Source organism: Phycicoccus duodecadis (genome assembly GCF_002846495.1).
GTDB lineage: Bacteria > Actinomycetota > Actinomycetes > Actinomycetales > Dermatophilaceae > Phycicoccus > Phycicoccus duodecadis.
In genome coordinates this window covers 1,190,403-1,247,060 of record NZ_PJNE01000001.1, presented here as the reverse complement: position 1 = coordinate 1,247,060, position 56,658 = coordinate 1,190,403, and the positions used below count along the sequence as shown (strand labels likewise).

Below are 56,658 nucleotides of genomic sequence, written 5' to 3'. Positions count from 1 at the left end.
CCACCCCGGTCGCCGTCGGCCAGGAGGTCGCCGCCGGGGCCCCGGTCCTGGTGCTCGAGTCGATGAAGATGGAGACCGTCCTGCCCGCGCCGTTCTCGGCGAGGGTCAAGGAGCTCCTGGTCGCCACCGGCAGCCAGGTCGAGACGGGGGCCGCGCTGGTGCGCCTCGAGCCCACCGGGGACGCCGACGCCGCCGTGGTCGCCGACGTCGAGGGCGCCGACCTCGACCTGCCCGACGCCGCATCCGACGGCGACGCCGCGCAGCGGGCTGCCCGCGGGCGCGCCGACCTGTCGGCGATGATCCTCGGCTACGACCTCGAGCCCGGGCACGAGGGCCGCGCCCTCCAGGGGTACCTGGCCGCGCGCGACGAGCTGGCCGCGAGCGGCACCGGTGTCGTGCCCGACGAGATCCCGCTGCTGACGGTGTTCGCCGACCTGGCCGAGCTGGGGCGCAACCGCCCGGTCGGGCAGGAGACCCACGTCGAGAACCGCGTGCACAGCCCGCGCGAGCACTTCCGCACCTTCCTGCAGACCCTCGACCCCGAGCGCGGCGCCTTGCCGGCCGACTTCGTGGGGCGCCTCGAGCGGGTGCTGGTGCACCACGGCGTCGACGCCCTCGAGCGCACCCCGGCCCTCGAGGGCGCCGTCTTCCGCATCTTCCTGGCGCAGCAGCGCTCGACCCCCGAGGTCACGATGGCGACCTCCATCCTGCGCCGCTGGCTGGCCGAGCCCGCCCCCGCCGCCCCGGCCGACGTCGAGGCCCGCGACCTGCTCGACCGCCTCGTGCTGGCGACCCAGCTGCGCTTCCCGGTGGTCGGTGACCTCGCCCGCAGTGTGCGCTTCCGCTGGTTCGACCAGCCGCTGGTCGACTCCGACCGCGCCTCCGTGCTGGGCTCGGTCGGCACCGAGCTCGACGAGATCGATGCGCTCCCACCGGGGCCCGAGCGCACCGCGCGGGTCGACGCCCTGGCCGACATCCCCGAGCGCATCGTCCGCTTCCTCGGCGAGCGGCTTCGGCGCGGCGTCGCTGCGCGCGAGCCGATGCTCGAGGTCCTGGTCAAGCGGCACTACCGCGAGTACCACCTCGAGGGGCTGCACGAGGAGTCGGTCGACGGCCGGGCCGTCACCGTGGCCGACTACCGGCTCGACGACCGTGAGACCCGCCTGGTCACCACCATCGGGACGTTCGACGAGCTGACGTCCGACGGGCCGCTGGCCGGGCTGCTGCGCCGCGCCGTCGAGCAGCGCCCCGCCGGCCACGACGCAGTGGTCGACCTCTACCTGCACGTCCCCGACGCGCCCGAGGACGCCGACGCCACCTCGGCCCTGCTGGCGGAGCGGCTGGTCGCGATGCCGTTCGCGCTCGCCTGCCGCCGGGTGGCCGTGGGCGTCGTCACCGACGACGGGCGCGAGGTCGGCTACTTCACCTTCCGCGCCCGGCCCGACGGCACCCTCGACGAGGACCTGCCGGTGCGCGGCGTGCACCCGATGGTGGGGCGCCGGCTCAACCTGTGGCGGCTGCGCGACTTCGAGCTCACCCGGCTCGAGGCGCCCGACGACGTCCTGCTGCTGCACGCCGTGGCGGCCGGCAACCCCCAGGACCAGCGGCTCGTGGCGCTGGCCCAGGTCCGCCAGCTCGTGGTCGTGCGCGACGACGAAGGGCGCATCACCGCACTCCCGCACGTCGAGCGCGCCCTGGCCAACTGTCTCGAGGCGATCCGGCGGGCCCGTGGCTCGATGGGCGGCGGCTCGCGCCTCGACATGAACCACGTCTGGCTGCACATCTGGCCGCCGGTCGAGGCCGACCTCGACCAGCTCACCGCGCTCCAGGGCAAGGTCGCGCCGCTCACGGCCGGCGCGGGCATCGAGGAGGTGCGGATCGAGGGCTCCATCGCGGGCGACCACGGCCACACCGTCCCCATCTGCGCGCGGTTCACGTACCAGCCGGGCTCGGGCGTCACCTTCGCCGTCGAGCAGCCGCCCACCCAGCGCCTCGCGCCGCTCGACGCCTACGCCGAGAAGGTCGTGCGGGCCCGGCGGCGGGGGCTGGTCTACCCGTACGAGCTCGTCTCGATGATCGCCGGCGGCGGCGGCGAGGCCGTCGAGTACGACCTCGACGACAGCGGCCGGCTCGTACCCGTCGACCGCCCGTACGGGCAGAACACGGCCGGGATGATCTGTGGCGTCGTCACGACCCCGACGCGCCTGCACCCCGAGGGCGTCACCCGCGTGCTGCTCTGCGGCGACCCGTTGCGTGCACTGGGGGCCGTGGCCGAGCCCGAGTGCCGACGCGTCATCGCCGCCATCGACCTGGCCGAGGAGCGCGGGCTGCCCGTCGAGTGGTTCGCCCTCTCGGCGGGTGCGCGCATCTCGATGGACTCCGGCACCGAGAACATGGACTGGGTCGCCAAGGCCCTCAAGCGGATCATCGAGTTCACCCAGGCCGGCGGTGAGATCAACGTCGTGGTGGCGGGCATCAACGTCGGGGCGCAGCCGTACTGGAACGCCGAGGCGACGATGCTCATGCACACCAAGGGCATCCTCGTGATGACGCCCGACTCGGCCATGGTGCTCACCGGCAAGCAGTCGCTCGACTTCTCCGGTGGGGTGTCGGCCGAGGACAACTTCGGCATCGGCGGCTACGACCGCGTGATGGGCCCCAACGGGCAGGCGCAGTACTGGGCCAAGGACCTCGTCGACGCGTACGGGGTGCTGCTGGCCCACTACGAGTCGACGTGGGTGGCCCCCGGCGAGGCCGGCCCGCGGCGCGCGCCGACCACCGACCCCGTCGAGCGCGACGTCACGACCTACCCGCACGCGCTCGAGGGCAGCGACTTCACGACCGTCGGCGACATCTTCTCGCCGGCCACCAACCCCGACCGCAAGAAGGCCTTCGACATCCGCACCCTGATGCGGGCCGTCGCCGACCAGGACCACGCCACGCTCGAGCGCTGGGCAGGGATGGCCGACGCCGAGACCGCGGTCGTGTACGACGCCCGCATCGGGGGTATCCCGGTGTCGCTGTTGGGCATCGAGTCGCGCAACGTGCCGCGTCGTGGCTTCCCGCCCACCGACGGCCCCGACACCTACACCGCCGGCACGCTGTTCCCGCGCTCCTCGAAGAAGGCGGCGCGCGCCATCAACGCGGCCTCGGGCAACCGGCCGCTGGTGGTGCTCGCGAACCTGTCGGGCTTCGACGGCTCGCCCGACTCGATGCGCAGCCTCCAGCTCGAGTATGGCGCCGAGATCGGCCGGGCCATCGTCAACTTCGAGGGCCCGATCGTCTTCGTCGTCGTGTCCCGGTACCACGGAGGGGCTTTCGTGGTCTTCTCCAAGGCGCTCAACGAGCGGATGACGGTGCTGGCGGTCGAGGGCTCGTTCGCGTCGGTCATCGGTGGCGCTCCCGCGGCCGCGGTCGTCTTCGCCCGTGACGTCGACGCCCGCACGGCGGCCGACCCGCGGGTGGCCGACCTCGAGGCTCGGATGCGCGAGGCCGACGCCGCGTCGCGGCCGGTGCTCGCCAGCGAGCTCGCCACCGTGCGGCAGGCCGTGCGCTCCGAGATGCTCGGCAAGGTCGCCTCCGAGTTCGACCGGGTCCACGACATCCACCGCGCCGTGCGGGTGGGGTCGGTCGACGCCGTCATCGCCCCCCAGGAGCTGCGCCCGCGGATCGTCGCCGCGCTGGAGGCCGAGCTGGGCTGAGCCGGGGCTGTGTTTACCCCCTCATCGGGAGCAAATCGTCTGTGCCGCAGGAAAAATGCTGCGGATGAAGGGTTGCTGGTTCGTACGGATGTTCGGTACGATGGGGCATGGACAGGGGCCAGGTCAGCAGCCGCATCGCGGCCCTGCGCGCGGAGTGCGCGCTGCTCGGCCGTGAGCTGTCCGAGGCCGGCCGGGGGCTGGCGCCGGACGAGGCCTTCGAGCTCGCCGGTGAGGCCCAGGGGCTGGCCAACGCGGCGGATGCGCTCGTCGCCGTGGCCGGGGCGTGGGGAGCCCGGGTCGAGACCACGATGCGCTCCGGGTCATGGGAGCGGGTCCACCCGGTGGGGTACATGGACGCGATGGCGGCGGCGCAGATGTCGCTGGCGACCGGGCTGACCGAGGGTGTGGCCGGGCGCAAGGCCGCTCTCGGCGCCGCGTTGGGCGAGCGGTTCCCGCGGGTCCGCGACCTCCTGCTCGGTGGGGAGGTCCCGGCGGCGACCGCGCAGAAGGTGGTCGATGCCTGCGCCGGTCTCGATGTCGAGGCGTGTCTTCGGGTGGATGCCGGGCTCGCACCCCGCCTCGCTGCCATGGATCCGGCGCGGGTGGCCGCCGAGGCCCGGCGGGTGGCCACGACGGTGGCGGCGGCCCAGGTCGCTGCCCACGCCGCCCTGACGAAGAAGGGCCGTTGCGTCGAGGCCAGAGCCGGCGTCGACGGCCTGACCGACTGGTTCGCGTCGCTGCCCACGGCCACGTCGGCCGCGATGTGGTCGGCGGTCGAGTCCCTTGCGGGGGAGTACCGGGCGCAGGACGAGAGCCTGTCGGTGCCGGAGTCCCGAGCCGACGCCCTGACCGACCTCGTGCTGCGCAACGTCACCGTGACCGCGCAGGTGACCCTCGGCATCCCCGTGGTCACCGACCGGCCCGCGCCCGAGACCGTTCCCGGCGAGCGCTTCCGGGTCGACTGGGGAGACGACGAGACCATCGTCGACGCCGTCACCGGCGAGGAGGTCCGCTCCGGCGACCTCGACCCTGCCACCCGGGAGGAGCTCTCCTGGATCGAGGTGCCGGCCGAGGCCGAGGGCGATCTGACGACCATCATGGCCGAGGTCTTGCCCGGGTTCGCCGTCTCCGGCACCCAGCTCCCGGGCCTGGGCTGGGTGGACGCGGCCACGCTGGCCAACCTCCTCAAGACCCTCCCGATGGGCGTTGCCCGGGCCGTCCTCGACGCCGAGACCGGCACTCTGGCGGGTCGCCAGCGGCGCGTACCGGCCGCCGAAGGGCATCGCCGACTTCGTCACCACCCGCGACGGCACCTGCCGGATGTGGGGCTGCTCCCGGCCCGCGGAGCGCTGCGACCTCGACCACGCCAGACCCTGGCCGGCGGGCGCGACCACGCCGGCCGGCCTCGAGGCCCTCTGCCGGCGACATCATCGCTTCAAGCAGCAAGGGCGCTGGCGACCGGTCCTCGATCCCGACGGCACCGTCACCGGGCACGGTCCGAACGGTGCGACCCGCACCACCGAGCCCCAGCACCGGCTCCCCGCCTGAGCGCGGTGCGCTGCCCCCGCAATCATCCGGATCTGCCGAATGTCGGACGTCCCGGCCTGCACGTCGAGAGGTCGCAACACGCAGAAGAAATCGCTCGATCCCGGGCATGTTGTGGCCTCTCGACGTCCGCCGAGACCTCGGATTCTGCGGTCCCTGCGGGCGGGGCGGACCCACATACAGGCAGTGGAACGTGCTGCTCGTCCTGTGAGCGTGGCCTACAGGTCGGAAGTGGCCCACTGCCTGTCCGTGGGTCCGTTCATCCCGATCTGCCGCGGACAGGGTGACCGTTCCGGCGGATGGGCGTGCGGTGTGCGGGACGGACCGGACGGGCCGCCCATGGCCTTCCGGTGACCCACCGCGGTGGAGATGATCCGGGGTCGCCGTCGGCGAGCGTGCAGCTCGACGCGCGATGGTGCTGGGCTCAGTCCAGGGTCTGGACCGCGAGCCCACCCTCGGCGTACCGGCGGCGCAGCACCTTCTTGTCGAACTTGCCGACGCTCGTCTTCGGCACCTCGTCGATGAGCGCCCACCGCTCGGGCAGCTGCCAGCGCGCGAGCTTGTCCTCGAGGAACCCGCGCAGCGACTCCGGGGTGGCGGTGGCTCCCTCCCTGAGCACGACGGTGGCCAGGGGGCGCTCGCCCCACCGCTCGTCCGGCACTCCGACGACGGAGGCCTCGAGCACGTCCGGGTGCGCCATGATCGCGTTTTCCAGATCGACCGAGCTGATCCACTCGCCGCCGGACTTGATGACGTCCTTGGCGCGGTCGGTGAGCCGAAGGAAGCCGTCGGGAGTCAGCGTGCCCACGTCTCCGGTCCGCAGCCACCCGTCGTGGAACTTGGCGGCCATCTCGGCGAGCTCGTTCTCCGACTCCCCGCCGAAAGCGTTGTAGGAGCCGGTGATCCACGGCCCTCGGACCTCGAGCTCGCCGACGCTCTCGCCGTCCCACGGCACCTCGCCGTCGTCCGGACCGATGAGCCGCCCCTGGACGCCGAGGACGAGCCGGCCCTGGGAGGTCGCGTAGTCCCAGTAGGCGTCCGAGCCCTCCTCCACCGCGGCCGGGGGCACGGCCGCGGTGCCGATCGGGGACATCTCGGTCATGCCCCACGCGTGGAGGATGGTGATGCCGTGCTGCTCCTTGAACGACCTCATCATGGCGGGGGGCGCGGCCGACCCGCCCACGATGAGGCCCCGGCACGTCGAGACGTCGACCGCGTTCGCCTCGAGGTGGTGGAGCAGGTCCAGCCAGATCGTCGGCACGCCGGCTCCGTAGGTGACCTTCTCGCTCTCGATCATCGTCGCGAGTGGGGCCGCTTGGAGGAAACGGTCCGGCATGACGAGGGAGGCGCCCACCGCCATCGCGAGGTAGGGGAAACCCCACGCGTTGGCGTGGAAGAGCGGGACGACGACGAGCAGCCGATCGCCCTGGCGGACGTCGGTCGTCATCGCAGTCGTGACCGCGTGCAGGTAGTTCGAGCGGTGCGAGTACGAGACGCCCTTGGGGTTGCCGGTGGTCCCGGAGGTGTAGCACATCGACGAGGCGGAGTTCTCGTCGAGGTTCTCGGGCCAGTCGTACGTCGTCGGCCGCCCCCCGAGCAGCTCGGACCAGTCGTGCACCGACTCGACGTGCTCGGGCGCTGCGAGCGCGGCGCGGGTGTCGTCGTCGACCGGGCCGTTGACCACGACGTGGCGGACCTTGGGCAGGTGGGCGAGCAGCGTGGCGAACGGGGCCGCGAGGGTGTTGTCGACGATGACGACCTTCGCCCCACCGTGGTTCGCGACGTAGACGATCTGCTCGGGGAACAGCCGGATGTTCAGGGCGTGGAGCACCGCGCCCATGGACGGCACGGCGAGGTACGTGACGAAGTGCTCCACGTTGTTCCACATGAACGTGGCGACCCGGTCGTCGCCCTCGACGCCGAGGCCCTGGAGGGCGTGGGCGAGCTGGGCCGCCTGCCGCCCGACCTCCGCGTAGGTGGCGCGGCGCGCGCCGTCGGCGGTCCAGGTCACGACCTCCTGGTCGGCGTGCAGCGTCGTCCCGAACCGCAGGATCTGGCTGATGAGGAGGGGGGTCGGCTGCATCGTGCTGTCCATGGGGACAGCAAACCCCCTGGTCCCGCGAAGCGGAAGCCCTCGTTCAGCTCGGTCCTCGCCGCACGGGCGCTCGGGACCGGCTCGCCGGAGGCTGCGTCGATGGGCGCGGTACCGGTCCAGCCCACCCGGCAGACATGACGCCGACGCCTTTCGATCTCGTGGGCACGGAGGTGAACCAGCTCGACGAGATGCGGCAGCCGGCTACCGATCCTTCCCGTGGGAGCGGAGCCGGGCGGCCAGGTAGGGCGCCGTGGCGCTGCCTTCGGCCTGGGAGACCTCCGCCGGGGTGCCGGCGGCCATCACGTGCCCTCCGTGGTCCCCACCGCCCGGGCCCAGGTCGATGACCCAGTCGGCGCTGACGATCGTGTCGAGGTCGTGCTCGACGAGCACGACGGTGTTGCCGGCGTCGACCAACCGGTGCAGCTGGCTCAGCAGCAGGGCGATGTCGGCCGGGTGGAGCCCCGCCGTCGGCTCGTCGAGCAGGTACAGCGCGTGCCCGCGGCGTGCCCGCTGGAGCTCGGTGGCCAGCTTGATCCGCTGGGCCTCACCGCCGCTGAGCTCGGTAGCGGGCTGCCCCAGGCGCAGGTAGCCCAGCCCGACCTCGCGCAGCGTGGTCAGGCTGCGCGCCGCAGCCGGCACGTCGGCGAGGAACGCCGCGGCCTCGTCGACCGAGAGCGCCAGCACCTCGGCGATGTTCTTCCCCTGGTACTCGACCTCGAGGGTCTCCGCGTCGTACCGCGCTCCGTGGCAGGTCGGGCAGGGCGCGTACGTGCCTGGGAGGAAGAGCAGCTCGACGGAGACGAAGCCCTCGCCCTGACAGGTGCTGCAGCGCCCCTCCGCGACGTTGAAGGAGAAGCGGCCGGCGCCGTAGCCGCGCTCACGCGCCCTGGGGGTCGCGGCGTACACCTTGCGCACCGCATCGAAGAGGCCGGTGTAGGTCGCCAGGTTGGAGCGGGGCGTGCGCCCGATCGGCCTCTGGTCCACGCGGACGAGCCGGTCGAAGGACTCCAGCCCGGTCGCGTCGTCGACGTCGATCTCGAGGGCGCTGTCCTCCTCGTCGTCGGGGGCCTGGCCGAGGTGGCGGCGCACCAGCTCGGCGAGCACCTGGGTGACGAGCGTCGACTTCCCCGACCCCGACACGCCCGTGACCGCGGTCATCACGCACAGGGGGACGTCGACGGAGAGGTCGCCGAGGTTGTTCCGGCTCACGCCGGTCAGGTGCAGCCACCCGGATGGCGTGCGCCGGGGCCGGTGGGCCGGCTCCACGCGTCCGAAGAGGTGGTCGCCGGTGATCGAGCCGTCGACGTCCTCGAGGCCCGCCACCGGCCCGGAGTAGAGCACCCGTCCCCCTTTCTCCCCGGCTCCCGGGCCGATGTCGACGACCCAGTCGGCACGCCGCACGATGTCGAGGTCGTGCTCGACGACGAACAGCGAGTTGCCCGAACGTTTGAGCGCGTCGAGCACGTCGAGCAGCGGCCTCGCATCGGCCGGGTGGAGGCCGGCGGACGGTTCGTCCAGCACGTAGACGACCCCGAAGAGGCCGGAACGCAGCTGGGTGGCGACCCGGAGGCGTTGCGCCTCACCCGGGGAGAGCGTCGTCGAGCTGCGCCCCAGCGCGAGGTAGCCCAACCCGAGGTCGAGCAGCACCTGCACCCGCGCCACGAGGTCGGCGCAGATGCGGACGGCCACCTCGGTCGCCTCGCCGGAGTCGGCCCGCGAGGTCGCCGCACCCGCTTCGGTGAGCTCGGCCACCGGCCGGAGCGCGCTCACCAGCTCGACGAACGGCAAGGCGTTGGCCTGCGCGATGCTCAGGCCCTGGAACGTGACGGCCAGCGACTCCGGGCGCAGCCCGGTGCCGTGGCAGACCGAGCACCTGACGGTGCGCACGAAGCGCATCGCCTTGTCGCGCATCATCTGGCTCTTGGAGGTGGCCAGCACGTGGTTGACGTGCGCCCGGGCGCTCCAGAAGAGCCCGTGGTAGCCGTGGTCGATGCGGTCGCGCTCGGGCTTGACCAGCACCTTGGGCTGCTCGTCGGTGAACAGGAGCCATTGGCGGTCCTTGCGGGGAAGCGAGCTCCAGGGCGCGTCCACGTCGATGCCCAGGCCGGCGACGACGCTGCGCAGGTTGGCACCCTGCCAGGCCCCCGGCCAGGCGGCGATCGCGCCCTCGCGGATGCTCAGCGACGTGTCCGGCACCATCAGCTCCTCGCTGACGTCGTGCTCCTCCCCGAGCCCGTGGCATCGCGGGCAGGCGCCGGCGGCGGTGTTGGGGGAGAAGGCCTCCGCCCCCAGCCGCGCCGCGCCCTCGGGGTAGGTGCCGGCACGCGAGTACAGCATCCGCAGCAGGTTCGACAGCGTGGTCAGCGTGCCGACCGTCGAGCGGGAGCTCGCGGCGCCGCGCCGCTGTTGGAGCGCCACCGCCGGCGGCAGCCCGGTGATCTCCCGCACGTGAGGTGCGTCGACCTGTTGCAGCAGCCTGCGGGCGTACGGCGCCACCGACTCGAAGTAGCGACGCTGAGCCTCCGCGTAGAGCGTTCCGAACGCCAGGGAGGACTTGCCGGAGCCGGAGACGCCGGTGAAGGCGACCATCGCGTCACGTGGCAGGTCGACGTCGACGTTCTGCAGGTTGTGCTCGCTGGCGCCGCGGACATGGACGAAGCCGTCACTCAGGTCGTGGTGCACACCCCCTGTCTAGCCGCTCGCCTCCCGCTCGACACCATCAGACGATGGGCGGCCCGGACGAGACGCCTGACCCGGGCCGGTCACCGTGGTGGTCGGCGGCGCACCTGCCTACCGTCCCGCGCGGGCCGCCGAGCGGTCGGCGCCAACGAGGTCGCGCTGCGACGGAGCGGCCCACCGCCAGGCGGAGCGCAGGATGAACGCGAGGATCGCCACCTCGACCCCGATCGTGACGGCGTAGTAGAGGGCCCAATCCCAGGAGGACCCCGCCGCGTTGAACGCGCAGATGGGGATGAAGAGCGCAGCGACGACGAGGTTCGTGGCGCGGTTGACCCGGGCGGGCAGCGTCACGGAGAGCAGCACCATCAGGGTCGGGACCGCGATGAGCGCGAAGAATATCGTCACCAGCGTCCCGGTGATCTCGAAGACGAAGATGTCGCCGCCGCGGATGACGTCGATCTCGCCGGGCTGGTAGAGATGGAAGTAGTCGATGTAGATGACGAGGAACATGAAGCTCGTCCAGGCGGCGGCGAGCTTGGCCTGCACGGGGATGTGCGGGCTGTCGGCGAGGCGAGGGGTGTCGGTGCGGATGGTCATCGGTTCTGCCTTTCGGGGGGATGGGCCGTCCGCCGGGGTGGCGGCCGGTCAGGGAGTGCGTCGGGTCGGGGTGAGGCGGGTTCTCGAGGGCCCGGTCGTCAGGGGAGGACGACGACCTTCCCCCGGGTGTGGCCCGCGCCGACGTAGCGGAGGGCCTCGGCCGCGTCGTCGAGGGGGTAGGTGCGGTCGACGAGCGGCGTGACCTGACCGGTGGCCAGGAGGTCGGCCAGAGCGAGCAGGTCCTGCCGCTTCGCCACCGACACCAGGGGCCTCAGCCGCTGGCGGGTGACGACGGACAGCGCACGGGCGGCGACGATCCGAGGGATCGGGCCGAGCCACCGGCCGCCGCGTCCACTGAGGGGGACGAGGGTGCCGGTGGGGGTCAGCGCGCGGCGCAGGTCGGCCAGCGGCTGGGCCTCGACCGGGTCGAGGATGACGTCGTACCGCTGGCCGGCGCGGGTGATGTCGGTGCTCGTGTAGTCGACGACGTGGTCGGCTCCGAGCGCCCTCACCAGCTCGAGGTTGCGGGTACTGCACACGCCGGTCACCTCCGCGCCGAAGGCCTTGGCGATCTGGACCGCGAAGGAGCCCACGCCGCCGGACGCCCCGGTGACCAGCACCGTCTGGCCAGGACGCAGGTCGGCGCTGTCGCGCAGCCCCTGCAACGCGGCGATGCCCGACGTGGGGACGGTCGCGGCGGCCGCGACCGACAGGCGGGTCGGCACGGCCACGAGTTGCTCGGCCGGGACGCCTGCGTACTGCGCGAGCGCTCCGGTGGTACTCCACCCGAAGGCCTCGTCGCCGGGACGCAGCGTCGTGACACCGGGCCCGACCGCTGCCACGATGCCCGCGAGGTCCCGGCCGAGGATGCCGTGCCGCGGCCGGCGGAGCCCGAAGGCCAGGCGCGCCACGTACGGCTCGCCGGTCGTGACGAAGTGGTCGCCGGGATGCACGGAGGCCGCGCCGACGTGGACGACCACCTCGCCCCGGCCGGCCCGGGGCCGCTCGACCTCACGGGTCTGCACCACCGACGGCGGCCCGTAGCGGTGCCGGACCGCGGCTCGCATCCGGTCGGTGCCGAGGTCATCGGCCTCCGGTGCGGGGGGTGCCCCGGCCGGTCGTTGTTCGGTTCCCACTGTCGGTCCTCCTGAGGTCTGCGGCGGCTGGCGCTGTTGTCGTACAGCGTACGTCGTACGACGTACTATGACCGTACGGCGTACGATCGTCAAGCCGCCGACGAGAGGAGACCCGTGTCCGGGAGGAAGCAGCGCGGCCCAGCGTCGGACGCGGGGCTGAGCAGGGAGCGGGTCGTGACCGAGGCGATCCGGCTGGCCGACCGGGAGGGGGTCGAGGGGCTGAGCATGCGCCGCCTCGCCGACGCGCTCGGCGCCGGCGCGATGTCGCTCTACCACTACGTCGCGAACAAGGAGCAGCTGCTGGACGCGATGATCGACGTCGTGTTCGCCGAGATCGAGCTCCCCCCCGAGGGCGCCGACTGGCAGTCCGCGATGCGGCAGCGGTCGGAGTCGGCCCGGCAGGTCCTCGCCCGCCACCCGTGGGCGGTCGGGCTGATGGAGTCGCGGACCACGCCGGGGCTCGCCCACCTCCGACACCGGGAAGCGGTCACCTCGTGCCTGCGCCGAGCGGGCTTCTCGGTCGTGATGGCGACCCACGCCAACTGGCTGCTCGACGTCTACGTCTACGGCTTCGCCCTCCAGGCCGCCAGCCTGCCCTTCGACACCGCCGACGAGTTCTCCGGCATCACCGAGGACGTCTTCCTGCCCCAGCTGCCGGACGACGAGTTCCCCTACCTCAACGAGTCCGCCGCGGGGCTCGTCGCCGCCGGCTACGACCCGACGGAGGAGTTCATGTTCGGCCTCGACCTCGTCCTGGCCGCCCTGGAGCCGCTGCGGACCTCGGCCTAGCAACCCTGCGGGCCGCCCGGCCACGCGTCAGTCGGGTGGGTCGGCGATCTCGACGTCGAGCAGGGCCGCCAGCGAACGCAGCTCGCGCCGCACCCCGTCGCGCATCGCCGCCGTCGGCTCGTCGTCCCAGTGCACGGCGTGCACCCGCAGCACCCCCGCGGCCAGGTCGGTCTGCGCGTCGACCTTGCCGACCAGCCGGTCGCCGTGCAGCACCGGCAGCGCGAAGTAGCCCCAGCGTCGCTGCGCGGCCGGCTTGTACATCTCGAGCTGGTAGTCGAACCCGAACAGCTCGGCCATCCGCTTGCGGTCGAGGACGAGCCGGTCCAGCGGCGAGAGCAGCGCGGTCCGGCCCCCGAAGGACCCCTCGAGGTAGCGCGGCTCGACCCGCCAGCGCCCACGCACCCCCTCGACGACCGCCTCCTCGCCCGCGGCTCCGACGTGGTTCGGCTCCCCGGGCGGGAAGGTGACCCGCGCCCGGGCGATGCCGAGGGCGACCAGCCGCCGGCGGTCGCGCTCGGCCTCGGCCTCCTCCCACGGGACCGTCGGCCCGTCCGGGTGCACGCGCGCGGCGAGGTCCCAGGTGCGCTCCCGGTTCTCCCTCGACGAGACCGCCACCTCGCCGCGCTGCTCCATCAGGTCGAGCATCCGCTGCACGTTCTTGCTGTTGGTCCACCCCGACGAGCGCCAGGGCACGACACAGGTGTCCGGGAGCTCGCGCGCCGGCATCGGGCCCTCCGAACGGAGCCGGGTGAGGATGTCCTCCCGGCAGGCCCGGTTCGCCTCGACCCAGGCCTCGAGCTCGCGCCGCCACTCGCTGAGCGGCTCGACGCCGGGCCAGGCGGCCATCCCGGCCCGGAACAGGGCGACGTCCTCGGCCGGGCGCAGGTAGCCCTCGACCTCGACGAGCGCCCGCGACACCAGCAGGTCGTCGATCACGTCGGGGGAGTAGGCGCTCCCGAGCCGGCTCCAGAGCACCAGGTCGGCGTTGGGTGCCACGTGCGCCGTGAGGTCCATCTGCACCAGGGTCAGGTGCCGCACCAGCTCGAGGGCGTCCACCGGACGGTCGGCGGTGAGGAGCTGCGCCCGCACGGCCACCCGCCGGGCGTCACGCGCGCTCAGGGTGTGCACCATCGGGCCCACGGTAGCCAGCGCGGGCGCCCGCGGCCGGTCGAGCGCCGTGGCAGGCTGGCCGTATGACGACCGTGGGCCTGCTCCTGGCGGCCGGCGCCGGCCGGCGGATGGGCGGCCCCAAGGCGCTGGTCCGCCCCGACCCCGACGGGCCGACGCTGCTCGAGACCACCCTCGACCGCCTGCTGCACGCCGGCCTCGAGCGCGTCGTCGTGGTCCTCGGGGCCTCCGCCGCCGAGGCCGAGCCGGCCGCCACCGCCGCCGGCGCCACTGTCGTCGTCGCCAACGACTGGGACGAGGGGATGGGGGCCTCGCTGCGGGCCGGGCTGCGCGACCTCGCCGCCACCGCACCGCCCGACGTCGACGCCGCCCTCGTCACCCTGGTCGACCTGCCCGACGTCGGCACCCGCGTGTACCGCCGGGTCCTGAACGCCGGCCGGGGCCTGGGTCCCGGGGTGCTGCTGCGCGCCGCCTTCGCCGGCACCGCCGGCCATCCGGTCGTGCTGGGCCGCGACCACTGGGACGGCGTGGCCGCCACCGCCACCGGCGACCGGGGGGCGCGCGCCTACCTGGCCGCCCACCCGCCGCGGCCGGTCGAGTGCGGCGACCTCGCCACCGGGCACGACGCCGACACCCCCCAGGACCTGCCCGGCGCTTCGCCATGATGAGGGCATGAACAGCGAGAAGAAGCGGTGGCCGGCGAGCGTCTACGGCCGCGGTACCGACCCCGACGCGCGGTTCTCGCTCGCCAACGAGCGGACCTTCCTGGCCTGGATCCGCACCGGGCTCGCGCTGCTCGCGGGGGCCGCGGCCCTCGACGCCCTGGACCTGCCGCTCCAGGACACCGTCCAGGGCCTGCTGTCGGCGCTCCTCGCCCTGGCCGGCATCGTCGTGGCCGTGACGGCCTTCGGCGGCTGGATGCGGATCGAGCGCGCCATGCGGGAGGAGACCCCGCTGCCGTCGAACCCCGCGATGCCCGTCGTCGTGGTGGCCCTCGTCGTCGTGGGGGTCGTGCTGGCGGTGAGCGCCGTGCTGGGCGGCGTCGTCGCATGACCCGGGCCGACCGCGGTGCCCAGCAGGAGCGCACCACGCTGGCCTGGCGCCGCACCGGGCTGGCCTTGGGCGTCGGTGCCCTGACCGTCGGCCGGCTGACGGTCGACACCCTCGGCGCCACCGTCGTCGTCCCGCTGGCCCTGGTGGCCGTCCTCGCCGGCTGGGTCGTGACGTCGGCGCTGCGCTCGCGCCGCCTGGCCCGCGAGCACCCGCACGACCCCCGGTTCTCGGTGCTCGCCGACGCGCGGCTACCGCTGGCGCTGACCGTCGTGCTCGCGGTCGTCGGGGTGGCGGAGCTGGCCTCGGCGCTCGCCCGCCTGCGCTGACCAGCACGGCACCCCCTCGACAGCCGACCCGTCCGCTGTGAGAGTGCTCCTTCCGAACCGGCCCCCGGTGGGTGATGCTGGGCCCATGGACCCCCGTACGACGTTCGACTCGGCGACCGACCTCGCCACCGCGCTCGGCGAGGTGGGCTACCTCTCCGACGACGCCCTCTCGACGGTCACCTGGCTCTCGCTGCGCCTCGGCCGGCCGCTGCTCATGGAGGGCGAGCCCGGCACCGGCAAGACCGCGCTCGCCGAGGCCCTGGCCGAGTCGATGGACCTGCCGCTCATCCGGCTGCAGTGTTACGAGGGCATCGACGCCAGCCAGGCCCTCTACGACTGGGACTTCCCGCGCCAGATCCTGCACGTGCGGGCCCTCGAGGCCTCGGCCGGTGCGCCCCAGGACGTCCAGGCCCTCGAGGCGGACCTCTTCGACGAGCGCTTCCTGCTGGCCCGGCCCGTGCTGCGTGCCCTGCGGGAGGCGCCCGCGGTCCTGCTCATCGACGAGGTCGACCGCGCCGACGACGAGTTCGAGGCCTTCCTGCTCGAGGTCCTCTCGACCTGGCAGGTGACCATCCCCGAGCTCGGCACCGTCGCGGCCGCCACCCCGCCGGTGGTGGTCCTCACCTCCAACCGCACCCGCGAGCTGCACGACGCGCTCAAGCGGCGCTGCCTCTACCACTGGCTCGAGCACCCCGGCATCGAGCGCGAGCTCGCCATCGTGCGCACCCGCGCCCCCGAGGTGCCCGCGGCCCTGGCCGAGCAGGTCGTGCGGGCCGTGCACCGCATCCGCGACGACCGCGAGCTGCTGAAGCCCCCCGGCGTCGCCGAGACCCTCGACTGGGCCCGCGCCCTGCACGAGCTCGGCACCCGCACCCTCGACACCGCCACCGCGGCCGCCACCCTCGGGGTCGCCGTGAAGTACCGCGAGGACGCCGAGCGGGTCAAGAAGGCCCTCGACGAGCTCCTCACCCCGTGAGCCGAGCGCCCCGGACGGAGCCCGCGTGAGCATCGCCCAGCACCGCCTCGACGCCGCCGAGCACGTCCGCGGCGCCGACGAGGTGCTGCTCGGCTTCGCCCGTGCCCTGCGCGCGGCCGGGGTCAACGTCACCGCCGACCGCGAGCGCACCTACCTGGAGGCCGTCGCCGCCGCGGGTCTCGAGGACCCCGCAGCGGTCTACCACGCGGGCCGCGGCACCCTCTGCGGGTCGCCCGCCGACCTCGAGCGCCACGACCTGGTCTTCGCCGAGTGGTTCGGCGGCACCCGGGCCGGCACCAAGGCGCGCGAGCCGCTGCGCCGCCAGATGTCGCAGGCCGACCTCACCGGCGAGGACGCCTCGGGCCAGGGCGGCGACGACACCGAGGTGGTCAAGGCCGCCGCCAGCTCCACCGAGGTGCTGCGGCATCGTGACGTCGCCGAGCTCTCGCGCGCCGAGCGCGAGGAGCTGCTACGCCTCTTCGGCTCGCTCCGCCCACGCGCCCCACGCCGCCGCGCCCACCGCCACGAGCGGGCTCGCCGCGGCCAGGTCGACGCCCGCGCCACCCTGCGCGCCACGCTGCGCCGGATGGGCGAGCCGGGGGAGGTCGCCTGGCGCCGCCGCACCACCCGGCCCCGCCGCGTCGTGCTGCTCATCGACGTCTCGGGCTCGATGAGCGCCTACGCCGACGCCCTCGTCCGGCTGGCCCACACCTACTGCGTCTCCGACGTCCCCACCGAGGTCTTCACCCTCGGTACCCGCCTCACCCACATCACCCGCCCGCTCCTGCAGCGCGACCCCGACCGCGCCATCGTCGCGGCCGGCGCGGCCGTCCCCGACTGGTCCGGCGGGACCCGACTGGCCGAGGGGCTCAAGGTCTTCCTCGACCGCTGGGGGCGACGCGGGATGGCCCGCGGCGCCGTGGTCGTGATCTTCAGCGACGGGTGGGAGCGCGACCAGCCGGAGGCCCTCGGCGAGCAGGTGCGGCGCCTCGCGCAGGTCGCCCACCGGGTGGTCTGGGCCAACCCGCACCGCGGCCGCACGGGCTACGAGCCCGTGCAGGGGGGCATCATGGCGGTGCTGCCGCACGTCGACGACTTCGTCGCCGGCCACTCGATGGCGGCGTTCGAGCAGCTCACGGAGGTGGTGGCACGTGCGTGACGTCCTGGACGAGCTCATGGGCTGGTGGCGGGCGGGTGAGACCGTCGGTGTCGGCACCGTGGTCGCGACCTTCCGCTCGGCGCCCCGCCCCGCGGGAGCCTCGATGCTCGTGGGGCCCGGCGGCGAGGCCGTCGGATCGGTGTCGGGCGGCTGCGTCGAGGGCGCGGTCTACGAGCTGTCGCAGGAGGTCGTCGGCGACGGCACCCCGGTGCTGCAGCGCTACGGCGTCTCCGACGACGACGCGTTCGCGGTCGGGCTGACCTGCGGCGGCATCCTCGACGTCTTCGTCGAGCCGATCTCGCAGGAGACCTTCCCCGAGCTCGGGGCCATCGCCGACGACGTGGCGGCCGGCCGCCCCGTGGCCGTCGCCACCGTCATCGAGCACCCCGACCCCGCGTGGCTCGGGCGCCGGCTCGTGGTCCGCCCCGAGGACACCGAAGCCCCCGACGGCGACCCGCCCCGCAGCCTCGGCAGCCCGCGCGCCGACGGCGCCGTCACCGACGACGCGCGCGGCCTCCTCGCCGCCGGCCGCACCGAGACCCTCACCTACGGGCCCGACGGCGAGCGCCGCGGCGAGGGCATGCGTGTCTTCGTCTCGGCCTTCGCCCCCCGGCCCCGGATGCTCGTGTTCGGCGCCATCGACTTCGCGGCCGCCGTCGCGCACGTCGGCTCCTTCCTCGGGTACCGCGTCACCGTCTGCGACGCCCGGCCGGTGTTCGCCACCCACAGCCGCTTCCCGGCCGCCGACGAGGTCGTCGTCGAGTGGCCGCACCGCTATCTCGAGGCCGAGGTCGGGGCCGGTCGCGTCGACGCCCGCACCGTGGTGTGCGTCCTCACCCACGACCCCAAGTTCGACGTGCCCGTCCTGCAGGTCGCGCTGCGGCTCGACGACGTCGCCTACGTCGGCGCGATGGGGAGCCGGCGGACCCACGAGGACCGCCTCGAGCGCCTGCGCGAGGCCGGGCTCACCGACACCGAGCTGGCGCGGCTGTCCAGCCCGATCGGTCTGGACCTCGGCGCGCGCACGCCGGAGGAGACGGCCGTGTCGATCGCGGCCGAGATCGTCGCCCTCCAGTGGGGCGGGCGCGGGTCGCGCCTCCAGGACGTCGGCGGGCCCATCCACCACCACGGGATGGCCTGAGCGTCCCCGTCCCACCCCGGGACGGTCCGGACTTTCCTGACGGGAAACGGCGCGGTCGTGCCCGGTCGCCACCTTCGACGGAAGCCCTTGCCGACTCGGGCCCCGTGAAGCAAGATCACGAGCACGAGATGGATCCCCCCGCGAAGGAGTCAAGGATGACTCGGATCACCGTTTCAGTCGACGGCGTGTCCTGTACCGACGAGGTCGAACCCCGCATGCTGCTGGTCCACTACCTGCGGGAGACCGTGGGCAAGGTCGGCACCGTGATCGGGTGCGACACGAGCAACTGCGGTGCCTGCACCGTGCACCTCGACGGCCGGAGCGTGAAGTCCTGCAACATGCTCGCCGTCCAGGCCGACGGGCACGAGGTCACCACCATCGAGGGCCTCGCGAAGGACGGCCGGCTGCACCCGATGCAGGAGGCCTTCCACGAGAACCACGCCCTCCAGTGCGGCTACTGCACCCCGGGCATGATCATGCAGGCGATCGACCTGGTGGGTCAGAACCCGAGCCCCACCGAGGACGAGATCCGCCACGGCATGGAGGGCAACCTCTGCCGCTGCACCGGCTACCACAACATCGTCAAGGCGGTCGCGGCCGCCGCGGGCGCCATGTCCAGCGAGAGGAGCGACTCCTGATGACCGCCGTCGACGACCGCCCGGCCCTCGAGGTCGGCAAGGACCGCCGCCGCAAGGAGGACGCGCGCCTGATCACCGGCCGCACCCGCTGGACCGACAACATGGTCCTGCCCGGCATGCTGCACCTCGCGATGGTGCGCAGCCCCTTCGCGCACGCCAACATCCAGAACGTCGACACCTCGGCCGCCCAGGGCGCGCCCGGTGTCGTCGGGGTCTTCACCGGCAAGGACCTGGCCGACACCCAGGGCGTCAACATCAACGCCTGGCCGATCACGGCCGACCAGAAGACGCCCACGCACCTGCCGGTGTGCATCGAGCGCGTCGCCTGCGCCGGCGAGATCGTCGCGGTGGTCGTGGCCCGTTCGGCCGCCCAGGCCCGCGACGCCGCCGAGCTCGTCGACGTCGACTACGAGGAGCTCCCCGCCGTCCTCGACATGAAGGAGGCCATCAAGGACGAGGTGCTCGCGCACCCCGACCTGGGCACCAACAAGTCGGCCTTCTGGCGGCTGGACTCCGCCGAGCAGGGCAGCGGCGGCGACGTCGAGGAGGCGATCGCCAAGGCCCGCGAGGGTGGCATCGTCATCGAGCGCGAGTACCGCCAGCAGCGCCTCGTCCCGGCCTTCATGGAGCCGCGCTCCACGGTCGTCGACCCCACCGGCGACCAGATGGTCGTGTGGTCGGCCACCCAGGTGCCGCACATCCTGCGCTTCGCCATCGCCGCGACCATGGGCATCCAGGAGTCCAAGATCCGCGTGGTCGCGCCCGACGTGGGCGGCGGCTTCGGCGGCAAGCTCCAGACCACGCCCGAGGAGTTCGCGACCATCGCCGTCGCGCGCCGGCTCGGCAAGCCGTGCAAGTACACCGAGACCCGCTCGGAGTCGATGGTCTCGGCCCACCACGGCCGTGACCAGTGGCAGAAGCTGACCCTCTCGGCCGAGAAGGACGGCACCGTCACCGGCCTCAAGGTCGAGCTGCTGGCCGACCTCGGCGCCTACGTCGCCATCGTCGGCGGCGGCGTCCCGGTGCTGGGTGCGTGGATGTTCAACGCCATCTACAAGTTCCCGGCCTACCAGTTCAACTGCCAGACGGTCCTGACCAACAAGACCTGGGTCGACGCCTACCGCGGCGCCGGCCGGCCCGAGGCCACGTACGGCATCGAGCGCCTGATGGACGAGCTCGCGGCCGAGGTCGGGGTCGACCCGATCGCCATCCGCGAGAAGAACTGGATCACCAAGGACGAGTTCCCGTTCACCACGGTGGCCGGGATGACCTACGACTCGGGCAACTACGAGGCCGCCACCGAGAAGGCTCTCGAGCTCTTCGGGTACGACGAGCTGCGCGCCGAGCAGAAGCGCCGCCGCGAGGCCGGCGACCCGGTCCAGCTGGGCCTGGGCGTCTCGACCTTCACCGAGATGTGCGGCCTGGCCCCGTCCCGCGTGCTGGGCTCGCTCAGCTACGGCGCCGGCGGCTGGGAGAGTGCCAGCATCCGGATGCTCGCCACCGGCACCGTCGAGGTCGTCTCGGGGGCCACCCCGCACGGCCAGGGCCACGAGACGGCGTGGAGCCAGATCGTCGCCGACCGCCTCGGCATCCCGTTCGAGAACGTCGAGGTCCTGCACGGCGACACCCAGACCGCGCCCAAGGGCATGGACACCTACGGGTCGCGCTCGCTGGTCGTCGGCGGCGAGGCCATCGTGCGGGCGGCCGACAAGGTCATCGAGAAGGCGCGGCCGATCGCGGCGCACATGCTCGAGGCCAGCGTCGACGACATCGAGTTCAGCGCCGGGCAGTTCACCGTCCGCGGCACCGACAAGGGCGTCGGCATCACCGACATCGCCCTCGCCACGTTCGCGGCGCACGACCTGCCCGACGGGGTCGAGCCGAGCATCGACGCCGACGCCACCTTCGACCCGGTGAACTTCTCGTTCCCGCACGGCACCCACCTGTGCGCGATGGAGGTCGACACCGAGACCGGCGCCACGACGATGCGCAAGTACGTCTGCGTCGACGACATCGGGACGATCATCAACCCGCTCATCGTCGAGGGCCAGATGCACGGCGGGCTCGTGCAGGGCATCGCCCAGGCCCTCTGGGAGGGCGCCGAGTACGACGAGCAGGGCACGCTGGTGTCGGGCTCGTTCGTCGACTACACCCTCCCCACGGCCGCCGACACGATCAGCTACGTCAGCGAGCACACCACCTCGCCGTCGACGACCAACACCCTCGGCACCAAGGGCGTCGGCGAGGCCGGCACCATCGCGTCGACGCCGGCCGTGGTCAACGCCATCGTCGACGCCGTGCGTCACCTCGGCATCAACGACATCCAGATGCCGTGCACCCCCGAGCGGGTGTGGAAGGCCATCCAGAGCGCGGGCGGCACGCAGGACGCCGCCCCCGTCGCGGAGGCTCAGCCGCACTTCGACGAGGGCGCCCCCAACCAGGACCCGGCAGCCGGCACGACGGACGGAGCAGCGCAGTGATCCCCACCTCCTTCGACTACGTGGCGCCGACCAGCGTCGACGAGGCCCTCTCGGTCCTCGCCGAGGCCGGCGACGACGCCAAGGTCCTCGCCGGCGGCCAGTCGCTCCTGCCCATCCTGCGGATGCGCCTCAACGCCCCCGAGAAGGTCGTCGACCTCGGCCGGATCGAGGCCCTGCGCGGGGTGCGCGACGGCGGCGACCACATCGCGATCGGCGCCATGACGCCCTACTGCGACATCGTCGACGACGCCCTGGTCCGCGAGCACGCGCTGCTCCTGGCCAAGGCCGTCGAGACCGTGGCCGACCCGCAGATCCGCCACCGCGGCACCGTCGGAGGCGCGCTCGTGCACGCCGACCCGGCCGGTGACGTGGGGGCGCCGGTGCTCGCGCTCGAGGCGACCCTGGTCGTCGTCGGGCCGGGCGGCGAGCGCACCGTGGCGGCCTCGGACTTCTTCCAGGACCTCTTCGAGACCTCCGTCGGCGACGGCGAGCTGCTCACCGAGATCCGCATCCCGAAGCACACCGGCTGGGGCGCGTCGTACGAGAAGTTCGTGCGGGTGTCGCACCAGTGGTCGATCGTGGCCGTGGCGGCGACGGTCAGGCTCGACGGCGGCTCCATCGCGGAGGCCCGCATCGGGCTCACCAACATGGGCTCGACGCCGCTGCGGGCGACCGCGGTCGAGCAGGCCCTGGTGGGCAAGGACGTGGCCGGCCTGGCCGCGGCGTGCTCGGCGGCCGCCGAGGGGACCAACCCCCCGAGCGACCTCAACGGCGACGCCGACTACCGGCGCCACCTGGCGGGCGTGCTCGCCCGGCGGGCCGTCCAGAAGGCGATGGAGGGCTGATCCCCGCATGGAGCTGAAGCACCAGTTCTCGGTCCCCGCGGACGTCGACACGACGTGGGCGACCTTCATGGACCTCGAGCGGGTCGGCGGGTGCTTCCCCGGCGCCACCGTCACCGAGGCCACCGGCGAGAACTTCAGCGGGACGGTCAAGGTCAAGCTGGGCCCGATCGCGCTGCAGTACTCGGGCTCGGGTCAGTTCGTCCAGAAGGACGACGCCGCCCACCACGCGGTGATCGAGGCCAAGGGCAAGGACAAGCGGGGCAACGGCACGGCCGGGGCCACCGTCGAGATCCAGCTGACGCCCGAGGGCACCGGCACCCTGGTCGACGTCGTCACCGACCTCGCGGTCACCGGCAAGCCGGCCCAGTTCGGCCGCGGGGTCATGCAGGACGTCTCCGACAAGCTGCTCGGCCAGTTCGTGGCGTGCATCGAGGGCGAGCTGGCCGACTCCGGGGCGGCTCCGGCCGTCGGGACGGCGACGACCGAGGCTCCGGCCGCGGCGTCCACGGTGGCGGAGACCCCTTCGGCGGCGCCGGTCGACCCGGCCGGGTCCGCCGCCCCGGTGGCTCCGGCTCCGGCCGCCGCCCCGGCTCCTGCTGCCGCGCCGTCCCCGGCCCCGCGGCCGCGGCCGGCATCCGGCGACGACGCCCTGGACCTGGGGTCGGCCGTGCTGCCGGTCCTGGCCCGGACCTACGCGCCGTACGCCGTGGCGGGTGTGGTCGGTCTCGTCATCGGATGGCTCATCTGGGGGCGCTGACCCACACGTGACGACGGCCCCGGAGCTTCGGCACCGGGGCCGTCGCCGTACCCCGGGTGGGCTCCGGGCGTCCCTCCTCGGCCGCGCGGAACCGCAGCTCGTCGCGCGTGCGGCGGACGTCGGGGTCGCCGGCCGGCAGGCCGAGCCGGCCGCCCGCGGCGCGGGATGCGCGCCGGTGGGTGCGCTCGAGGAGGTAGACCACCGGGCCCGTCACGAGGAGGGCGGCGGCGACGGGGGACGCGGTGTCGAGGAGCTGGGAGATATCCATGGCACGATATTGCGCCTGGCACATATCCCGCCACGAGTGGCAGGCCTGTCGCTTCTCGTCGATTTCCTGCCATACTGCGGTGCATGGCACTCCGCTCCGTGGCCGTGCTCCTCCAGGAGCCGGTGCAGCTCTTCGAGTACGCGGTCCTGGCCGAGGTCTTCGGCATCGACCGCACCGACGACGGCTGCCCGCCCTTCGACTACCGGGTCTGCTCCGAGCGGCCGGGCCTCCTCGACGCCGGCAACGGCACCACGGTCTCGGCGCCGCACCGGCTCGCCGCCGCGGCCGACGCCGACCTCGTCGCGGTCCCCGCCAGCGGGGCCGCGAGGGAGCCGTCGCCCGAGGTGGTCCGGGTCCTGCGCGAGGCGGCCGACCGGGGCGCCTGGATCCTTTCGGTCTGCTCCGGCGCGTTCACCCTCGGCGCCGCGGGGCTCCTCGACGGCCGCCGCTGCGCCACCCACTGGCGGCACGCCGCCGACCTGGCCGAGCGCTTCCCCCGCGCGACGGTCGACCCGGACGTCCTCTACGTCCAGGAGGGCCGCGTCATCACCAGCGCCGGCACCGCGGCCGGCATCGACGCAGCCCTCCACCTCGTGCGCACCGAGCTCGGGGCGGGCGTGGCCGGCCGCATCGCCCGGCGGATGGTCGTGCCGCCGCACCGCGACGGCGGCCAGCGCCAGTACGTCGAGCGGCCCGTCCCGACCACCGAGTGCGAGTCGCTGGGCGAGGTGCTGGCCCACATGACCGAGCGGCTCGACGACCCGCACACGGTGGCCGACCTGGCGCGCCTCGCCTCGATGTCCGAGCGCACCTTCGCCCGGCGCTTCGTGGCCGAGACCGGCACCACCCCGCACCAGTGGCTCACCGACCAGCGGGTCCTGCGCGCCCGTGAGCTGCTGGAGGAGAGCGACCTGCCGGTCGAGGAGGTCGCCCGGCGCTCCGGGTTCGGCACCGCGGCGCTGCTGCGCCACCACTTCACCCGGGGCACGGGGGTCTCACCCAGCGCCTTCCGCAGCCAGCACCGCCACTCGGCCTGAGCCCGAGCGGGCGACCCACCTTCACACGATCTCCACACCGAGGGCGAGCGCCCTCCAGGCCGGCATCCCTACGCTCGTCGACATGACCGAGGGGAAGCAGGCCGGCCGCAGCGTGCTCGTCGTCGAGGACGAGCCGGTGATCAACCAGGCCGTCACCGACCGGCTGCGGGCCGAGGGGTACACCGTGCACCAGGCGGGCGACGGCCCCTCGGCGGTCGCGGCCTTCGAGGAGCACGCGCCCGACGCCGTCCTGCTCGACGTCATGCTGCCCGGCTTCGACGGGCTCGAGGTCTGCCGCCGCATCCAGGCCGTCCGCCCGGTCCCGGTGCTGATGCTCACCGCGCGCGACGACGAGACCGACCTGCTGGTGGGGCTCGGAGTGGGCGCCGACGACTACGTGACCAAGCCGTTCTCGATGCGCGAGGTGATCGCCCGGTTGGGCGCCCTGCTGCGCCGGGTCGAGCGCGCCGAGGAGCTCGCGCGCTCGACCGGCCGGATGGACCTCGCCGGCCTGGTCGTCGACCCCGCCAGCCGCCGGGTCAGCGTCGACGGGGGAGAGGTGCACCTGACCCCGCTCGAGTTCGACCTGCTGTGCGCCCTGGCCGCCGAGCCCGGCACCGTGCGCTCGCGGGAGGCGCTGATGCGCGAGGTGTGGGGCTGGGGCGACGCGTCGGGCACCCGCACCCTCGACAGCCACGTCAAGGCCCTGCGCGCCAAGATCGGCGCCGACCGGGTGCGCACCGTGCACGGGGTCGGGTACGCGCTCGAGGCCGACCGATGAGGACCGACCGCCCGCTCGACGGCGTCTCGTCGATCAAGGTCAAGCTCGGCCTGCTCGTCGGCGTCAGCGTGCTGGTGGCCGTGCTCGTCGCGGCCATCGCCGACAGCGCCGGGGTGGCGTGGTGGACCAGCGTCCCCGTCACCGTCGCCGCGGCGCTGGGCGTCACCCAGTGGCTGGCCCGGGGGATGACCTCGCCCCTGCGCGAGATGACGGCCGCCGCCCGCCGGATGGCAGCTGGCGACTACGGGCAGCGGGTGCGGGCCAGCTCGTCGGACGAGGTGGGCGAGCTCGGGCGCGCCTTCAACGCCATGGCCGCCGACCTGGCGGGCGCCGACCTCGAGCGCCGGCGCCTCGTCGCCACCGTCTCGCACGAGCTGCGCACGCCGCTCACGGCGCAGCGCGCGCTGCTCGAGAACCTCGTCGACGGGGTCTCGGCGCCGGACCAGGCCGCCCTCGAGGCGGCGCTGGCCCAGGCCGAGCGTCTCAGCACCCTGGTGGGCGACCTCCTCGACCTCTCGCGGGTCGACGCCGGGGTGGCGCCGCTCGACCTCGCGCCGGTGGCGGTGCGCGCCCTGCTCGACCGGTGCCTCGCCGAGGCGGGGGTCGCCGGGCGGGGGGCGCGGGTGGAGGCGCTGGTCGAGCCGGCCGACCTCACCGTCTCGGCCGACCCCGCGCGGCTGGCGCAGCTGGTCGCCAACCTCGTCGACAACGCGGTGCGGCACAGCCCCGCAGGCGGCCGGGTGCACGTCTCGGCCCGGCGCGCCGGGCCCGCCGAATGGGTGCTCGAGGTGCGCGACGACGGGCCGGGCATCCCGCCCGAGCAGGCCGACCGCGTCTTCGAGCGCTTCGGCACGGGGTCGGACGCCGCGGGTGGCACCGGCCTCGGGCTCGCCATCGTGCGGTGGGTCTGCGACCTCCACGGGGGCCGGGTCGAGGCCGTGCCGACGCCCCCCGGCGAGCGGGGGGCCCTGCTGCTCGTCACCCTGCCGACCGCCCCCGCGGCCGACCGCCCCTCGCACCTGCGCGCCGCCGCTGCCGCTGCCGTGGCCCCTGCTCCTTCCTCCGTCCCGCTCACCGTCACCGCTCCCCAGGAGGCCACCGTGCCGACCACCGCCCCCCCAGCGCCCGCTCCGACGCCGGTCGGCCCGTACGGCGGGGGAGGCCGCGGCGCCCTCGACGGGCTGTGGCCCGAGCGCGACGCCCGCCCCCGCGTCGGCGTGGTCGCCGCCGCCCTCGTCATCGGGCTGCTCGCGGCGCTGACCTGGCCCTACCGCGGCCTCGGCCTGGCCACCTCGGTGGTGATGCTCGCCACCGGCGCCCTGATGTGGGCCGTCGCCCGGCACCGCCGTGACCCCTGGACCGTCGCCGGCGGCGTGCTGGCGGTGCTGCTGGCGCTGGTCGTCACCCTGCGCGACGCCGGCGGGGTCGTCACCCTCTCCGTGCTGGCGGGGGCCGCCGTCGCCGCCGCCGCGCTGACCCGCGCGCACGGCCTGCTCGCCGTCCTCGCCAGCTGGGCCGCCTGGCCCCTGTCGGGGCTGCGCGGGCTGCCGCTGCTCGCGCGCACCGTCAGTGCCACCAGCCGCGTCGGCCTCCTCTGGCCGGTGCTGCGGACCCTCGCCGTGAGCCTGGTCGTCCTCGTCGTCTTCGGGGGGCTCTTCGCCACCGGCGACGCGCTCTTCGGCTCGTGGGCCGCGGCCCTGGTCCCCGACCTGGGCTGGGACGCGATCGTGCTGCGGACCTTCGTGTTCGTCCTCGTGGCCGGCGTGGCGCTCGCCGGGGCCTACCTGGCGCTCAACCCGCCGGCCGTCGACCTGGTGGCGCTGCCGCCGCGGCTGCGGGCGCGGCCGGTGTGGGAGTGGGCCGTACCCGTGGGCGTCGTCGTGCTCCTGTTCGCCACCTTCCTCGCCGCGCAGACCACCGCGATGTGGGGTGGCGACGCCTACCTGCGCCGCCAGACCGGCCTGACCCATGCCGAGTACGTGCACCAGGGCTTCGGCCAGCTGACGGCTGCGACCGCCCTCACCGTGCTGGTCATGACGCTCACCCTGCGCGTCGCCGCGCGTGACACCACCCGGGACCGGCTGGCGGCGCGCGGCCTGCTCGGGGCGCTCGGCCTGTTCACCCTGGCCGTCGTGGCTTCCGCCCTGTACCGGATGTCGCTGTACCAGGACGCGTTCGGCTACACGACGCTGCGGGTCTTCGTCGACGGCTTCGAGCTCTGGCTCGGGCTGGTCGTCCTGATGCTCCTGGTCGGGGTGATGGCGCTGTCGTGGCGCTGGGTGCCGCGGGCCGTACTGGTCAGCGGCGCCGTCTTCACCCTGGGCTTCGCGGCGATGAACCCCGACGCCTGGGTCGCCGGCCAGAACATCGACCGCTTCGAGGCCTCCGGGCGGATCGACACCCTGTACCTCTCCACCCTCTCGGCCGATGCCGCCCCGGTCATCGCGCAGCGGCTGCCCGCCGACGTCGCGGGCTGCATCCTGGAGGCCCCGGACCCCGAGGCCACGAGCTCCGGGCGCACCGACGACGCCCTGTCCTGGAACCTCGGTCGCTCGCGCGCCGCTGCCGCCCGGTCCGCCCTCGCCACCCCGGGGAGCTGCGACGGCATCCTCACCGACACCTACCGCCGCTGACGAACCGGCGCGACCCACCGCGGCCGGAGGTGGCATGCTCCCTGGGCATGGACGACCGCACCGTGCTCGTGCTCAACGGCCCCAACCTCAACCTGCTGGGCGAGCGCGAACCCGCGGTCTACGGCCACGACACCCTGGCCGACGTCGAGCGGCTCTGCGTGGCCACCGCGGCGCGTCACGGCCTGACGGTCGACTTCCGGCAGAGCAACCACGAGGGCACGCTGGTCGACTGGGTGCAGGAGGGGCGGGCCGGCATCGCCGGAATGGTCGTGAACGCCGCCGGCTACACGCACACCTCGGTGGCCCTGCGCGACGCGCTCTCGGCCTGCCGGGTACCGCGGGTCGAGGTGCACATCAGCGACATCCACGCCCGCGAGGAGTTCCGCCACCACTCCTACCTCACCGACGTCTGCGACCACCACGTCATCGGGCGCGGGGTCGCCGGCTACTCCGAGGCGGTCGACTGGCTCGCCGCGCACGCCGCGGGGGCCTGACCTCCCGCCGCCGGTGTCGAGGCGCCCGTGACTTCCCGGTAGGTACTAGGACGTCCTACTATTCGGGGAGACCCTCGACCGAAGGACCGCCATGGCAGCGCAGCCGACCGAGCAGGGGCTCCACGTCCCCACCCACCCCGTCCGCATCGTCACGGCCTCGAGCCTGTTCGACGGGCACGACGCCTCGATCAACATCATGCGGCGGATCATGCAGAGCCAGGGGGCCGAGGTCGTCCACCTCGGGCACAACCGCTCGGTCCAGGAGGTCGTCGACGCCGCGGTCGAGGAGGACGTCCAGGGGGTGGCGGTCAGCTCCTACCAGGGCGGGCACGTCGAGTACTTCGAGTACCTCGTCCAGCTGCTGCGCGAGGCCGGTGCGCCCCACGTGAAGGTCGTGGGCGGCGGCGGCGGTGTCATCGTGCCGGCCGAGATCGCCCGGCTGCGCGAGGCCGGCGTCACCATCTTCAGCCCCGAGGACGGCCAGCGCCTCGGCCTGCCCGGCATGGTCAACCAGGTGATCGCCGCCTGCGACACCGACCTCTGGGAGGCCGCGCCCACCACCGTCGAGGCCGTCCTCGCGGGCGAGCGCTCGGCCGTCGCGCGAGCCCTCACCGCGGCCGAGACCGGCCACCTCGACGACACCATGCGCGGCGCGCTCCAGCGGGCCGCACAGGCCCGCCGCGTGCCCGTGCTGGGGATCACCGGCACCGGTGGCTCCGGCAAGTCCAGCCTCACCGACGAGCTGGTCCGGCGGCTGCGCGTCGACCAGCAGGACAAGCTGCGCATCGCCTGCGTGGCGGTCGACCCCACCCGCCGGCGCGGCGGTGGCGCCCTGCTCGGCGACCGCATCCGGATGAACAGCCTCGACGGCGACCGGGTCTACTTCCGCAGCCTCGCCACCCGCGGTGGCCGCGAGGTGCCCGAGGCCCTCGACGACGTCCTCACCGTGCTCAAGGCCGCCGGCTACGACCTCGTCGTGGTCGAGACCCCCGGCATCGGCCAGGGCGACGCCGCCATCACCTCCTACGCCGACGTCAACCTCTACGTGATGACGCCCGAGTTCGGCGCCGCCAGCCAGCTCGAGAAGATCGACATGCTCGACCTCGCCGACGTCGTGGCCATCAACAAGTTCGAGCGGCGCGGCGCCCTCGACGCTCTGCGCGACGTGGGCCGCCAGATGGTGCGCAACCGCGAGGCCTTCGGCAAGCGCCCCGAGGACATGCCGGTCTTCGGCACCTCGGCCGCGACCTTCAACGACGACGGCGTCACCGCGCTCTATCAGGAGCTGCGCGGGCGGCTGGCGGCCGAGGGGCTGCCGGTGGGCGAGCCCTCGCTGCCCGCGGTCGACGTGCGGCACTCCACCGTGCTGCGCCAGGTCGTACCGCCGCAGCGGGTGCGCTACCTGGCCGAGATCACCGAGACCGTGCGCGGCTACCACGCCGAGACCGAGCGCTGGGCCGACACCGCCCGGCGGCTGCAGCGCCTCGGCGACGCGCGCGAGGCGCTCGCCCTCGCCGGCAAGGACACCACCGACCTCGACGCGCTCCTCGACGCCGCGCGCGAGGAGCTTCCCCCCGCCGTGGCCACGCAGCTCACCCAGTGGGCCGACACCGTGGCCGACTACTCCGGCGACGAGCAGGTCGTCACCGTCCGCGACCGCGAGATCCGTACCGCCCTGGTGCGGCAGTCGCTGTCGGGCAACCCGGTCCGCCGCGTCTCGCTGCCGCGCTACCACGACGACGGCGACCTGCTGACCTTCCTGCGGCGCGAGAACCTCCCCGGCTGGTTCCCCTTCACCGCCGGCGTCTTCCGGTTCAAGCGCGACGGCGAGGACCCGGCCCGGATGTTCGCGGGCGAGGGCGACCCGGCCCGCACCAACCGCCGCTTCCGGGTGCTCTCCGAGGGACAGCCGGCGACCCGGCTCTCGACCGCCTTCGACTCGGTGACCCTCTACGGCCGCGACCCCGACCCGCGCCCGGACGTCTACGGCAAGGTCGGCACCTCCGGGGTCTCGGTGGCCACGCTCGATGACATGAAGGAGCTGTACGCGGGCTTCGACCTGACCTCCCCCTCCACGAGCGTCTCGATGACGATCAACGGGCCCGCGCCGACCATCCTGGCGTTCTTCCTGAACACCGTCATGGACCGTGAGGTCGAGGCGTGGGAGGAGGAGAACGGCCGCGCCGCCACCGACGCGGAGCGTGACGAGGTGCGGGCCCGGGCGCTGGCCACGGTACGCGGCACGGTGCAGGCCGACATCCTCAAGGAGGACCAGGGCCAGAACACCTGCCTCTTCTCCACCGAGTTCTCGCTGCGGATGATGGCCGACATCCAGGAGTGGTTCATCGCGAACCAGGTCCGCAACTTCTACTCGGTCTCGATCAGCGGCTACCACATCGCCGAGGCCGGGGCGAACCCCATCAGCCAGCTCGCCTTCACCCTCGCCAACGGGTTCACCTACGTCGAGGCCTACCTGGCCCGCGGGATGGCCGTCGACGACTTCGCGCCCAACCTGTCGTTCTTCTTCAGCAACGGGATGGACCCCGAGTACACCGTCATCGGCCGCGTGGCCCGGCGCATCTGGGCCGTCGCGATGCGCGAGAAGTACGGCGCCAACGAGCGCAGCCAGAAGCTGAAGTACCACGTGCAGACGTCGGGCCGCTCGCTGCACGCGCAGGAGATGGACTTCAACGACATCCGCACCACGCTGCAGGCGCTCATCGCGATCTACGACAACGCCAACAGCCTGCACACCAACGCCTACGACGAGGCCGTGACGACCCCGTCCACCGAGTCGGTGCGCCGCGCCCTGGCCATCCAGCTGATCATCGGCAAGGAGTGGGGCCTGGCGATGAACGAGAACCCGCTCCAGGGCTCGTTCGTGGTCGACGAGCTGACCGACCTCGTCGAGGCGGCCGTGCTGGCCGAGTTCGACCGCATCTCCGAGCGCGGCGGCGTGCTCGGGGCCATGGAGACCGGCTACCAGCGCGGCCGCATCCAGGACGAGTCGATGCTCTACGAGCACCGCAAGCACGACGGCTCGCTGCCGGTCGTCGGGGTCAACACCTTCGTGCGCCCGGATGCCGACGCCTCGCCCCGCGAGGTCGAGCTGGCCCGCGCCACGGACGCCGAGAAGGAGTCGCAGCTGGCCCGGGTGCAGGCCTTCCGCGAGGCCCACCGCGAGGAGGCCGAGCAGGCGCTGGCCCGGCTCAAGGCCGCCGCCACATCGGGCGAGAACGTCTTCGCGGTGCTGATGGAGGCCGCCCGGGTGTGCTCGCTCCAGCAGGTCACCGAGGCGTTCTTCGAGGTGGGTGGGCAGTACCGCCGCAACGTCTGAGACGGCGGTACCCCAGGAGAGCGGCCGGGGAGCGGCCCGGCTCAGAGGCGCGCGCGCAGCCAGTCGATGTCGGCGCGCTGACCCTCGACCCCGCCGGGGGTCTCGACGACCACCGGGGCGCCGGCGGTGCGCACGAGCTCGGCCAGGTCGGCGCCGTCGATGTGCCCCGCGCCGAGGTTGGTGTGCCGGTCGGCGCCGGAGTCGAACTCGTCGCGGCTGTCGTTGCAGTGCACCAGGTCGATGCGCCCGGTCACCGCCCGGACCCTCTCGACCACGCTGCCGAGGTCGTTGCCCCCGGCGTGCGCGTGGCAGGTGTCGAGGCAGAACCCCACGGTGTCGCCGCCCTCGGCTCGCCCCACGGCCTCCCAGAGCCGCTCGACGGCCTCGAGCCGGCGCGCCATCGCGTTGTCGCCGCCGGCGGTGTTCTCGATGAGCAGCGGCACCGGCATCTCGAGGCCGTCGACGCACTTGCGCCAGTTGTCGAAGCCGACGCCGGCGTCCTCGTCCTTGCCCAGGTGCCCGCCGTGTACGACGACCCCCTTGGCGCCGATCTCGGCCGCCGCGTGCAGGTGCTGCTGCAGCAGCTTGCGGCCCGGGATGCGGATGCGGTTGTTCGTGGAGGCGACGTTGATGGGGTACGGAGCGTGCACGTAGAGGTCGACGCCGGCCGCCTCGGCCGCCGCCTTGAGCGCTGCGGCACCCCCCGCGTACTCGACGACCGGGCCCTTGTAGCTCTGCGGGTCGCCGAGGAAGAACTGGCTCAGCGTGGCCCCGCGAGCGGCGGCCTCGGCCACCGGGTCGGCCTGGTCGACGTGTCCACCGATGCGCAGCGTCATGGGGCCACCGTACGGCGCCGGTCCGACGGGCCGCCCCCGCCGCCGCCCCCGCTCCCGGTGGCAGGATGACGAGCATGCAGACCACCGACATCTCCGCCATCGTCACCGGTGGCGCCTCCGGTCTGGGCGCGGCCACCGCCGCCGCCCTGGCCGGTACGGGCGCCCGCGTCGTCGCCCTCGACCTGCCCGACGCCTGCGCGGCCGGCCCCGAGGTCGAGGGCGTCACCTACGTGCCCACCGACGTCACGTCCGAGGCCGACGTCCGCGCAGCGGTCGCGGAGGCGGCCGGCGACCCGGCCCGGCCCCTGCGCGTCGTGGTCAACTGCGCCGGCATCGGGCCGTCGGCGCGCATCCTGGGCCGCAAGGGCACCCACTCGATCGACCTCTACACCAAGGTCGTGCAGGTCAACCTGGTCGGCACCTTCGTGGTGATGACGGTCGCGGCCGAGGCCATCGCCGCCACCGAGCCCGACGCCGACGGCCAGCGGGGCGTCGTCGTCAACACCGCCAGCATCGCCGCCTACGACGGCCAGGTCGGGCAGGCCGCGTACTCCTCCTCCAAGGGCGGCATCGTCGGGCTCACCCTGCCGGCCGCGCGCGACCTCGCGCAGTACGGCATCCGGGTCATGACGATCGCCCCCGGCATCGTCGAGACCCCGATGCTCGCCACCGTGTCCGACGAGTTCCGGGCCGGCCTGGCCGCCGGGGTGCCGTTCCCGCAGCGGCTCGCCCGCCCCGAGGAGTACGCGCAGCTGGCGCTCGCGATCATCGACCACGACTACCTCAACGGCGAGGTCATCCGGATGGACGGCTCGCTGCGGATGGCGCCGCGCTGACCCCCGTGCCGCTCCTCGACGACCTCGGCGCGCCGGTTCCCCTGGCGGGGCCGGCGCGCCGCGTCGTGTCGCTGGTCCCGTCGCTCACCGAGGCGCTCGCCGTCACCTGCCCCGACCGGCTGGTGGGGGCGACCGACTGGTGCACCCACCCGGTGGGCCTCGACGTGCCGCGCGTGCGGGGGACCAAGAACCCCGACCTGGCCGCGGTGGCCGCCCTGTCACCCGACCTGGTCGTGGCCAACAAGGAGGAGAACCGCGAGCTCGACGTGCGCCGGATGCGCGAGCGCGGCCTGGCCGTCTGGGTCACCGGCATCGAGACCGTGCCGCAGGCGCTGGCGTCGATGCGGCGCCTGCTGGTCGAGGGGGTGGGGGTCCGGGCCCCCGGCTGGCTGACGGACGCCGACGCCGCCTGGGAGGGCCCGGTGCCCGCGCCGCGCGCCCGCGTGGTCGTGCCGATCTGGCGCGACCCGTGGATGGTCGTGGGTCGGCCCACGTTCACCGCCGACCTGCTCGCCCGCCTGGGCTACGAGGTCGTGGGCGGGACCGGGCCGGGGCGCTACCCGGCGGCCGAGGTGGGGTCCCTCGACGACCCGGCGCTCGCCGACGAGGTGCTGCTGCCCGACGAGCCGTACGAGTTCACCGCCGCCGACGGGCCCGAGGCGTTCACCCGGGTGCCGACGCGGATGGTGTCCGGGCGGCTGCTCACCTGGTACGGACCGGCGCTGGTGGAGTCCCGGATTTCACTGGACCGAGCGTGACCCTGTAATGTCTCCGTCGCGCTGCCGAGCGTTCCGACGCCCGGCGAACGCCCCCTTAGCTCAGTCGGTAGAGCGTTTCCATGGTAAGGAAAAGGTCGTCGGTTCGATTCCGACAGGGGGCTCTGGTCCGCCCGGAGTCCAGCTCCCCGAGAGGGGGCTTCGGTCGTTCCCAAGGCGGGGTAGCTCAGCTGGTTAGAGCGCACGACTCATAATCGTGAGGTCGCGGGATCGAGCCCCGCTCCCGCTACGCAAGGGCTCGCGATTTCCCGGGAACACCGGGGTCGCGTACCCTGTTGTGCTGATGCGCGTGGGGCCCTCCCGGGTCCGCGCCGCCCACCGATCCACCATCGTTTTCCGAGAGCAGGTTGCCCCGTGGCCAGCAAGAGCGCCGACGTCCGCCCCAAGATCACCATGGCGTGCACGGAGTGCAAGGAGCGCAACTACATCACCAAGAAGAACCGGCGCAACGACCCCGACCGGCTCGAGCTGGCGAAGTTCTGCCCGCGCTGCCAGAAGCACACCGCGCACCGCGAGACCCGCTGACCCCAGCGCGTCACCCGACGAGGCCGCCCGCACCACACGGTGCCGGCGGCCTCGTCGCGTGTGCGGCGGGTCCCGCCCGACCGCCCGGGCGCCCCTAGAGTGAGGGCATGGCCGTCAACGCCGACTTCGTCGGACGCACCTACCCGCCGGACGGGCCGCACCCCGTCGACGCCGCCCTCGTGGCCGCCTTTGCCGCTGCCGTGGGCGCCGACGATCCCGTCCACACCGACCCCGAGGCGGCCCGCGCGGCCGGCTACGCCGACGTCATCGCGCCCCCCACGATGGCCGTGCGGTTCGCGCAGTCGGCCGACCGCGCCTACGTCACCGACCCCGAGGCCGGCATCGACTACAGCCGCGTCGTGCACGGCGAGCAGCGCTTCGTCCACCACCGGCCCATCACGGCCGGCGACGAGGTCGTGGGCACCCTGACCGTCGACCAGGTCCGCCAGGCCGGCGGCCACTCGATGGTCACCACCCGCACCGAGCTCGCGACGACCGGGGGCGAGGCGCTCGCCACCTGCGTCTCGACGATCGTCGTCCGGGGAGGCGAGGGCTGATGGCCGCGCGCGCCCTCGCCACGGTCTCGGTCGGCGAGACGGTCGGCCCCGTGACGGTGCCCGTCACCCGCGAGACCCTCGTCGCCTACGCGAACGCCTCCGGTGACCAGAACCCCATCCACCAGGACGAGGAGTTCGCCCGCTCGGTCGGGCTGCCCGACGTCATCGCCCACGGCATGTGGACGATGGGCGCGGCCGGCTCCGTGGTCTCGCAGTGGGCCGGTGACGCCGGCCGCGTGGTCGAGTACGGCACGCGGTTCACCAAGCCCGTGGTGGTGCCGGTCACCGGCACCGAGCTGGTCGTCGAGGGCACGGTCAAGGGCGTGGACGTCGAGGCCGGCCGGGTCACGGTCGAGCTCACGGTGAGCGCCGACGGTGCGAAGGTGCTCGGGCGCTGCGTCGCCGTCGTGCGCCTCGACTGATGCGAGAGCTGGCGGGCGAGCCCCTCGCGGGGCACACCACGATGCGGGTCGGCGGCCCAGCCGAGCGCATGGTGGTCGTCGAGACCACCGACGAGCTGGTCGACGCGGTCCGTGAGGTCGACGACGCCGACGAGCCGCTGCTGGTGCTGGGGGGCGGGTCCAACCTCGTGCTGCCCGACGAGGGAGTCGCCGGCACGGTCGTGAAGGTCGCGACGCGCGGGGTGGAGGTCGACTCGGCCGACCAGTGCGGCGGGGCCTCGGTGACGGTCGCGGCGGGGGAGCCGTGGGACCCGTTCGTCGAGCTCGCGGTCGGTCAGGGGTGGTCGGGCGTCGAGGCGCTGTCGGGCATCCCCGGGTCGACCGGTGCCACCCCGGTGCAGAACGTGGGTGCCTACGGCCAGGAGGTGTCGCAGACCATCGCGCGGGTGCGGGTCTGGGACCGCCTCGAGGAGAAGGTCCGCACGATGTCGTCGCACGACTGCCGGTTCACCTACCGCCACTCGCTCTTCAAGGGGACCGACCGGTACGTGGTGCTCGACGTGATGTTCCAGCTCGTGCTCGGGGACCTCTCGGCGCCGGTGCGCTACGGCGACCTGGCGACCCAGCTGGGCGTCGAGGTGGGGGAGCGGGTGCCGCTGGCCGACGCCCGCGCCGCCGTGCTGGCCCAGCGGGGCCGCCGCGGGATGGTGCTGGACGCCGCCGACCACGACACCTGGTCGTGCGGCTCGTTCTTCACCAACCCGGTGCTCTCGGAGGTCGAGGCCGACGAGCTGGAGCGGCGCGTGACCGCCCGGCTCGGAGCCGACGCCCCGGCCCCGCCGCGGTTCGCGGAGGCCGGCGGCGGGGTCAAGACCTCGGCCGCGTGGCTCATCGAGCGGGCCGGGTTCGGCAAGGGCTACGGGATGCCCGGGCCGGCCGCACTCTCGACCAAGCACACCCTGGCCGTGACCAACCGCGGCTCGGCCCGCGCCGAGGACGTGGTGGCGCTGGCCCGCACCGTGCGCGACGGCGTGCGCGACGCGTTCGGCGTGACCCTGGTCAACGAGCCCGTCCTGGTGGGTCAGACCCTCTGACGACCGGCGCCCCCCACGGGTCACGACGCCTGACGAGGTTCGGACGCGCCCCAGCCGGGGTCGGCGTACCAGTGCGGTGCGACGCTGCCCGCCTGCGTCGACTCGGTTCCCCACCACCAGTTCGGCGGGTAGCTCACCTGTTGGATCAGGTGATGCGCCGGGAAGCGGCGCCCGCCGCCCCGCACCCGTGCGATGAGCTCGGTACGGTCCCAGTGGTCCGCGGGGACCGGGACGGGGAGCGCGGCACCACCGGGGACGGGAGGCGGCCGCGGTTCGTCGTCGTCGCCGGGGTCGTCCCGCGGGTGGCTCGTCTCGCACACGGCCAGCTCGTAGCCCGTCCCCTCGAGCGCCTCGACGAGGTCGTCGAGCTTCAGCCGCCCCGCCGCCGACTCCAGCCGGGCGACCCAGGACGGTGACCAACCCCGCAGCCTCGCGTAGGCCCGCTGGCTGAGGCCGCGGCGACGGCGGTCGGCGCGGAGTGCGAGACCGACGACCTCCTGCGGTCCGAGCGCGGCGCGGGCCGCCAGCAGCTCCTGGGCGAAGGTCGGGTACGCGTGGACGTGTCGGTTCATGTCATCACCGTGCTCCGCGCCAAGCTCGTGGCGAACCGGCCGCGGCGCATCTGTGGACGGGCGAGCGGCCCTGCGCGGCCTGTGGACGGAGGGCCCTGCCCAACCGGGGCCGTCGCGCTCCGTTCTCCCGGCGGCCCGACACCGGTGACCGACGCCCCGTCGTATGCCCTGACCAGGGTCCAGTCGCGTGGCCGTGCGGCGAGCCGCCCGCGTAAGGGCTCCTGCGGCGCCTCTCGGATGCTCCTGAGGGTGACGCGGTGTCAGGCGGCGTCGCCGCCCTCTGCGCGGGGCCGCGCTCCCGGTGGGGGAGCATCCGAGAGGGGAGCGAGGCGTGGTGGGGCGCCGGGGCGCTCCCGGTGGGGGAGCATCCGAGAGGGCGCGCCGCCGTACCTACGCTGCCGGGGTCACCCGTCGCTCGCGAGCCACGCGTCGATGTCGCGCGCGGCCGTGGCGAGCACGTCTGCGGGCGCTCGGCTCGCCGCCAGGGACGCGCGCGCCAGGCCTGCGAGCTCGGCGTCGTCCAGCCCGTGCACGGTCCGCGCCGTCTCGTACTGCGCCGCCAGCCGGGAGCCGAAGATCAGCGGGTCGTCCGCGCCCAACGCCACCGTCGCCCCCGCCTCGAGCAGCCGGCGCAGCGGCACGTCGGCCGGCTCGGCGTACACCCCCAGCGACACGTTCGACCCCGGGCACACCTCCAGCGCCACCCCCGCCGCCACCACCCGCTCCAGCACCCGTGGGTCCTCGACCGCCCGCACCCCGTGCCCGAGCCGATCCGGTACCGCGGCCTCCAACGTCGCCGCGACCGCCTCCGGCCCCAGGAGCTCCCCGGCGTGGGGCACCGACGCCAGCCCGGCGCGTCGCGCGATCGCGAAGGCGGCCGCGAACTCCGCCGTGTCCCCGCGCCGCTCGTCGTTCGACAGCCCGAAGCCCACGACCGTCCCCGCCCCCTCGCCGGCGTACCGCGCGGCCAGCCGTGCCAGCGTGCGGGCCTCCAGCGGGTGCCGCATCCGCGAGGCCGCCACCACGACCCCGACCTGCGCGGCCCCCGGCTCCCGCGACACGGCCGCCGCCTCGTCCAGCACGATCTCGACCGCCGGCGTGATGCCCCCGACGAACGGGGCGTACGACGTCGGGTCGACCTGGATCTCCAGCCAGCGCGATCCCTCGGCCCCGTCGTCCAGGGCCGCCTCACGGACGATCCGCCGCATGTCGGCCTCCCCGCGCACACAGGCCCGGGCCGTGTCGTAGAGGCGCTGGAAGCGGAACCAGCCGCGTTCGTCGGCCCCCTCGAACCGAGGCGGGTACTCCTCGCGCAGTGTCACGGGCAACCGCAGTCCGTGGGCCTGCGCCAGCTCGCGCACCGTCTCGACGCGCATCGAGCCCGTGAAGTGCAGGTGCAGGTGCGCCTTGGGCAGCGCCGACACCGACCGGGACGCAGCAGCGCCGGTCGATGCCTCGACCGGCGCTGCGGGACCTGCTGCGTTCACTCCTGCGTCGAGTCCTCGTCGACGACGTGCATCGCCGCCTCCTCGGCCGAGGCGGCGGCGCCGTCGACGCCCACGTCCTCACCCACGAGGTCCTTCTCGTCGTCCGAACCCAGTCCTTCGTCGGGCGCGACGAGCCGGCCGGCACGCTCGTCGCCGACCTCGCCGTCGCCCAGCCAGTCGTCCTCGGCGTCGATGGCGTCGGGGTCGTCGCCGCCCACTCGGGGCTCGTCGAGCCCGGACTCGTTGTCGGGCGCGCCGTAGGCGGAGTCCGGGTCCGGGACCTCCTGCTTGATGCGGTCCTCGATGGTCTCGCCCTCGAGCTGCTCCTCGACCGTGGGGCCGTGCAGCTCGGAGCGGTCGACGTCGGGCGGGGAGTACCCGCGGTCGAGCACGTCGGCGACGTCCTCCTGCACCAGGGTGTCCTCGGGCTGGAGCTGGTCGTCGTCGATGGGGGCGGAGGAGTCGGTGGACCCGGAGTTCTCGGTCATGCTCGTCAGCCTACGTCGCCGACCAGCTGCTCCGCCGCGGCCAGAGCGACGCACGTCGCGACCCCCGCCATCGCCGTCTCGACCTCGTCGAGCACCGGGAACGACGGTGCCAGCCGGATGTTGCGGTCGTGCGGGTCCCGCCCGTGCGGGAACGACGCACCGGCCGGGGTCAGGGCGATGCCCGCGTCCTTGGCGAGGGCGACGATGCGCGCGGCGCACCCGTCGGGCACGTCCAGGCTCACGAAGTACCCGCCGCGCGGGCGGGTCCACTCGGCGATGCCCAGCCCGTCGAGCTCGGCCGACAGCGCGGCGTCGACCGCGGCGAACTTCGGCGCCAGGATCCGGCGGTGCTCGGCCATGTGCGCGCGGACCCCGTCGGGGGAGCCGAAGAACTGGACGTGCCGCAGGTGGTTGACCTTGTCTGGCCCGATGGAGGCGAACTTCAGGTGCCCCAGGTACCACTGCACGGTCTCGCGGGACCCGGCCAGGAAGGCCACCCCGGCGCCGGCGAGGGTGACCTTGCTCGTGGAGGCGAAGACCACGGGCCGGTGCGGATGCCCACCCGCCGAGGCCAGCGACACGATGTCGGCCGACTTGGCCTCGTCCTCGGTCAGATGGTGCAGCGCGTAGGCGTTGTCCCAGAAGATCCGGAAGTCGGGGGCGGCCGCCGGCATCGAGGCGAGCCGGGCCGCGACCTCCTGGGTCACCACCGAGCCGGCCGGGTTCGCGTACGTCGGGACGATCCACATCCCCTTGACGCTCGGGTCGTCACGGACGAGCGCCTCGACGGCGTCGACGTCCGGCCCGTCGGCGAGCATCGGCACCGTGACCATCTCGATGCCGTAGGACTCGAGCATCGTGTAGTGCCGGTCGTAGCCGGGCACCGGGCAGACGAAGCGCACGACCTCCTCGTCCTTCCAGGGCCGCGGCGAGTCGAGCCCCCCGTGCAGTAGGTGGAAGACCAGGACGTCGTGCATCATCGTCAGGCTCGCGTTGCCCCCGGCCACGATCTGCGCGGTCTCGACCCCCAGCAGCTCGGCGAACATCTCACGCAGCTCGACCAGCCCCTCGAGGCCGCCGTAGTTGCGCACGTCGGTGCCGGCCCGGTCGGTGTGGCCGTCGGGCAGCGACAGCAGCGCCTCCGAGAGGTCCAGCTGCTCGGCACTGGGCTTGCCACGGGTCAGGTCCAGGCGCAGCCCCCGCTCGACGAGGGTCGCGTACGCGGCGCGCTTCTCCTCGAGGAAGGAGCGCAGCTCGTCGGGGGAACGGTCGGCCAGCGGGGTGCGGGGGGAGGCGTCGGTGCTCACCCTTCTACTGTGGCAGAGCGGGGAGATGCGGGCCGGGGGAGGTCGCGGGTCGGGCGGTCGGCCCGGGTTCGCGCCGGAGCCGCGACGTCACGTATGCTGTCCGTTCGGTGTGACCACCATCTCGGCGTGCCCGGGGATGGTCCCACCGGAGGGGTCCCGCCCCAACCTGGGACCCCACAGGGCAGTGGCTCAATTGGTAGAGCACCGGTCTCCAAAACCGGCGGTTGGGGGTTCGAGTCCCTCCTGCCCTGCGTCGTACGTGTGGTTCGTCCACGATTCGCGGTCCGTCCCTCGGGCTGCCTTCGCGGGCGTGCCGCGCCGAAGGCACCGACAGCAGTTCCCGACGTGAAGAGGCACCGTGACTGACGTAGGTCAGACCAGGACCCCCTCCCGCCCCGCCAAGGGCCGGGAGCAGAGCGGCAACCCCGTCTCGCGGTGGTTCTCTCGTCTCACCCTGTTCGTCAGCCAGATCCTCGACGAGCTCCGCAAGGTCGTGCGCCCCACGCGCGCCGAGCTGTGGCAGTACACCCTCGTCGTCATCGTCTTCGTCACCGTGATGATGGCGTTCGTCGCCGGTATCGACTTCGGCTTCAGCAAGCTGATCGCGCTGGTCCTGGGCTCCGGTTCCTGACCCAGCCCCGCCCGAGCACCCCGCCCCCGGCACCCGCACCAAGGAAGAGGTCATCCGTGTCCGACCAGTGGACCGACACCCCGGACGAGACGTCCACCGACGCCCCGCAGGCTCCGGTCGCCGACGCCACCGTCCAGGAGGCGGACTTCGCCGTCGCGCACGAGGGCGCCGAGGCCGGTGAGCCCGTCGGCATCGAGACCGACGACCAGACCGACGACGAGGCCGGCTCCGACGTGACCGACGCCGGTGACGAGGAGGGCGCGGAGGACGAGGCGCCCATCGCCACCGACACCGAGGCCGGCGTGCACGAGCCCGTCACCGACGAGGACGGCGACGTCCTCGAGGGCGTCGACCCCGTGCAGGCGTTCAAGGACGACCTGGCCGCCAAGTTCGGCGACTGGTTCGTCATCCACTCCTACGCGGGCTACGAGAACCGCGTGAAGGCCAACCTCGAGAACCGCACGCAGTCCCTCAACATGGAGGACTACATCTTCGAGGTCCAGGTGCCGATGGAGGAGGTCACCGAGATCAAGGGCGGGCAGCGCAAACTCGTCCGCCGGGTCCGGATGCCCGGCTACGTCCTCGTGCGCATGGACCTCACCGACGAGTCCTGGGGCGCCGTGCGCCACACCCCCGGCGTCACCGGCTTCGTCGGCAACGCCCACCAGCCGGTCCCGCTGACCCTCGACGAGGTCTTCGGGATGCTCAAGCCCGCCGACCTCGAGTCCTCGGCCGCCGCCGCGGCCTCCGGGGGCGGGCAGGCGCAGGGCGCCGGCGGCACCTCCGCGGTCACCGTCGTCGACTTCGAGGTCGGCGAGTCGGTCACCGTCATGGACGGGCCGTTCGAGACCATGCCGGCCACGATCTCCGAGATCAACCCCGACACCCAGAAGCTCAAGGTGCTCGTCTCCATCTTCGGCCGGGAGACCCCGGTCGAGCTCTCCTTCAGTCAGGTCACCAAGCTCTGACCGAGCCCCTCCGCGGGGGTCCCGCGGACACTGCAAAGGGGTCATCGCCCACGGCGTCGGCCCACCCCACCAGTTAGGACAGACATGCCCCCCAAGAAGAAGGTCTCCGGCTACATCAGCCTGCAGATCCAGGCCGGTGCCGCGACCCCGGCCCCGCCCGTCGGCCCGGCCCTCGGCCAGCACGGCGTCAACATCATGGAGTTCGTCAAGGCGTACAACGCGGCGACCGAGCACCAGCGCGGCAACATCATCCCCGTCGTCATCACGGTCTTCGAGGACCGCTCGTTCACCTTCATCACCAAGACGCCCCCGGCGAGCGAGCTCATCAAGAAGGCGGCCGGTGTCCAGAAGGGCTCGGGCGAGCCGCACAAGACCAAGGCCGGCAAGCTGAGCAAGGACCAGCTCCGCGAGATCGCGGAGACCAAGATGCCCGACCTCAACGCCAACGACGTCGACGCCGCGATGAAGATCATCGCCGGCACCGCCCGGCAGATGGGCATCGAGACCGAACTCTGAGCCCGGCCTCACCCAGTGGCAGGGCCAGCGCCGGCCCGACGACCACGACTCCACCACGACCCACCAGGAGCAGCACATGAAGCGCAGCAAGGCCTACCGCGCCGCCGCCGAGAAGATCGACGCCGACGCCCTGTACAGCCCCCTCGACGCCGTCCGCCTCGCGAAGGAGGCCGCGTCGGCCAAGTACGACGAGACCGTCGAGGTCGCGTTCCGTCTCGGTGTCGACCCCCGCAAGGCCGACCAGATGGTGCGCGGCACCGTCAACCTCCCGCACGGCACGGGCAAGACCGCCCGCGTCCTGGTCTTCGCGACCGGTGACAGGGCCGAGGCGGCCACCGAGGCCGGCGCCGACTTCGTCGGGTCCGACGACATGATCGAGAAGGTCTCCGGCGGCTGGCTCGACTTCGACGCCGTCGTCGCCACCCCCGACCTGATGGGCAAGGTCGGTCGTCTGGGCAAGGTGCTGGGCCCGCGCGGCCTCATGCCGAACCCGAAGACCGGCACGGTCACGATGGACACGGCCAAGGCCGTGACCGACATCAAGGGCGGCAAGATCGAGTTCCGCGTCGACAAGCACGCGAACCTGCACTTCATCATCGGCAAGGCGTCCTTCGACACCTTGGCCCTGGTCGAGAACTACGCGACCGCCCTCGAGGAGGTCCTCCGGCTCAAGCCGGCCGCCTCCAAGGGCCGCTACATCACCAAGGCGACGCTGTCGACCACGATGGGCCCGGGCATCCCGCTGGACGCCAGCAAGACCCGCAACCTCACCGAGGACGCCGTCGACGCCTGACCGGCTGCCGCCGCACCGGAGCCCGCCACCCCGCCTCGGGATGGCGGGCTCCCGCGCGTCGTGGGGCGGGCCGCCGGCCCGGGCACGGGGGCGGGGCGAGGGCGGCGCGATTTGGGCGCCGGCCCCCCGTCCCGTACGCTGGTCCACGACCGAAGACCGCCGGTTGTCGGCTGCACCCGCAGCAGACCGAAGGCTCCGCGAGAGCGGGCGACCAGCGCAGGACGCGTAGTTCCCCGGTGTGGGCGTGAGCCCCCCGCTGAGAGCCCCGTGCCGTGCGCCGGGGCTCTTTCTCTGTTCCGGGGCCTCCGCCGACGGTCCGACCCGACGGAAGGAGGCCCGAATGTCACGTGCCGACAAGACGGCAGCCGTTGCCGAGCTCTCCGAGAAGTTCAAGAGCTCCAACGCCGCCGTCCTCACGGAGTACCGGGGACTCTCGGTGAAGCAGCTCACCGAGCTGCGCAACTCCCTGCGTGGCAACGCGACCTACGCCGTGGTCAAGAACACGCTGACCGAGCTCGCCGCCAAGGACGCCGGGGTGACCGCGTTCGACGGTCAGCTCGTCGGACCGACCGCCATCGCCTTCGTCGAGGGCGACCCGGTCGAGGCGGCCAAGGGTCTGCGTGACTTCGCCAAGGCCAACCCCCTCCTGGTGATCAAGGGCGGCGTGCTCGAGGGCAAGACCCTCTCCGCCGCGGAGATCACCAAGCTCGCGGACCTCGAGTCCCGCGAGGTGCTCCTGGCCAAGCTGGCCGGCGCCATGAACGCGTCGCTCAGCCAGGCCGTCTACCTCTTCGCCGCTCCGCTCGCCCAGGCCGCTCGCGCGGTCGAGGCCCTGCGGGCGAAGGTCGAGTCGGAGGGTCCGGTCGCCGGGTCCGACGCCCCGGCCGCCGAGGACACCCCTGCCGAGGCCCCCGCGGCCGAGGCCACCGACGTCGCCGAGGGTGGCGGCCCGGGCCCCAGCGCGTAGCACTGGGGAGAGCCGACCCCCCGGGGCCGGCTCACCACACCAACCGCCACTCACGGCATATCAGCACGAAAGGACGCCACACATGGCCAAGCTCAGCACCGACGAGCTCCTTGAGGCCTTCAAGGAGATGACCCTCATCGAGCTCTCCGAGTTCGTCAAGCAGTTCGAGGACACCTTCAACGTCACCGCCGCCGCGCCCGTCGCGGTCGCCGGTGCCGCTGCCCCGGCCGGTGGCGGCGACGCCGAGGCCCCCGCCGAGCAGGACGAGTTCGACGTCGTCCTCGAGGCTGCCGGCGACAAGAAGATCGCCGTCATCAAGGAGGTCCGCGCGCTGACCTCCCTCGGCCTCAAGGAGGCCAAGGACCTCGTCGACGGCGCCCCCAAGGCCGTCCTCGAGAAGGTCGACAAGGCTGCGGCCGAGAAGGCCAAGGAGCAGCTCGAGGGCGCCGGCGCCACCGTCACCCTCAAGTGAGCCCGTCCCCCTGAGGGTGACGAGCACCACGCCCGACGGGGCCCGACCACACAGTCGGGCCCCGTCGTCGTGCGCCCGGGCAATCCGGGCCGGGGGCCCGTGCCGAACCAGGAACCGTGGCATCCCGACGCCCGGCGGGCAAGGGGTCGGGCTGAGAAAAGTGTCAGGTCGTCAAACCTTCGGAACCGGCGGTTCCGTGGTCTGATGGACCCGCGCCCGCTACCTACCGCTGGGTAACAACGGGTCGGGCGCATGACCACGGACGGCAGAAGGGTCGACATGGGTGTCGAGATCGCGGTGAGCGGGCTGACCAAGCAGTTCGGCAGCCAGCTCATCTGGGACGACGTCACCCTCACCCTCCCGGCGGGCGAGATCAGTGTCCTGCTGGGCCCGTCGGGCACCGGCAAGTCGGTCTTCCTCAAGACCCTGGTCGGCCTGATCCGCCCCGAGAAGGGCTCGATCCTGATCGAGGGCCAGGACATCGTCCGGCTCCGCGGCGACGACCTCTACGAGATCCGCAAGCTGTTCGGCGTGCTGTTCCAGGACGGCGCCCTCTTCGGCTCGATGACCCTCTTCGACAACGTCGCCTTCCCGCTGCGCGAGCACACCCGCAAGAGCGAGAAGGAGGTCGCCGCCATCGTCCACGAGAAGATGGACCTCGTCGGCCTCACCGGAGCCGAGAAGAAGCTCCCCGGCGAGATCTCGGGCGGGATGCGCAAGCGCGCCGGGCTGGCCCGTGCCCTGGTCCTCGACCCCGAGATCCTGCTCATCGACGAGCCCGACTCGGGCCTGGACCCGGTGCGCACCAGCTACATCAACCAGCTGTTCGTCGACCTCAACGCCCAGATCGACGCGACCTTCCTCATCGTCACCCACGACATCAACACCGCCCGCACCGTGCCCGACAACATCGGCCTGCTCTACCACAAGCACCTGGCCATGTTCGGGCCCCGCGAGATGCTGCTGTCGTCGGAGGAGCCGGTGGTCCGCCAGTTCCTCAACGCCCAGACCGTCGGCCCCATCGGGATGTCGGAGGAGAAGGACGCCGAGGAGCTCGCCGCCGAGTCCGGCCAGGAGCTGCCCCCACTGCCCCCCATCCCGCTGCAGCTGCCGACCAGCGACCGCACCCCCCGTCGGGCCGAGCGCGGCGCGGGCGTCTGGTGCCGCGACAACGGCATCACCCCGCCGCCCGGCAGCTTCGCCTCGACCACCGCGGGGGTCCCCGGTGTCCGGCACGGGGTGGGCGCATGACGGTGGTGTCCAACGGCCTGCGCCAGGCGGGCTCGTTCTTCGGGCTCGTGGTCGACGTCGCCAAGGCGGCTCCGCGGCGCCCGTTCCAGCTGCGCGAGTTCATCCAGCAGGCCTGGTTCGTCGCCTCCGTGACGATCGTGCCCACGGCGCTGGTCTCCATCCCGTTCGGCGCCGTCATCGCCCTCCAGCTCGGCACCCTGACCCGCCAGCTCGGCGCCCAGTCCTTCACGGGCGCGGCCTCGGTGCTGGCCGTGGTGCGCGAGGCCTCCCCGCTGGTCACCGCGCTGCTGGTCGCGGGTGCGGGCGGCTCGGCCATCTGCGCCGACCTCGGCTCCCGCAAGATCCGTGAGGAGATCGACGCGCTCGAGGTGCTCGGCATCAGCCCCATCCAGCGCCTCGTCGTGCCCCGCGTGCTGGCCACCATGCTCGTCGCCGCCCTCCTCAACGGTCTGGTCTCGGTCGTGGGCGTGGCCGGGGGCTACGTCTTCAACGTCCTGGTGCAGGGCGGCACCCCCGGCGCCTACCTCGCGTCGTTCACCGCGCTCGCCCAGCTGGCCGACCTCGTCACCTCCGAGATCAAGGCCCTGATCTTCGGCGCCCTCGCGGCGCTGGTGGCCTCCTACAAGGGGCTCACGGCGGGGGGCGGCCCCAAGGGGGTCGGCGACGCCGTCAACCAGAGCGTCGTCATCACCTTCATGTTCCTGTTCGTCGTCAACTTCGTCATCAGCGCCGTGTACTTCCAAGTCGTCCCGCAGAAGATCTGACGCCGATGCCGAACCTCGCCGCCGCCGTCCAGGCCCCGCTGCGCCTGCTCGACGCCCTCAGCGAGCAGATGCGCTTCTACGTGCGCTCGATCGGCTGGGTGCCGCGCACCCTGACCCGCTACCGCGGCGAGGTCGTGCGGCTGCTGGCCGAGGTCTCCCTCGGCAGTGGTGCGCTCACCGTCATCGGCGGCACGGTGGGGGTCCTGTCGTTCCTGGCGTTCTTCACCGGCTCGCAGGTGGGCCTGCAGGGCTTCAGCTCGCTCGACCAGCTCGGCACCGGCGCCTTCGCGGGCTTCGTGTCGGCCTACCTCAACACCCGCGAGATCGCCCCCCTGGTGGCCGGGCTGGCCCTGGCGGCCACCGTGGGCTGCGGCTTCACGGCCCAGCTCGGGGCGATGCGGATCAGCGAGGAGGTCGACGCCCTCGAGGTCATGGGCATCCCGAGCCTGCCGTTCCTCGTGACGACCCGGATGATCGCCGGCTTCGTGGCGGTCATCCCGCTGTACGTCCTGGGGCTGCTCTCGTCCTACGCGGCCACCCGGTTCATCGTCACCGGCTACTTCGGGCAGTCGACCGGCACCTACGACCACTACTTCCACCTGTTCCTGCCCCCGCAGGACATCCTCTGGTCGTTCGCGAAGGTGCTGATCTTCGCGGTCGTGATCATCGGCATCCACTGCTACTACGGCTACACCGCCAGCGGTGGGCCCGCCGGGGTCGGGGTGGCCGTGGGCCGCGCCGTGCGTACCTCGATCGTGGCCATCAACGTCGTCGACTTCTTCGTCAGCCTGGCCATCTGGGGCGCCACCACCACGGTGAGGATCGCGGGATGACGGGGGGCTTCCTGGGCGGTCTGCGCTCGCGCTCCTACGGGATCGCGTTCCTGCTCGTCGTCGCCGTGCTGCTGACGCTCTCGATCGCGGCCTTCAACAAGGTCTTCACCGACGTCGTCACCGTCACCCTGAAGACCGACCGCATCGGCAGCCAGCTCCAGGAGTCCTCCGACGTCAAGATCCGCGGCCTCATCGTCGGCGAGGTCCGCGCCATCGAGGCCGGTCCCCAGGGCGCCACCCTGACCCTCGCGCTGGACCCGGCCCGCACGTCGCTCATCCCGGCCGCGGTCAGCGCCCGGCTGCTGCCCAAGACCCTGTTCGGCGAGCGCTACGTCGACCTCGTGACGCCTCCGGGCGACCCGGGGCGGCCCATCCGCGAGGGCGACGTGATCCCGCAGGACCGCAGCAGCGTGGCCATCGAGCTCGAGCGGGTCTTCGACCAGCTGCTGCCGCTGCTGCGCACCGTCCGGCCCGAGAAGCTCGCCGCCACCCTCAACGCGCTGGCGACGGCCCTCGACGGCCGGGGCTACACGCTGGGCCAGAACCTCGTCCTGGTCAACCGGTACTTCACCGCGCTGAACCCCCAGATGCCGCTGATCCAGGCCGACATCAGCGGCCTCGCCGACCTCGCCAGCACCTACGCCGTGGCCGCCCCCAACCTGTTGCGCGCCCTCGACGCGTTGCGCACCACCAATGCCACCATCGTCGAGAAGAAGGACCAGCTGGCGGGCTTCCTGGCCGGGACGGCCGGCTTCGCCAACACCACCGCCGAGTTCCTCGAGCAGAACGACGACCGCATCATCCAGGTCGGGCGCGTGCAGCGCCCGACGCTGGCGGTGCTGGCCAAGCACGCGCCGATCTACCCCTGCCTGGCGTCCGGCCTGGTCAACTGGCTGCCGCGCATCCGCGGCGCGTTCTCGGGCGCCCAGTTCCACATCACGCTCGAGACCCCGCCCCAGCGTCAGGGCTACCGCCCCGGCCAGGAGCCGGCCTGGAACGACGACCGCGGGCCCACCTGCTACGACCTGCCGAGCCCGCGGAGCAGCCAGGCCCACCCGCGCGGTGCGGTGACCTTCGCCGACGGCACCGGCGGCGGCTCGCGCTCGGCCCTGCCGTCGGCCCTGCTCGCCCCCACCGGGCTGGCGGTGCCAAGCGTCGACTCCGGCCTGGCCGGCACCGCCGAGGAGCAGCAGGTCGTCGCCATCGCGCTCGCGCCCGAGGGGGGCGGCGAGCCGTCGGCCCTCACCACGCTGCTGGCCGGCCCGATGCTGCGCGGGAGGGTGGTCAACCAGTGAGGACCACCCCCAGCCTGGTCAAGCTCATCGTGTTCGTCGTGGTCACGGTGCTGGCCACCGGCATCCTGGCCGCGACCATCTCGAACCTGCTGCCGGGCGACAAGGCCACCTACAAGGCGGTGTTCACCGACGTCACCGGGCTCGCCTCGGGCCAGGACGTGCGAGTCGCCGGCGTCCGCGTGGGCACGGTCAAGGACATCACCGTCGCCAAGGACCGGGTCCACGCCGAGGTCACCTTCGACGTCCTGCGCAGCACGGCGCTGACCCGCGGCACCGCCGCCACCATCAAGTACCGCAACCTGGTGGGGGAGCGGTACATCGCCCTCACCCAGGAGCCCGGCGACACCGGGCCGCTCCCCGAGAACGGCACCATCCCGCTGGAGCGCACCCACCCGGCGCTCGACCTGACCGTCCTCTTCAACGGCTTCAAGCCGCTGTTCGCGGCGCTCTCACCGGCCGACGTCAACGAGCTGTCGGGGCAGATCATCTCGGTGCTCCAGGGCGAGGGGGGCGACATCAACTCGCTTCTCGGGCAGACCGCCTCGCTGAGCCGGGCCCTCGCCGACCGCGACGCCGTCATCGGCCGCACCATCGACAACCTCTCGACCGTCCTCGGCACCGTGGAGGCCAACGACACCGCCTTCCGCGACCTGCTGACCCAGCTGCAGCGGTTCGTCTCGGGGCTCTCGCAGGACCGCGCCGCCATCGGGCAGTCGCTGACCAACATCAACGCCCTGACCGCCGACACCGCGAGCCTGCTGCAGGCCGGGCGCCCCGACCTGAAGGCCGACATCGCGAACCTCGGCGACCTGGCGAGCACCCTCAACGAGCCCCAGAACACCGCGGCCTTCGAGAAGTTCGCGCGGACCGCCCCGGGCAAGATCACCACCATCACCCGCACCGCCACGTACGGCGCGTGGTTCAACTTCTACCTCTGCCGCTTCGACGTGAAGAACCTGGTCCTCCCCACGGGTCCGACCCCCGGCAACCTCGGCTACGACGTCGCCGCCGCGAGGTGTCGCTGATGGCCCGCATCGTGCGTCCGCCCAAGGACCGCAACACCCTGCGCTTCGGCATCGCCGGGCTGGCGGTCATCGCCGTGCTCATGGTGCTGGCGTTCAACGCCTCCCGGCTGCCCTTCCTCGGGGGTGGCCCCGCCTACAGCGCGGCCTTCACCGAGGCCGGCGGCCTGCGCGACGGTGACGACGTGCGCATCGCCGGGGTCAAGGTCGGCGATGTCACCGGCGTCGACCTCGAGGGCTCGCACGTGCGCGTCGACTTCCGCATCACCGGCGACGTGAGCTTCGGCCCCCAGACCGCCGCCTCCGTGCGCATCAAGACCCTGCTCGGCGCGAAGTACGTGGCCCTCGAGCCGCGCGGCACCGGGCAGCTGAAGGAGGGGAGCCAGATCCCGCTCGAGCGCACCGTCTCGTCCTACGACGTGATCAGCGCCTTCTCCGACCTCACGAAGACCACCGAGCGCATCGACACCGACCAGCTGGCCCGCTCGCTCGACGTCCTGGCCACCGAGTTCAAGGACACCCCGGCCAACGTCCGCACCGCCCTCGACGGCCTCAGCCGCCTCTCGCGCACCGTGGCGAGCCGCGACGAGAAGCTGCGCGAGCTGCTGCGCTCGGCCAACACCGTCACCGGCACCGTCGCCGAACAGAACGCCGCGATCGACCGGCTGATGCAGGATGCCGACCTGCTGCTGGTCGAGCTCGAGAAGCGGCGTGAGGCCATCCACACCCTCTTCACGAACACCAGCGCGCTGGCCCAGCAGATCACCGGCCTGGTGCGCGACAACCGCGCCGAGCTGGGCCCGGCCCTGGCTCAGCTGAAGGGTGTGCTGGCCACCCTGCAGAAGCACGAGGCCGACCTGCAGGCCACCATCGAGGCGATGGCGCCGTTCACCCGGGTCTTCGCCAACACCCTGGGTACCGGGCGCTGGTTCGACACCTACATCCAGAACCTCACCGTCCCGGTCGGGTCGGTGGGCCGATGATCTCCCGCCCGTCCCTGCGCCGGCCGCGCCGCCCCGCGCGACCGGCCTGGCTGGCTCCGCTCGGTGCCCGGCTGCGTTCGGTCCCACCGCGACTCGGGCTCGTCGCCGGCATCCTGGTGGTGGCGCTGGTCGCCGCGGCGGTCGTGTTCTGGCCCCGCCCCGAGCCGGTGCGCGTCACCGCCGACTTCGTCCGCGCGGTGGGCCTCTTCCCGGGCTCCGACGTGCGCATCCTCGGGGTCCGGGTCGGCACCGTCACCAGCGTCGAGCCCGAGGGCGACAAGGTACGGGTGGCCTTCGAGTTCACCCCCGAGCATCCCGTGCCCGCCGACGCGCGGGCCGCCGTGGTGGCGCCCTCGCTGGTCAGCGACCGCTACGTGCAGCTGCTGCCGGCCTACACGGCCGGGCCGCGGATGCGCAGCGGCGCGCACATCCCGCTCGACCGCACCGCCGTCCCCGTCGAGCTCGACCGGGTCAGCCAGAGCCTGGACGACCTGATGGTCGCGCTCGGCCCGAAGGGCGCCAACTCCGAGGGCGCCCTCACCCGGGTCCTGCGGACCGGGGCCGCGAACCTCGACGGCAACGGGCAGGCGCTGCACGACACCACCCAGAACCTGTCGCTGGCCGTGCAGACCTTCTCGCAGGGCCGCGGCGACCTCTTCGGCACCGTGAAGAACCTCAACACCTTCACCGAGACCCTGGCCACGAACGACACCAAGGTGCGCCGCCTCAACACCAACCTGGCGTCGGTGTCGACCGCTCTTGACGACGAGCGCGGCGACCTTTCGGCGGCCCTCGCCAACCTGGCCGTGGCGCTCGACGAGATCTCGGGCTTCGTCAAGGACAACCGCGCGGTCCTCAAGGACGACGTCGGCCGGCTGGCCGACGTCACGGGCGCCGTCGCCGCGAAGCGGAAGGCCCTGGGCGAGACCCTCGACAACGCCCCCGCGGCCATCTCCAACCTCCAGCTGGCCTACGACGCGGCCAACGGCACCCTCGACACCCGCGCCACCGTGCAGGGGGCCGACGACCCCGGGCTGCTGCTGTGCTCGCTGGTCACCGGCCCCACCAACACCGGCAACACCACGCTCTGCGACTCCCTCGGGTTGCTCGACCTCAAGGTCCCGACGGGCTCCTCGGCCGGCTCCCTCCTCAAGGGCGCCGACCCCACGCTCGGAGGGCTGCTCGGATGACCCGCCGCGTCCGTCTCCTCGCCGCCCTCGCGGCGGTGCTCGCGCTGCTCCTCTCCGGGTGCAAGGGCATCTACGACCTGCCGCTGCCCGGTGGTCCCAAGGCCGAGGGCCCGCAGATCACGGTGCAGGCGGAGTTCACTGACGTGCTCGACCTCGTGCCCCGCTCGTCCGTGAAGGTCGACGACGTCACCGTCGGCGAGGTCACCGACATCACCCTCGACGGCTGGACGGCGCGGGTCACCATGCGCATCCCGAAGTCCGCAGGCCTGCCCGACGACACGCGGGCCGAGCTCAAGCAGACCTCGCTGCTCGGCGAGAAGTACATCGCGCTCGAGCGGCCCACCGGCGGCGGCACCGGCCGGCTCGACGACGGCGACCTCATCCCGCTCGCGCGCACCGGGCGCAACCCCGAGGTCGAGGAGGTGCTCTCCGCCCTGTCGCTGCTGCTCAACGGGGGAGGCGTCGGCCAGCTCAAGATCATCGAGACCGAGCTCAACAACGCCCTGCGCGGCAACCACGACGACATCACGAGCCTGGTCACCCAGCTCGACACCTTCGTCGGCGGGCTCGACGCCCAGAAGGCCGAGATCATCCGCGCCATCGACGGCATCGACACCCTGAGCGCCCGCCTCGCGGCCCGCGACGACCAGCTCGCGGCCGTGCTGAAGGAGACCCCGCAGGGCCTGAAGGTGCTGGCCGACCAGCGCCGGCAGCTGACGGCCATGCTCACCGCGCTCAGCCGCCTCGGCGCGGTCGGAACCAAGGTCATCCGCGCCTCGCGCGCCGACACCCTCGCCGACCTGGCGGCCCTGAAGCCGATCCTGGCCCAGCTCAACGCCGCCGGCGACGACCTGCCGCAGTCGCTCGAGCTGTTCCTCACCTACCCGTTCCCGGACTCCTCGCTGGCGGCCATCAAGGGCGACTACACCAACCTGCACGTGACCGCCGACCTCGACCTCAGCACGCTCACCCTCCCGACGCCCACGGGGGCGCCGACCCTGCCCGTCCCGGTCCCCACGCTCCCGACCCTGCCCGTGCCGAGCCTGCCGCTGCCGACGGTCACGGTGCCGCTGCCGTCGCTGCCGCTGCCGACCTCGGGCGTGCCGCTGCCCACGACGTCCGGCGGCCCGCTGTGCCCGCCGATCTGCGTCGCGCAGGCCTCGGCCGACGGCGCCGACCGGTCGTGGACCACCCTCTACACCGGGGGGATGTCGTGATCCGCCGGCTCACCAAGGTCCAGCTCGCGCTGTTCCTGATCATCACCATCGTCGCCACGTCCTACCTGTCGGCCACCTACGTCGGGCTCACCGACCGCATCCTGGGGGGCGGGCCCACCGTGGTGGCCGACCTCGGCCAGTCGGGCGGCATCTTCGTCGGCTCCGAGGTCACCTACCGCGGGGTGCGCGTGGGCCGAGTCTCCGACCTCACCCTGAGCCACGACGGGGTGCGGGTGCACGCGCGCCTCGACCGGGGGGTCGAGGTGCCGAAGGACACCCGGGCCGTCGTCGAGAACCGCTCGGCGGTGGGCGAGCAGTACCTCGACCTCCAGCCGCGCAGCAACCGCGGGCCCTACCTGGCCGACGGCGACGTCATCCCGCGCGCCGACACCGAGACCCCGCTGCGCGTCGACACCCTGCTCCTCGACGTCGACCGCACCGTGCGCTCGGTGCCGAAGGACGACCTGGTCACGGTCGTCGACGAGCTGGGCACCGGGTTCGAGGGCACCGGCCCCGACCTCGCGCGCCTCATCGACGACGGAGACCTGCTCACCCGGAGCGCCATCTCGGCCCTGCCCGACACCATCGCCCTGCTGAAGTCCTCCAAGACGGTGCTCGACACCCAGCGCCTGCAGTCCTCGCAGATCATCACGTTCTCGGGCAACCTGGCGCGGATCTCCGAGACCCTCAAGGCCTCCGACCCCGACCTGCGCGTCATCCTCGACCGCGGCGTGGTGGCCTCCAGCGAGCTGCAGGCCGTCGTCCGCGAGAACCGTGACGGTCTCGGCACCCTCCTCGCCAACCTCGTCACCGTCGGCCAGGTCACGAGCGCCCGGGTCGACGGCATCGACCAGCTGCTGATCACCTACCCCGACGTCGTCTCGGGCGGCTACACCGTGGTGCCCGGCGACGGCACCGCCCACTTCGGGCTGGCCCTGGCCCAGTCGCCGGCCCCCTGCACGCAGGGCTACGGAGGGACCAGGACGACGAACCCCAACCAGACGACGAACCTGCCGCCGCTCAACACCGCGGCGCGCTGCAGCCTCCCGCGGGGCTCGGCGTCGACCGTCCGCGGCGCCCAGAACGCACCCGGCGCCCGACCCGTCGGCAGCGCCAGCCTGGCCATGGCCTATGGTTCGGACCCGGTGCCGCTCGGGACGACCGCGTACGGGCAGCCGGCGCAGGTGTCGGTCCCGCAGGCACCCGCCGGGAGCGGCGCCGGCTCCTGGTCCTGGATCATGGAGGAGGCAGCCCGATGAACCGTCCGGTCCGCTCCTTCTGGCGGCCGGTGCTGTGGGCCCTGGTCCTCGCCGTGCTCGCCTCCACCGTGGTGGTCGCCGCCACGAAGGGCCGCGAGTGGTACACCGCCCGGCAGGTGCAGCAGGCCCAGAGCGAGGCGCTCGCGGCCGGCCGCCAGATCGCCGTCAACTTCGCGACGCTCGACTACGCGACCGTCGACGAGGACACCGCGCGGGTGAAGGCGGCGGCCACGGGGGAGTTCCTCGAGAGCTACACCAGCAGCCTGGCCGACCTGCGCAAGGTCGTTGTCGCCAACAAGTCGACGTCCCGGGTCGAGCGCGCCGAAGCCGGCCTCGTCTCCGGCGACCGCGACTCGGCGCAGGTGATCGTGGGGGTGGTCGCCCCGACCTCCAACACCAACATCCCCCAGGGCGAGACCAAGACGTACCGGCTCAAGCTCGCCCTGCGCGAGGTCGGCGGGACCTGGAAGGTGGAGCGCCTTGAGTTCGTCGGATGACCGCCGCCGCCCCCGCGTCGCCGGCCAGCGGCGCCGCCACGGCCGCCCCGTGGACGAGGCCGCCGAGGTTGCGCCGCCGGTGCCGCGGCCGCCCCTCGACGAGGCGCCGGCCCGGCCTGCCCCCGAGCCTGAGCCGGCAGCTCCCGCTCCCCGCACCGACACCGGGACCGCCGAGCGCGTCGACGCCGAGCCGCCCGGGGAGACCGCCGGCCCCTCCGTCACCGTGCGCGACCTGCGTGCCCCGCTGGTGGCCCTGCTGGTCGTGGTGCTCCTCTTCGCGGCCGTCGCGTCGGTCGCCTTCCGCGACCACGGCGCCCGCGAGCGCGACGCCCGCGCGGCGACGGCGGCGGCCCGGACCTCGCTCGAGGCCCTGCTCTCCTACGACTACCAGACCATCGCGGCCCAGGCACAGCAGAACACCGCCCTGCTCACCGGGCAGTTCCGCACCGAGTACGGGCAGACGATGCAGAAGACCATCGCGCCGGTGGCCGAGAAGGAGAAGGCCGTCGTGCGCGCCCGGTCGTACGAGGCGGGCGTGATGGGCCAGACTCCCGACACCGTCACCGTCGAGGTCTTCCTCAACCAGGCCAAGGCCTCCACGGGTCAGGCCCAGCCGTCGATCGACCAGAACCGGGTCATCGCGACCATGCAGCGGGTCGGCGACCGCTGGTTGATCTCGGGCCTGTCGGCCTTCTGACCGACCTCCGCCCGGCTCTCGTCCCCAGGCGTCAGCGCGTTTCGCTTGACGGGGGCCGGGCGGAGCGTCATCCTGTTCGCGTCGCCCGGCTCTGCGGGGCGGCCGCACCGGGAGCCGAAGGGTTTGACCCGGTTGGACGGTGCTGCCTTCTTCGGGTATGCTATCTCTTTGCGCTGCCCCCTACCTGCCTCCGCTCGACGTCGAGCCCTCCCGTCGCCATGCCCCCGGCTGTCCCGGGAGACCTGCGTCGGGCCCGGACCACGACATCCGGTGGGTGAGGAACAGCGCGACCGCACGCCCACCAGGCCCGTGGAAGGAACCCTCCTTGGCTGCCTCGCGCACCTCGAAGAACACCGTGAAATCTGCTCGGACGGCCTCGGGCCGTCTGTCGTTCGCCAAGATCCGTGAGCCGCTGGAGGTCCCCGACCTCCTCGCTCTCCAGACCGAGAGCTTCGACTGGCTCCTCGGGAACGAGCGCTGGCAGCAGCGCGTCGCAGCCGCCCTCGAGGCCGGCCGCGACGACGTGCCCGAGCGCTCGGGCCTCGAGGAGATCTTCGAGGAGATCTCTCCGATCGAGGACTTCAGCGGCTCGATGTCGCTCAGCTTCCGTGACCACCGCTTCGAGGAGGTCAAGTACTCCATCGAGGACTGCAAGGAGCGCGACCAGACCTACTCGGCGCCGCTGTTCGTCACGGCCGAGTTCATGAACAACACCACCGGCGAGATCAAGAGCCAGACGGTCTTCATGGGCGACTTCCCGCTCATGACCGAGCGCGGCACCTTCATCATCAACGGCACCGAGCGCGTCGTCGTCTCCCAGCTGGTCCGC

The 56,658-nt window shown here is 73.1% G+C and carries 53 protein-coding genes and 3 tRNA genes (2 of these 56 running past the window's edge); 45 read left to right on the top strand and 11 right to left on the bottom strand.

What is annotated here, in order from left to right; translation table 11 throughout:
* Together ATL31_RS05765 and ATL31_RS05760 are read left to right on the top strand one after the other, a co-directional pair.
* Window positions 1-3,701, top strand: the 3' portion of a protein-coding gene (locus ATL31_RS05765; protein ID WP_101394932.1) for an ATP-binding protein. 1,807 nt of this gene lie to the left of the window's left edge; the window shows 3,701 of its 5,508 coding nt (coding positions 1,808-5,508); its start codon lies beyond the left edge, outside the window; the stop codon is at window positions 3,699-3,701.
* Between the two features lie 107 nt (window positions 3,702-3,808).
* Window positions 3,809-5,533: a 13E12 repeat family protein gene (locus ATL31_RS05760; RefSeq protein ID WP_101394931.1), complete on the top strand. Its 1,725-nt coding sequence runs from the start codon at window positions 3,809-3,811 to the stop codon at window positions 5,531-5,533.
* A 137-nt stretch (window positions 5,534-5,670) separates the two neighbouring features.
* On the opposite strand, the gene ATL31_RS05755 is transcribed toward ATL31_RS05760, so the two are convergent.
* From ATL31_RS05755 to ATL31_RS05740, 4 genes are all read right to left on the bottom strand, one after another.
* Window positions 5,671-7,341 (bottom strand): long-chain fatty acid--CoA ligase, encoded by a 1,671-nt coding sequence (locus ATL31_RS05755; RefSeq protein WP_101394930.1) that lies wholly within the window; start codon window positions 7,339-7,341, stop codon window positions 5,671-5,673.
* Between the two features lie 201 nt (window positions 7,342-7,542).
* A complete protein-coding gene (gene uvrA / locus ATL31_RS05750) occupies window positions 7,543-10,023 on the bottom strand; it encodes an excinuclease ABC subunit UvrA (RefSeq protein ID WP_101394929.1) in 2,481 nt (826 codons plus the stop codon).
* Window positions 10,024-10,131: 108 nt separating this feature from the next.
* A complete protein-coding gene (locus tag ATL31_RS05745) occupies window positions 10,132-10,617 on the bottom strand; it encodes a DUF6326 family protein (RefSeq protein WP_101394928.1) in 486 nt (161 codons plus the stop codon).
* Between the two features lie 98 nt (window positions 10,618-10,715).
* Window positions 10,716-11,684, bottom strand: a complete 969-nt coding sequence (locus ATL31_RS05740; RefSeq protein ID WP_101394927.1) for an NAD(P)-dependent alcohol dehydrogenase — start codon at window positions 11,682-11,684, stop codon at window positions 10,716-10,718.
* A gap of 243 nt (window positions 11,685-11,927) precedes the next feature.
* Here ATL31_RS05740 and ATL31_RS05735 point away from each other — a divergent pair, with 243 nt between their 5' ends.
* The gene (locus tag ATL31_RS05735; protein ID WP_425440323.1) at window positions 11,928-12,542 is read left to right on the top strand and encodes a TetR/AcrR family transcriptional regulator; all 615 of its coding nucleotides are present in this window, start codon (window positions 11,928-11,930) and stop codon (window positions 12,540-12,542) included.
* Window positions 12,543-12,569: 27 nt separating this feature from the next.
* Here ATL31_RS05735 and ATL31_RS05730 read toward each other — a convergent pair whose 3' ends face one another.
* The gene (locus tag ATL31_RS05730; protein ID WP_101394925.1) at window positions 12,570-13,673 is read right to left on the bottom strand and encodes a DNA glycosylase AlkZ-like family protein; all 1,104 of its coding nucleotides are present in this window, start codon (window positions 13,671-13,673) and stop codon (window positions 12,570-12,572) included.
* Between the two features lie 62 nt (window positions 13,674-13,735).
* On the opposite strand from ATL31_RS05730, the gene ATL31_RS05725 reads away from it, so the two are divergent.
* The 10 genes from ATL31_RS05725 (at window position 13,736) to ATL31_RS05680 (ending at window position 23,045) form a co-directional block, all read left to right on the top strand.
* A complete protein-coding gene (locus tag ATL31_RS05725; protein WP_101394924.1) occupies window positions 13,736-14,335 on the top strand; it encodes a nucleotidyltransferase family protein in 600 nt (199 codons plus the stop codon).
* Between the two features lie 7 nt (window positions 14,336-14,342).
* Window positions 14,343-14,723, top strand: a complete 381-nt coding sequence (locus ATL31_RS05720; RefSeq protein WP_101394923.1) for a YidH family protein — start codon at window positions 14,343-14,345, stop codon at window positions 14,721-14,723.
* Window positions 14,720-15,049, top strand: a complete 330-nt coding sequence (locus ATL31_RS05715; protein ID WP_101394922.1) for a DUF202 domain-containing protein — start codon at window positions 14,720-14,722, stop codon at window positions 15,047-15,049. Before ATL31_RS05720 ends, ATL31_RS05715 begins: the two co-directional genes overlap by 4 nt.
* Window positions 15,050-15,134: 85 nt before the next feature.
* The gene (locus ATL31_RS05710) at window positions 15,135-16,025 is read left to right on the top strand and encodes an AAA family ATPase (RefSeq protein ID WP_101394921.1); all 891 of its coding nucleotides are present in this window, start codon (window positions 15,135-15,137) and stop codon (window positions 16,023-16,025) included.
* 25 nt (window positions 16,026-16,050) lie between these two features.
* Window positions 16,051-17,184, top strand: a complete 1,134-nt coding sequence (locus ATL31_RS05705) for a vWA domain-containing protein (RefSeq protein WP_342749462.1) — start codon at window positions 16,051-16,053, stop codon at window positions 17,182-17,184.
* Window positions 17,177-18,325 (top strand): XdhC family protein, encoded by a 1,149-nt coding sequence (locus ATL31_RS05700; protein ID WP_170062489.1) that lies wholly within the window; start codon window positions 17,177-17,179, stop codon window positions 18,323-18,325. Before ATL31_RS05705 ends, ATL31_RS05700 begins: the two co-directional genes overlap by 8 nt.
* A 155-nt stretch (window positions 18,326-18,480) precedes the next feature.
* A complete protein-coding gene (locus tag ATL31_RS05695) occupies window positions 18,481-18,963 on the top strand; it encodes a (2Fe-2S)-binding protein (protein WP_101394920.1) in 483 nt (160 codons plus the stop codon).
* Complete coding sequence (locus ATL31_RS05690; protein ID WP_101394919.1) at window positions 18,963-21,443, top strand: xanthine dehydrogenase family protein molybdopterin-binding subunit; 2,481 nt, start codon at window positions 18,963-18,965, stop codon at window positions 21,441-21,443. Before ATL31_RS05695 ends, ATL31_RS05690 begins: the two co-directional genes overlap by 1 nt.
* Window positions 21,440-22,288, top strand: coding sequence for an FAD binding domain-containing protein (locus tag ATL31_RS05685; protein WP_101394918.1), 849 nt, complete (start codon window positions 21,440-21,442; stop codon window positions 22,286-22,288). Before ATL31_RS05690 ends, ATL31_RS05685 begins: the two co-directional genes overlap by 4 nt.
* Window positions 22,289-22,295: 7 nt before the next feature.
* Window positions 22,296-23,045: an SRPBCC family protein gene (locus tag ATL31_RS05680; protein WP_101394917.1), complete on the top strand. Its 750-nt coding sequence runs from the start codon at window positions 22,296-22,298 to the stop codon at window positions 23,043-23,045.
* Here ATL31_RS05680 and ATL31_RS05675 read toward each other — a convergent pair.
* Window positions 23,029-23,313 (bottom strand): hypothetical protein, encoded by a 285-nt coding sequence (locus tag ATL31_RS05675; protein WP_101394916.1) that lies wholly within the window; start codon window positions 23,311-23,313, stop codon window positions 23,029-23,031. The two genes, ATL31_RS05680 and ATL31_RS05675, sit on opposite strands and share 17 nt — an antisense overlap.
* Window positions 23,314-23,396: 83 nt before the next feature.
* On the opposite strand from ATL31_RS05675, the gene ATL31_RS05670 reads away from it, so the two are divergent.
* From ATL31_RS05670 to icmF, 5 genes are all read left to right on the top strand, one after another.
* Complete coding sequence (locus ATL31_RS05670; protein WP_101394915.1) at window positions 23,397-24,350, top strand: GlxA family transcriptional regulator; 954 nt, start codon at window positions 23,397-23,399, stop codon at window positions 24,348-24,350.
* An 82-nt stretch (window positions 24,351-24,432) separates the two neighbouring features.
* Entirely contained in the window at window positions 24,433-25,131 is a 699-nt protein-coding gene (locus tag ATL31_RS05665) for a response regulator transcription factor (RefSeq protein WP_101394914.1), read from the top strand.
* On the top strand, window positions 25,128-27,764 hold the full coding sequence (locus ATL31_RS05660; protein ID WP_101394913.1) for a DUF4153 domain-containing protein: 2,637 nt from the start codon (window positions 25,128-25,130) through the stop codon (window positions 27,762-27,764). Before ATL31_RS05665 ends, ATL31_RS05660 begins: the two co-directional genes overlap by 4 nt.
* A 47-nt stretch (window positions 27,765-27,811) precedes the next feature.
* Window positions 27,812-28,258 carry a type II 3-dehydroquinate dehydratase gene (aroQ, locus tag ATL31_RS05655; protein ID WP_101394912.1) on the top strand — a complete coding sequence of 149 codons (447 nt, stop codon included), beginning with the start codon at window positions 27,812-27,814 and terminating at the stop codon, window positions 28,256-28,258.
* Between the two features lie 91 nt (window positions 28,259-28,349).
* Window positions 28,350-31,595, top strand: a complete 3,246-nt coding sequence (gene icmF, locus ATL31_RS05650; RefSeq protein ID WP_101394911.1) for a fused isobutyryl-CoA mutase/GTPase IcmF — start codon at window positions 28,350-28,352, stop codon at window positions 31,593-31,595.
* 41 nt (window positions 31,596-31,636) lie between these two features.
* Here icmF and ATL31_RS05645 read toward each other — a convergent pair whose 3' ends face one another.
* Complete coding sequence (locus tag ATL31_RS05645) at window positions 31,637-32,431, bottom strand: deoxyribonuclease IV (RefSeq protein ID WP_101394910.1); 795 nt, start codon at window positions 32,429-32,431, stop codon at window positions 31,637-31,639.
* Between the two features lie 74 nt (window positions 32,432-32,505).
* Here ATL31_RS05645 and ATL31_RS05640 point away from each other — a divergent pair, with 74 nt between their 5' ends.
* The 8 genes from ATL31_RS05640 to ATL31_RS05605 all read left to right on the top strand — a co-directional run bounded on the left by ATL31_RS05640 (window position 32,506) and on the right by ATL31_RS05605 (window position 36,620).
* Window positions 32,506-33,267: an SDR family NAD(P)-dependent oxidoreductase gene (locus ATL31_RS05640; RefSeq protein WP_101394909.1), complete on the top strand. Its 762-nt coding sequence runs from the start codon at window positions 32,506-32,508 to the stop codon at window positions 33,265-33,267.
* A gap of 5 nt (window positions 33,268-33,272) precedes the next feature.
* Window positions 33,273-34,025 carry a helical backbone metal receptor gene (locus ATL31_RS05635; protein WP_101394908.1) on the top strand — a complete coding sequence of 251 codons (753 nt, stop codon included), beginning with the start codon at window positions 33,273-33,275 and terminating at the stop codon, window positions 34,023-34,025.
* 49 nt (window positions 34,026-34,074) lie between these two features.
* Window positions 34,075-34,147: transfer RNA gene (locus tag ATL31_RS05630), tRNA-Thr, on the top strand.
* A gap of 51 nt (window positions 34,148-34,198) precedes the next feature.
* Window positions 34,199-34,272, top strand: a tRNA-Met gene (locus ATL31_RS05625).
* 125 nt (window positions 34,273-34,397) lie between these two features.
* Entirely contained in the window at window positions 34,398-34,568 is a 171-nt protein-coding gene (gene rpmG, locus ATL31_RS05620) for a 50S ribosomal protein L33 (protein WP_055815378.1), read from the top strand.
* A gap of 107 nt (window positions 34,569-34,675) precedes the next feature.
* Window positions 34,676-35,125 (top strand): FAS1-like dehydratase domain-containing protein, encoded by a 450-nt coding sequence (locus tag ATL31_RS05615; RefSeq protein ID WP_101394907.1) that lies wholly within the window; start codon window positions 34,676-34,678, stop codon window positions 35,123-35,125.
* Window positions 35,125-35,547 (top strand): MaoC family dehydratase, encoded by a 423-nt coding sequence (locus ATL31_RS05610; RefSeq protein WP_101394906.1) that lies wholly within the window; start codon window positions 35,125-35,127, stop codon window positions 35,545-35,547. The genes ATL31_RS05615 and ATL31_RS05610 overlap by 1 nt, the downstream gene beginning before the upstream one ends.
* On the top strand, window positions 35,547-36,620 hold the full coding sequence (locus tag ATL31_RS05605; protein WP_101394905.1) for a UDP-N-acetylmuramate dehydrogenase: 1,074 nt from the start codon (window positions 35,547-35,549) through the stop codon (window positions 36,618-36,620). Before ATL31_RS05610 ends, ATL31_RS05605 begins: the two co-directional genes overlap by 1 nt.
* 20 nt (window positions 36,621-36,640) lie before the next feature.
* On the opposite strand, the gene ATL31_RS05600 is transcribed toward ATL31_RS05605, so the two are convergent.
* The 4 genes from ATL31_RS05600 to ATL31_RS05585 form a co-directional block, all read right to left on the bottom strand.
* Complete coding sequence (locus ATL31_RS05600) at window positions 36,641-37,192, bottom strand: helix-turn-helix domain-containing protein (protein WP_101394904.1); 552 nt, start codon at window positions 37,190-37,192, stop codon at window positions 36,641-36,643.
* Between the two features lie 404 nt (window positions 37,193-37,596).
* A complete protein-coding gene (locus tag ATL31_RS05595; protein ID WP_425440322.1) occupies window positions 37,597-38,679 on the bottom strand; it encodes an adenosine deaminase in 1,083 nt (360 codons plus the stop codon).
* Entirely contained in the window at window positions 38,676-39,167 is a 492-nt protein-coding gene (locus tag ATL31_RS05590; RefSeq protein WP_101394902.1) for a DUF5709 domain-containing protein, read from the bottom strand. Before ATL31_RS05590 ends, ATL31_RS05595 begins: the two co-directional genes overlap by 4 nt.
* A gap of 5 nt (window positions 39,168-39,172) precedes the next feature.
* Window positions 39,173-40,474, bottom strand: coding sequence for an aspartate aminotransferase type Ic (locus ATL31_RS05585; protein WP_211283967.1), 1,302 nt, complete (start codon window positions 40,472-40,474; stop codon window positions 39,173-39,175).
* Window positions 40,475-40,652: 178 nt separating this feature from the next.
* On the opposite strand from ATL31_RS05585, the gene ATL31_RS05580 reads away from it, so the two are divergent.
* From ATL31_RS05580 to rpoB, 19 genes are all read left to right on the top strand, one after another.
* Window positions 40,653-40,725, top strand: a tRNA-Trp gene (locus ATL31_RS05580).
* Window positions 40,726-40,832: 107 nt separating this feature from the next.
* On the top strand, window positions 40,833-41,105 hold the full coding sequence (gene secE, locus ATL31_RS05575; RefSeq protein WP_101394901.1) for a preprotein translocase subunit SecE: 273 nt from the start codon (window positions 40,833-40,835) through the stop codon (window positions 41,103-41,105).
* A gap of 56 nt (window positions 41,106-41,161) precedes the next feature.
* Window positions 41,162-42,073 (top strand): transcription termination/antitermination protein NusG, encoded by a 912-nt coding sequence (nusG, locus tag ATL31_RS05570; protein ID WP_101394900.1) that lies wholly within the window; start codon window positions 41,162-41,164, stop codon window positions 42,071-42,073.
* 84 nt (window positions 42,074-42,157) lie between these two features.
* A complete protein-coding gene (gene rplK / locus ATL31_RS05565) occupies window positions 42,158-42,589 on the top strand; it encodes a 50S ribosomal protein L11 (protein ID WP_055815402.1) in 432 nt (143 codons plus the stop codon).
* Between the two features lie 76 nt (window positions 42,590-42,665).
* The gene (gene rplA / locus ATL31_RS05560; protein WP_101394899.1) at window positions 42,666-43,382 is read left to right on the top strand and encodes a 50S ribosomal protein L1; all 717 of its coding nucleotides are present in this window, start codon (window positions 42,666-42,668) and stop codon (window positions 43,380-43,382) included.
* Between the two features lie 340 nt (window positions 43,383-43,722).
* Window positions 43,723-44,349, top strand: coding sequence for a 50S ribosomal protein L10 (gene rplJ, locus ATL31_RS05555; protein ID WP_101394898.1), 627 nt, complete (start codon window positions 43,723-43,725; stop codon window positions 44,347-44,349).
* Between the two features lie 82 nt (window positions 44,350-44,431).
* Entirely contained in the window at window positions 44,432-44,821 is a 390-nt protein-coding gene (gene rplL, locus ATL31_RS05550) for a 50S ribosomal protein L7/L12 (RefSeq protein ID WP_101394897.1), read from the top strand.
* A 252-nt stretch (window positions 44,822-45,073) separates the two neighbouring features.
* Window positions 45,074-46,072 (top strand): ABC transporter ATP-binding protein, encoded by a 999-nt coding sequence (locus tag ATL31_RS05545; RefSeq protein ID WP_281256255.1) that lies wholly within the window; start codon window positions 45,074-45,076, stop codon window positions 46,070-46,072.
* Window positions 46,069-46,836, top strand: coding sequence for an MlaE family ABC transporter permease (locus ATL31_RS05540; protein WP_101394895.1), 768 nt, complete (start codon window positions 46,069-46,071; stop codon window positions 46,834-46,836). Before ATL31_RS05545 ends, ATL31_RS05540 begins: the two co-directional genes overlap by 4 nt.
* Before the next feature lie 5 nt (window positions 46,837-46,841).
* On the top strand, window positions 46,842-47,669 hold the full coding sequence (locus tag ATL31_RS05535) for an MlaE family ABC transporter permease (protein ID WP_101394894.1): 828 nt from the start codon (window positions 46,842-46,844) through the stop codon (window positions 47,667-47,669).
* Window positions 47,666-48,964 (top strand): MCE family protein, encoded by a 1,299-nt coding sequence (locus ATL31_RS05530; protein WP_101394893.1) that lies wholly within the window; start codon window positions 47,666-47,668, stop codon window positions 48,962-48,964. Before ATL31_RS05535 ends, ATL31_RS05530 begins: the two co-directional genes overlap by 4 nt.
* A complete protein-coding gene (locus tag ATL31_RS05525; RefSeq protein WP_101394892.1) occupies window positions 48,961-49,989 on the top strand; it encodes an MCE family protein in 1,029 nt (342 codons plus the stop codon). Before ATL31_RS05530 ends, ATL31_RS05525 begins: the two co-directional genes overlap by 4 nt.
* Window positions 49,989-50,969 (top strand): MCE family protein, encoded by a 981-nt coding sequence (locus tag ATL31_RS05520; protein WP_245861963.1) that lies wholly within the window; start codon window positions 49,989-49,991, stop codon window positions 50,967-50,969. The genes ATL31_RS05525 and ATL31_RS05520 overlap by 1 nt, the downstream gene beginning before the upstream one ends.
* Entirely contained in the window at window positions 50,966-52,159 is a 1,194-nt protein-coding gene (locus ATL31_RS05515) for an MCE family protein (protein ID WP_101394891.1), read from the top strand. Before ATL31_RS05520 ends, ATL31_RS05515 begins: the two co-directional genes overlap by 4 nt.
* On the top strand, window positions 52,156-53,376 hold the full coding sequence (locus ATL31_RS05510; RefSeq protein ID WP_101394890.1) for an MCE family protein: 1,221 nt from the start codon (window positions 52,156-52,158) through the stop codon (window positions 53,374-53,376). The genes ATL31_RS05515 and ATL31_RS05510 overlap by 4 nt, the downstream gene beginning before the upstream one ends.
* Window positions 53,373-54,635 (top strand): MCE family protein, encoded by a 1,263-nt coding sequence (locus ATL31_RS05505; RefSeq protein ID WP_101394889.1) that lies wholly within the window; start codon window positions 53,373-53,375, stop codon window positions 54,633-54,635. The genes ATL31_RS05510 and ATL31_RS05505 overlap by 4 nt, the downstream gene beginning before the upstream one ends.
* A complete protein-coding gene (locus tag ATL31_RS05500) occupies window positions 54,632-55,132 on the top strand; it encodes a hypothetical protein (protein ID WP_101394888.1) in 501 nt (166 codons plus the stop codon). Before ATL31_RS05505 ends, ATL31_RS05500 begins: the two co-directional genes overlap by 4 nt.
* Window positions 55,116-55,829, top strand: a complete 714-nt coding sequence (locus tag ATL31_RS05495) for a hypothetical protein (protein WP_158239790.1) — start codon at window positions 55,116-55,118, stop codon at window positions 55,827-55,829. The genes ATL31_RS05500 and ATL31_RS05495 overlap by 17 nt, the downstream gene beginning before the upstream one ends.
* A gap of 325 nt (window positions 55,830-56,154) precedes the next feature.
* Window positions 56,155-56,658, top strand: partial view of a DNA-directed RNA polymerase subunit beta gene (rpoB, locus tag ATL31_RS05490; protein WP_101394886.1) — the beginning only. The gene runs 2,985 nt beyond the window's last position; only the first 504 of its 3,489 coding nucleotides appear in the window; the start codon lies at window positions 56,155-56,157; its stop codon lies off the right edge, out of view.

Bases quoted from the DNA above. Each gene is read 5' to 3' on its own strand.
- ATL31_RS05530 (WP_101394893.1), top strand. From the start codon at position 47,666: ATGACGGGGGGCTTCCTGGGCGGTCTGCGCTCGCGCTCCTACGGGATC.
- ATL31_RS05520 (WP_245861963.1), top strand. From the start codon at position 49,989: ATGGCCCGCATCGTGCGTCCGCCCAAGGACCGCAACACCCTGCGCTTC.
- ATL31_RS05615 (WP_101394907.1), top strand. From the start codon at position 34,676: ATGGCCGTCAACGCCGACTTCGTCGGACGCACCTACCCGCCGGACGGG.
- ATL31_RS05600 (WP_101394904.1), bottom strand. From the start codon at position 37,192: ATGAACCGACACGTCCACGCGTACCCGACCTTCGCCCAGGAGCTGCTG.
- ATL31_RS05660 (WP_101394913.1), top strand. From the start codon at position 25,128: ATGAGGACCGACCGCCCGCTCGACGGCGTCTCGTCGATCAAGGTCAAG.
- aroQ (WP_101394912.1), top strand. From the start codon at position 27,812: ATGGACGACCGCACCGTGCTCGTGCTCAACGGCCCCAACCTCAACCTG.
- ATL31_RS05760 (WP_101394931.1), top strand. From the start codon at position 3,809: ATGGACAGGGGCCAGGTCAGCAGCCGCATCGCGGCCCTGCGCGCGGAG.
- ATL31_RS05675 (WP_101394916.1), bottom strand. From the start codon at position 23,313: ATGGATATCTCCCAGCTCCTCGACACCGCGTCCCCCGTCGCCGCCGCC.
- ATL31_RS05545 (WP_281256255.1), top strand. From the start codon at position 45,074: ATGACCACGGACGGCAGAAGGGTCGACATGGGTGTCGAGATCGCGGTG.
- ATL31_RS05755 (WP_101394930.1), bottom strand. From the start codon at position 7,341: ATGGACAGCACGATGCAGCCGACCCCCCTCCTCATCAGCCAGATCCTG.
- ATL31_RS05500 (WP_101394888.1), top strand. From the start codon at position 54,632: ATGAACCGTCCGGTCCGCTCCTTCTGGCGGCCGGTGCTGTGGGCCCTG.
- ATL31_RS05510 (WP_101394890.1), top strand. From the start codon at position 52,156: ATGACCCGCCGCGTCCGTCTCCTCGCCGCCCTCGCGGCGGTGCTCGCG.
- ATL31_RS05680 (WP_101394917.1), top strand. From the start codon at position 22,296: ATGGAGCTGAAGCACCAGTTCTCGGTCCCCGCGGACGTCGACACGACG.
- ATL31_RS05640 (WP_101394909.1), top strand. From the start codon at position 32,506: ATGCAGACCACCGACATCTCCGCCATCGTCACCGGTGGCGCCTCCGGT.
- ATL31_RS05730 (WP_101394925.1), bottom strand. From the start codon at position 13,673: ATGGTGCACACCCTGAGCGCGCGTGACGCCCGGCGGGTGGCCGTGCGG.
- rplA (WP_101394899.1), top strand. From the start codon at position 42,666: ATGAAGCGCAGCAAGGCCTACCGCGCCGCCGCCGAGAAGATCGACGCC.
- ATL31_RS05540 (WP_101394895.1), top strand. From the start codon at position 46,069: ATGACGGTGGTGTCCAACGGCCTGCGCCAGGCGGGCTCGTTCTTCGGG.
- icmF (WP_101394911.1), top strand. From the start codon at position 28,350: ATGGCAGCGCAGCCGACCGAGCAGGGGCTCCACGTCCCCACCCACCCC.
- rplJ (WP_101394898.1), top strand. From the start codon at position 43,723: ATGTCACGTGCCGACAAGACGGCAGCCGTTGCCGAGCTCTCCGAGAAG.
- ATL31_RS05670 (WP_101394915.1), top strand. From the start codon at position 23,397: ATGGCACTCCGCTCCGTGGCCGTGCTCCTCCAGGAGCCGGTGCAGCTC.
- ATL31_RS05720 (WP_101394923.1), top strand. From the start codon at position 14,343: ATGAACAGCGAGAAGAAGCGGTGGCCGGCGAGCGTCTACGGCCGCGGT.
- rplL (WP_101394897.1), top strand. From the start codon at position 44,432: ATGGCCAAGCTCAGCACCGACGAGCTCCTTGAGGCCTTCAAGGAGATG.
- ATL31_RS05710 (WP_101394921.1), top strand. From the start codon at position 15,135: ATGGACCCCCGTACGACGTTCGACTCGGCGACCGACCTCGCCACCGCG.
- ATL31_RS05610 (WP_101394906.1), top strand. From the start codon at position 35,125: ATGGCCGCGCGCGCCCTCGCCACGGTCTCGGTCGGCGAGACGGTCGGC.
- ATL31_RS05605 (WP_101394905.1), top strand. From the start codon at position 35,547: ATGCGAGAGCTGGCGGGCGAGCCCCTCGCGGGGCACACCACGATGCGG.
- ATL31_RS05515 (WP_101394891.1), top strand. From the start codon at position 50,966: ATGATCTCCCGCCCGTCCCTGCGCCGGCCGCGCCGCCCCGCGCGACCG.
- ATL31_RS05740 (WP_101394927.1), bottom strand. From the start codon at position 11,684: ATGCGAGCCGCGGTCCGGCACCGCTACGGGCCGCCGTCGGTGGTGCAG.
- ATL31_RS05745 (WP_101394928.1), bottom strand. From the start codon at position 10,617: ATGACCATCCGCACCGACACCCCTCGCCTCGCCGACAGCCCGCACATC.
- ATL31_RS05535 (WP_101394894.1), top strand. From the start codon at position 46,842: ATGCCGAACCTCGCCGCCGCCGTCCAGGCCCCGCTGCGCCTGCTCGAC.
- rplK (WP_055815402.1), top strand. From the start codon at position 42,158: ATGCCCCCCAAGAAGAAGGTCTCCGGCTACATCAGCCTGCAGATCCAG.
- ATL31_RS05690 (WP_101394919.1), top strand. From the start codon at position 18,963: ATGACCGCCGTCGACGACCGCCCGGCCCTCGAGGTCGGCAAGGACCGC.
- ATL31_RS05645 (WP_101394910.1), bottom strand. From the start codon at position 32,431: ATGACGCTGCGCATCGGTGGACACGTCGACCAGGCCGACCCGGTGGCC.
- ATL31_RS05715 (WP_101394922.1), top strand. From the start codon at position 14,720: ATGACCCGGGCCGACCGCGGTGCCCAGCAGGAGCGCACCACGCTGGCC.
- ATL31_RS05665 (WP_101394914.1), top strand. From the start codon at position 24,433: ATGACCGAGGGGAAGCAGGCCGGCCGCAGCGTGCTCGTCGTCGAGGAC.
- ATL31_RS05695 (WP_101394920.1), top strand. From the start codon at position 18,481: ATGACTCGGATCACCGTTTCAGTCGACGGCGTGTCCTGTACCGACGAG.
- ATL31_RS05725 (WP_101394924.1), top strand. From the start codon at position 13,736: ATGACGACCGTGGGCCTGCTCCTGGCGGCCGGCGCCGGCCGGCGGATG.
- ATL31_RS05590 (WP_101394902.1), bottom strand. From the start codon at position 39,167: ATGACCGAGAACTCCGGGTCCACCGACTCCTCCGCCCCCATCGACGAC.